Genomic DNA, 55,561 nt, shown 5'->3' with positions numbered 1-55,561 from the left:
TCATAGGTCCCACCCTATGTGCGCGATGACACGGAGTACGGCGTGAGGGTGCCGTCGACCATCTCCAGAACGCGGTCGCAGTGCTCGAGGACGTCATGGTCGTGGGTCACCATGACGACGGCCACATCGGAGCGATGCGCCTGATCGGCGAGAAGCTGAACGACCTCGTGACTGCGCGCGCGGTCGAGCGCCGCGGTCGGTTCGTCCACGAGCAGAAGCGCCGGGGAGTTGACGAGCGCGCGGGCGATGCCGACCCGCTGCCGCTCACCGCCGGAGAGCTGACCGGGGCGGTGGTTCGCCCGATGGCTCATGCCGACCGCCTCGAGGAGCGGTGCGGGGTCGACCGAGGAGTTGCCGGCGATCCGTCCCGCGAGGCGGAGCTGATCGGCCGCGGAGAGGGCGGGGATGAGGTTGCCCGACTGGAACACGAAGCCGATCGTGTTGCGGCGGAAACGCGCGGCCGCGTTGTTGCCCAACGTCGCGAGGTCGGTGCCCTTCACCCGAACGGTGCCCGAGTCGGCGGTCGTCAGGGCGCCGGCCACCGCGAGCAGCGACGACTTGCCCGAGCCGGACGGTCCGACGATGGCCACGAACTCGCCGGAGGGCACGGTGAGCGAGACGCCGTCGAGGGCGCGGATGCGGGTGTCGCCGTCTCCTCGTTCGAGGGTGACATCGCGGATGTCGAGAGCGGCGGTACGTGTGCGGGTGGTGGTGGTCATCGCTGTCCTCCGAGGGCGGTGAGGGGGTCGACGCGGGAGATGCGGAGCACCGCCGCGGCCGCGCCGACGAGCCCGAGGGCGATGGTCAGCACGCTGGCGATCGCGATCGGCCCGGCCTCGAGGTCGAAGGGCATCGCGTCGGGCATGAGGGCGCCGAGCCCCACGCCGGCGCCGATACCGATCGCGGTGAACCCGACGAGAAGGATCGCGGCCTGGGCCATGCTGTCGCGCAGGAGGTATGCCCGCGAGGCGCCGACGGCGCGGAGGATCGCGATCTCGCCCGTGCGCTGGATCGTCCAGACGGTGAAGAACGCGCCGACCACGAGCGCGCAGATGGCGTAGAGGAAGACCTGGATCATCATCAGCGTGAGGGTCTCGGCTTCGTAGCCGGGGGAGGCGTTGAACGACTCGGTGCGCGACATCGACATCGTGCCGGCCGCTTCGTCGATGACCGCGAGGTCGGTCTCGGCGGGCGCCTCGACCGCGACCACGCTGGAGTAGTCGTAGTCGAGAGCCGCGATCTGGGCGGCCGTCGGGGCTCCGGGCTGGGCGGTGTTCGACGCGATCAGACGCCAGGTGTCGATCGGGAGGTAGGCGACGTCGACGTGTCCGAAGGTCGCCTGACCCTCGGTGAAGCCGACGACGGTGAGCTCGAGTCCGATGCGGTCGAGCGTAATCACGGTGCCGAGCTCGACGCCCTCGCCAGCCAGCGGTTCGGAGACGACGATGCCGGCGAGGTCATCGCTCACCGAGGTGCCGCTCGACACGGACGGGGCGAGGAAGCCCCCCGGGTCGATCCCGAAGAGCGTGAGGTCGATCTGCTCGTCGTCAACCGTCGTCCCGTTGACGATGCTCACGCCCATGGGCTCGGCCTCGTCGACCCCGTCGGCGTCGCGCCAGGCGGCGAGCTGCTCGCCGTCGACGAGCGAGCGGCTGAAGGCGTTATCGGTGATCGTGCCTTCGTCGAAGGCGAAGGCGGTGGCGCGCATCGACTTGAGTCCGGAGACTCCGTCGTTCACGAGACCGGAAGAGAGGCCCGAGAGCAGCACGACGAGCACGGCGATCAGAGCGATCACGACACCCATCAGTGTGAACCGGCCTCGGGCGAACCGCAGTTCGCGCACAGCGAGGAACATCATCACGTCCTAAGGGGAGGAAGGTGGCGGGCGCCACCGAGCCGACACACTGTCGGCATTTTCCTGACAGTGTGTCACCAACCTTGGACGAGGTCAAATGTCGCCGTGCACGCCCCTATCGAGAACCGCGATGACGCTGGCAATCACGTCGTCGGCATCGACCCCGTGTTCGACGAGCTGCATCCCGGCGTTGATGACGCCCTGCACGAGCGCCGCCTGGGTCGCGGCATCCGGGATCCGGAGCTCTTCGAGAAGGTGGCGAAGCGGCGCGGTGAGCGCGTCGTGCATCGCCATGATCGCCTCGACGTTCTTCGGCGAGATGTCGGTCTGTTGCAGTCCTGTGGCGAGCGTGTGCTTTCCGTCGGCCGTCATCCGGATCGTCGCGGTGACGTAGGCGTGGAGGCGATCGCGGCCCGGTCCGGCGACATCCATCGCGGTCTGGAGCTCGGCACCCCACTCGTCGAACGCCTGCATCGCGATCGCGGCGAGGAGGTCGTCCTTCGACGGGAAGTACTCGTAGAAGCTCGAGCGGGAGAGCCCGGCCCTCTCGCAGACGGATCGGGGCGTGATCGCGGCGACGCCGGCCTCTGCGATGATCCCCTTCGCCGAGGCGAGGAGCGCCTCATGTTGCGCGACGCGGTGTTCCGCGACGGTCGGGGCGGTGATCTTCGGCACGGCCCCATTATGGTTCTCGTCGATAAGACCCGCCCGGCCCGGTCGCCGTGTGGCGGGAATGTCTCGCCCGCTTCGCGCGCTGACATCTCCATGACGACATCCAGCACGTCCTCAGCCCGCGCTTCCGGAACTTTCCGCATCGGCGGCGACCTCGAGGTCAACCGCCTCGGCTACGGCACGATGCAGCTCACCGGCCCCGGCGTCTGGGGCCCACCGAAGGACCACGACGAGGCGATCCGCGTTCTCAAGCGCGCCGTCGACCTCGGCGTGAACTTCTTCGACACCGCCGACTCGTACGGCCCCTACGTCGCAGAGGAGCTCCTCAAGGAGGCCCTCCACCCCTACGGCGACGACATCGTGATCGCCACGAAGGCGGGGCTCACGCGCACCGGACCCAACGAATGGCCGCCGCTCGGACGCCCCGAGTACCTCCGTCAGGAAGCCGAGATGAGCCTCCGCCGCCTCGGTCTGGAGCGCATCGACCTCTTCCAGCTGCACCGCATCGACCCGCAGGTTCCGCTCGAGGACCAGGTCGGCGAACTGAAGAAGCTCCAGGACGAAGGCAAGATCCGCCACATCGGGCTCTCCGAGGTCACTGTCGATCAGGTGAAGGCGGCGCAGCAGATCGCGACGATCGTCTCGGTGCAGAACCTCTACAACCTGCAGAAGCGGGATGCCGAAGAGCTGCTCGATTGGTCGACGGAGCAGGGCATCGGCTTCATTCCGTGGTTCCCGCTCGCCACCGGCGGTCTCACCGGCGCAGACTCGCCTCTCAGCGAGCTCGCCGAGCGCAAGCAGGCATCCCCGGCCCAGATCGCGCTCGCCTGGCTGCTGAAGCGCTCGCCGGTGATGCTGCCGATCCCCGGCACCTCCAGCGTCGCCCACCTCGAGGACAACCTCCGCGGCGCAGAGATCGAGCTCACCGACGACGAGTTCGACGAGCTCTCGAAGCTCGGAGCCTGACGGGCTCGGGCTGAGAGGCTCGGGCGCGCCGCGTCAGAACAGGCGCGGCGCGCCCGACTCGATGCCCTTCATGGCGTCATAGTCGAGCGTGACGCAGCGGATGCCGCGGTCGGTGGCGAGCACCTTCGCCTGCGGCTTGATCTCCTGCGCCGCGAACACTCCCGTCACGGGCGCGAGGTGCGGGTCTCGGCCGAGCAGCTCGAGATAGCGCGTGAGCTGCTCGACGCCATCGATGTCGCCGCGGCGCTTGACCTCGACGGCGATCGTTCCGCCCGCGGGATCGCGCAGCAGCAGGTCGACCGGGCCGATCGCGGTCGGGAACTCGCGGCGGACGAGCGTCAGGTCTTCACCGATGACCTCGACCTGCTCCGCGAGCAGACGCTGCAAGTCGGCCTCGACGCCGTCCTTGATGAGCCCGGGGTCGACGCCGAGCTCGTGCGACGAGTCGTGGATCATCTCGTAGATGCGCACCACGAGGGTGTCGCCCGACTTCGCGTGGGTCACCCGCCACTGCTCGACGACCTGCTCCTCGACATCCGGATCATCCTCGGGCGTCTCGACCGTGAGCGTGCACGGCGGGCTCATCCAGTTCAGGGGCTTGTACGAGCCGCCGTCGGAGTGCACGAGCAGGCTGCCGTCGCCTTTGTGCACCAGCAACCGGGTAGCCAGCGGAAGGTGAGCATTGAGGCGCCCCGTGTACTGAACGGAGCAGCGGGCGATGACGAGACGCACCCGTCGAGCCTAAGCGCTATCCCTGCGCGGTGTCGGCCTCGGCGACGGAGAGCTCGTAGATGATCTCGAGACCATCCTCGTCATCCCACTGCTCGCCGCGCTCGACGAACCCGTAACCGTCGATGAGCGCTCGTGACGCGACGTTGTCGGGGCTGATGGTCGCGCGCACGGTGCGCACGTCGGGATGGGTGCGTGCCACGTCGAGCAGGATCTCGAGAGCCTTCCGCGCATAACCCCGCCGTCGCAGGGCCGGGTCGACGCGATACCCGACTTCGACCATGCCGTTCGCGTCCGGCGGTCCGTGGAAGCCGGCCACACCGACGGCGGCGTCGAGGTGGGGATCGATGATGAGCCGGGTGATCCAGGGGGCGTCGCCGGGGGAATCGCTGACCTGGGCGCTGCGGTGCCGCCAGAGCCAGTCGCATTCCGGTCCGGTGAGGAACGGGGTCGCGTAGGTCGGGTCGAGTTGCGCTGTGTGACCCGATCCGAGGGCGTGGAGCGCCGGCTCGGGGACCATGTCGAGGTGGACGGCGGTGCCGGGGTCCGGGTGATGCCAGGGCTGTGTGGAGATCGTCATTGCGGATGATCCTGGCAGAGCAACGCCGCGGGCGCGCGCCCGCGTGTTCAGCCGAGATGCGCGGCGACGGTCGGGATGAGGATGGGCGCGTTGACGGCTGCGTGGAGCACCATGCAGGCGACGAGATTGCCGCGCCAGAGGTACAGCACGTAGATCGCCACGGTTCCACTCGCGTGATAGAGCAGCCATTCGGGTCCGAAGGTGAACAGATGCGGCACGACGAAGAAAGGAAGCGTCGTGGCGACGGCGACCCACCGACGTCCGGTCAGCTCGGTCAACCGTTCGAGCGGATAGCCGCGGTACAGGATCTCTTCGCAGACGGCGGCGCTCAGGATCATCGCGACGACCGCCAGGATCGGGAGCGCTGCGATGGTGGCGGAGCCGGAGTCGGGCGATGTCTGCGGACGGATCAGCTGCGCGAGCCAACTCCATGCCATCGCGCCGCCGAAAAGGATGAGTGCCCACTCGAGGTCTTTGCCCGTCGGTCGCACGATGCGCAGTGACGAGAGCCGACGCCGTTCGACACCGAAAACCCAGGCGATGACGAGCGCTGTCGCGAGCACGTTCCAGAAGATCGCGGCTGCCGGGCCGGTAAGACCGATGGCTGCGAGCGCGGGGCGGGGGTCGGTTCCCGCCGCGCGGAGGATCGCCGGCAGCCACATGGGCGACCACGCGAGCCCGATGCCGACGAGCGCGATCGCCCACGAGAGAGCACGGGGGCGCGGGCGCTGGGGCTCTGCCGGCGCTGCCTCCGCTGGTGCTACGGCGGGGTTCGATTCTGATTCCACGACATCAGAGTAGCCACTCTAGAGTGATCGCTCTAGTAATGATTCGAGGGCTATCGTGGCTCCCGTGCCACGCCGCCGCGATCCAGAACGCTTCGAAGAGCGACGCTCGGTGATCCTGGATGCTGCGGCGGCCGAGTTCGCGGCATCCGGGTACGCGGCCGCCACCACCGCATCGATCTATCGTCGCGCGGGAGTGTCGTCGGGCACGCTGTTCCACTACTTCCCGACGAAGCTCGACCTCCTCCTCGGGGTACTGGAGCTGGGGCGCGCAGAGACGGTCCGAGCGCTCGCGGAGATTGCGGAGGCTGCCGCGGGCACGGACGCCGTACTGGCCTACGCCGCGCACGTCGAGGCGGAGCTCGCCGATGAGCTGTACCCCGGTCTGGTCCGCGCAATCGGCGACGTCGAGCGGCTCGAACCCGTGCGCGCAGCTCTCGCGGCCGAGACCGCGGCGATCGACGACTTCCTTGCGCGGAACCTCGTCCGCGCGCTCGACGAGGACCCCGCGACGTGCGCCGGCCAGGCCCGCGCGATCCGCTGGCTGCTCGATGGTGCAGCAGCCGACGCGCTCGCCGCGCCCGTCCCGCCCGGATCTCTCGTCGACGCGGTCCGCGCCCTGCTCGATGGCATGGGGGTGCTGCGGCCGAGGTCTTGAGCTGGCCGCGCCCCCAATCCGCGGGTTGTCCCGTCCTGCGTGGGTTGTGCCGTCGTCCGCCGGTTGTCCCGTCGTCAGGTTCAACTGCCGTTGAAGCCCCCGCAGGCCGTCGGCGAGCACGGTTGAGCCTGTCGGCGGGACGGCGCAGCTCCGAAAGCGGCCCGCAGCATCACATTGCAGGGGGCTCGGCCGCCTGCCTGGTCTGCCGCGTCGGCATGAGCCTCGGAGCTCGGGCATCAGCGGTGCCGTCACCAGGCTCAGCGGACGCGAGGGCGCCGCAGGCCGTCAGCGAGCACGGCTGAGCCTGTCGACGGGACAGGGTCGCTCCGCTCACGCGACCCCCGTGCGTCGTCGCGCCCGGATCCTCCGTCCTCTCGACAGGCTGCGCGGCTGTCGCGGCATCGTAAACCGACCCTGAGAACGGGCCGAGCCTGTCGACGGGACCTGTCAGTAGTGGCCCCTGCCGATCACGGCGTGCCGCACCCCGCCGCGCGGATCGGCGACGTCGTCGGCGAACTGGGGAATGACGTGGATGTGAGCGTGGAAAACCGTCTGCCCCGCGGCGACACCGTCGTTGAACCCGACGTTGTAGCCATCGGGGTGGTGACTCTCGGCGAGCTGCAGCTTGATCAGGCTGATGAGGCGCATCGCGTCGCGGAGCTCGTCCGCGGTCGCGTCGAACCAGCTCGCGATCGGCCGCTTCGGAATGACGAGCGTGTGCCCGGGCGACACCGGGTTGGCGTCGCGTATCGCGAAGACGAGATCGGCCTCGGCGACCCGGTCCGCCACGGGCACCATCTCGAACACCGAGCGCGACGTCATCCGTCCACTCAACCGGATCGGCGGTGAAGGTGCCAGCCCACCCGGCCGCACGGTCAACCGAGGTCCCAGTTCGGCCGGGAAAGGCGGCGGGATACCCGGCCCAAGTGGGACCTCGCGGCGCGGGACGGGTCAGTGGCGGCCGGCGCCGACCTTCGCTCCGGGAAGGGGCTTCGCGGCAGACGAGGCGAGGCCCGAGGCTGCGACGAGCACCACCAGGATGAACAGCGTCGGCAGCAGGCCGATGTGGTCGCTGATGAACCCGAGGACGGGTGGCCCGCACAGGAACGCGACGTAACCGATGGTCGCTGCGGCGCTCACTCGCGCGGCCGCGCGGGCCGGGTCGTCGGCGGCGGCCGACATGCCGAGCGGGAAGCCGAGCGACGCCCCGATGCCCCACAGTGCGGCGCCGACGAAGACGAGCGGCAGGTTCGGGGCCAGGATGAACAGCAGGATGCCGGCTGTCGCGGCCACCGCGAGCACGCGCAGCGTCGCGACGCGGCCGAAGCGGTCGACGAGGGGTCCACCGAAGACGCGGACGACCGTCATCGACACGCTGAAGACGGTGAGGGCCGCGGCGCCGATGGCGGCGGTTCCGCCCTCGTGCTCGACCACGCCGAGCGCTAGCCAGTCGTTGGCGCCGCCCTCGGCGAAGGCCATGCCGAGCATGATGATGCCGAGGGTGTAGGTCCGCGGCTCGCGCCAGGCCGACAGCGAGACCGCGAGGCGCTGACGCCAGCCGGGCGCGGGGCCGTCGACGGATGCCGCCTCCGGCGATGCGGTGTCGGCGGCGACGGCATCGGTGACCGCGCGACGCGGCACGTTCGCGATCGCGACGATCGCGAGCACGACGATGAATGCGGCGATGGTGACGGCGTGGACGGCGACACCGATGCGCAGGCTCGCGGCAATGGCGCCGAGCCCGGCGCCGATCACGGTTCCGAAGCTGAAGAACGCGTGAAACAGCGGCAGGATCGTCTTGCCCGACTGCGTCTCGATGGCGGCGCCGTCGACGTTCATCATGACGTCGAGGCATCCGTTGCCGAACCCGAAGAGCGCGAGGCCGACGATGAGCATCGCGTACGACTGGAAGAAGCCGCTGCCGAGCCCGAGGATCGCCAGCCCGATCGACAGGACGATCAGCACGCCGAACATGCCGGTGCGCGTACCGAGCCGCGCGATGATGACCGAGCTGGCCGAGAGCCCGAGGATCGAGGCGATCCCCATCGCGAGCAGCGCCAGACCGATCTCACGGTTCTCGATGCCCAGGTCTTCCTTGATCGTGGGTACGCGCGCGGCCCAGGTGGCGATGCTCAGGCCGCTCGCGGCGAAGATCGCGAAGACGGCATTGCGCCAGCGCAGGTAGACGGAACGGGAGAGCACATCGGTCACCGGGTCAGCGTACCGAATCGATTCGACGTTGCACTACGGCCAGGTACGATCGGGGCGTGAACGCACGTCGGCCCACCATCTCGGATGTCGCGCACGCGGCCGGGGTCTCGCCGTCGACGGCATCCGTCGTCTTCAGCGGCAAGACTCCCGTCAGCGACGCGACCCGGGCGAAGGTCCTCGCAGCCGCCGCCGAGCTCGGATACCTCGGCCCTGATCCGCGCGCGGCGTCGCTCCGGCGTGGCCGCAGCGGCATCATCGGCGTCGTCAGCGGCGGGCGGCTCGGGAGCGTCTTCGGCGATCCCGTCATGCGCACCACGATGGACGCGCTCGCCGACGCGGTCGCCCCGATCGGTGCCGGATTGCTGCTGCTGCGCGAGGGCAGTGTCGTCGCGGGCGAGCCGACGCTCATGACGGCGCCCATCGACGCGGCCGTGCTGATCGGATGCAGCGCGCTGCTGCGCGATCACCTCGCGAGCGTTCGCGCCCGCGGCATCCCGGTCGTCGTCATCGAGGGCGATGGGGGAGAGGGGGTGCCCCGCATCGCGCTCGACAACCGCGAGGCCCAGCGCCTGGCCGCGGAGCACGTGCAGGGCCTCGGTCATACGAACGTCGTCGCGGTGACGATGCCGGTGCGCTGGGGGTCGGAGTCGGGCTGGCTCTCGCACGACGACGAGCGCACGGCGTCGGTCGATGTGGTGGCCGACCGGCTCGCCGGATTCCGCGATGTGTTCCCGGATGCTGCCGCCTACGCAGCCGCCGACAGCTCGATCGACGCCGGTGCCGCGGTCGGTCGCGCCCTCTTCGCGGGCGGCGGACCCCACCCGACGGCCATCGTCGCGCAGAGCGACCTGCTCGCCGTGGGCGTGCTCCGCGCGGCAGAGGAAGCCGGACTGCGCGTACCCGACGATGTCAGCATCACGGGATTCGACGGCATCGTCGTCGATGGACTCGCGCCCTACGAGCTCACCACCCTCGTGCAGCCCGCGTGGCAGAAGGGACGGGCCGCAGGCGAAGCCGTGGCCGCGCTGCTCGGCGGCGACACGCCCGACTCGCAGTGGTTCACCAGTACGTTCCGTCTCGGGAACACGACCGGGCCCGTGGCTGTCAAGTATTAGTTCGCGGGGAGCGGACCGTCATCCTGTCGGTAAGATGGATGACACGACCCCCCACGCCCAGAGGAGGCCTTTTGCTGATCTTCCTCGGTGCGTTCGCGGTTCTTCCGTTGGTTCTGCCGTGGTTGATCAAGCGGATCGGCGCCCGCGCATTCTTCGTCGCGGCCCTGCTGCCCATTGCCGCATTCATCGATGCCGCCCGGCGTGGCCCTGAGGTTCTGAGCGGCGGCATTCCGTTCGAGTCATACGCCTGGATCCCTCAGCTCGACATCGCCCTGTCGATGCGGATGGACACACTGGCATGGATCATGACCCTCATCGTGACCGGTGTCGGCGCGCTCGTGATGATCTACTGCCGCTGGTACTTCGACGGCAAGAAGGTGGGCGTCGGGCAGTTCGCCGCCGTGCTGCTGGCCTTCGCGGGTGCCATGTACGGTCTCGTCCTCACCGACGACATCGTCGTGCTGGTGATGTTCTGGGAGATCACCAGTGTTCTGTCGTATCTGCTGATCGGCTTCTACAACGCTCGTGGTGCGAGCCGTCGCGCGGCGCTGCAGGCCCTGCTCGTCACGACCCTCGGCGGTCTCGTGATGTTGATCGGCGTCGTGATGCTGGTCGTCCTCTACGGCACGACGAGCCTCAGCACGATCGTCGCCTCACCGGCGCCCGAGGGGGCCGTCCTCAACATCGCGATCGCGCTGACCCTCGTCGGCGCGCTGAGCAAGTCGGCCATCTTCCCCTTCCACTTCTGGCTGCCCGGTGCGATGGCAGCCCCCACGCCCGTCAGTGCCTATCTGCACGCGGCTGCGATGGTGAAGGCCGGCATCTACCTCATTGCCCGCCTCGCGCCTGCGTTCGCGCACGAAGACCCCTGGCGCCCCATGGTCATCGGCCTCGGCGTGTTCACGATGCTGCTCGGCGGTCTGCAGGCTCTGCGCGAGTCCGACCTCAAGCGCATCCTCGCGTTCGGGACGGTGAGCCAGCTCGGCATGCTGACGGTCGTGCTCGGCTATGGAGAGCGCAACTCCGCCCTCGCGGGACTGGCCCTGCTCGTCGGTCATGCCCTCTTCAAGTCGTCGTTGTTCCTGGTCGTCGGCGTCATCGACCGGCAGCTGTCGACCCGCGACATCCGTGAGCTCTCGGGAGTGGGCCGACAGGCGCCCACCCTCGCGGTCTTCTCGATCATCGCGATCGGCTCGATGGTCGGCGTCGCGCCGACAGTGGGCTTCGTCGCGAAAGAGGCGGCGCTCACGTCGCTGCTCGAGGGCGGCACCGACCCCGTCGCGCTCGCGCCGCTGATCGGCATCGTGCTCGGCTCCCTTCTCACCACGGCCTACGGCGCCCGCTTCGTGTGGGGCGCGTTCTTCACGAAGAAGGATGCCGCCGGCGAGACCCTTCCCCGCACCGAATGGCCCGACCCCCCGATCGGCTTCCTCGCGGCGCCGGTGCTGCTGAGCGGCCTGACGATCGTCGGCGGTGTCGCGGCTCCCTTGCTCGACGCCGCGTTCTCGGGCTACGCCGACACGATGCCCGAGGTGGCGGGCGCCGACGGCTACGACTACCACCTGGCTCTGTGGCACGGTCTCGAACCCGCCCTGTTCCTGTCGGTCGGCAGCATCCTCGCCGGTCTCGTGCTGTTCTGGTTCGTCGGGCGGCGCGATGGCACGCAGCGTCGCTGGCTCCCCTTCACCGCCGTCGACGCCTACAACGGAACGGTTCGCGCGATCGTGCGGACCTCGGTCTGGACGACGTCGCTCACCCAGCGCGGGTCGCTCCCGGTCTACGTGGGGACGATCTTCGTCGTGTTCGTCGCGGCCGAGGGAACGGCGCTGATCGCGCACGGCGGCTGGCAGGCCGACCTCGCCGCCTGGCACTCGCCGATGCAGGTCTTCGTCGCACCCGTCATGATCATCGCGGGCATCATCGCCGTGCGCGCCCGCAAGCGCTACACCGGCGTCGTGCTCGTTTCGGTGACGGGACTCGGCATGGTCGCGCTCTTCGCGTCGGCGGGCGCACCCGACCTCGCGCTGACGCAGATCCTGGTCGAGACGGTGACGCTCATCGCCTTCGCCCTGGTGCTGCGCCGCATCCCGTCGCGGATGGGCGACCACAACGCCTCGGTCTGGCCGATCGGGCGCGCGCTGCTCGGGATCGGCGTCGGCGCGACGATGGCGCTCGTGGCGATCGTCGCGACCAGCGCGCGGGTCGCCGAGCCGATCTCCACCGCCTTCCCCGAGCTCGCCTACGAGATCGGTCACGGAAAGAACGTCGTCAACGTCACCCTGGTCGATCTGCGCGGGTGGGACACGATGGGCGAGCTGTCGGTGCTGATCCTGGCGGCGACCGGCGTGGCCTCGCTCGTCTTCGTGACGCACCGCTCCGACACGCTCTCGCGCGCGATCTCGTCGCTGCCCACCGGGGCTCTGCGCACCCGCCGTCCGCTCGTCGAGACGTCGGAGGGGCCGCGTCCCCGCGCAGGGTCGGGATCGTCGCGCCAGGCCTGGCTCGTGGGCGGGCAGAAGCTTCGACCCGAGACGCGTTCGATCATGCTCGAGGTGATCGTCCGCATCCTGTTCCACACGATCATCGTCGTCTCGCTGTACCTGCTGTTCGCCGGCCACAACCTGCCCGGCGGCGGGTTCGCCGGTGGACTCGTCGCGGGCATGGCGCTCGTCATGCGATACGTCGCGGGCGGACCGTACGAGCTCGGCGCTGCGGCACCGACGGATGCCGGGCGGCTGCTGGGCGTCGGGATGGCCCTCGCGGTCGGCACCGCGGTCGTGCCGCTCTTCTTCGGCGCACCGGCTCTCACGAGCACATTCTGGGAAGCCGAGCTGCCCGTCCTCGGCCATGTCGAGTTCGTCACCTCGACGATCTTCGACGTCGGTGTGTACCTCGTCGTCATCGGGCTCGTCCTCGACGTGCTCCGCTCACTGGGCGCTGAAGTCGACCGTCAGCGCAAGGAACGAGAGGAGCTCGCCCGATGAACGTCTCGCTGGTCCTGATCATCATCATGGGCGTGCTCTTCGCCGCCGGCGTGTACGCGATGCTCGAGCGCAGCCTCACCCGCGTGCTGATCGGCTTCCTGCTGCTCGGCAATGCGGCGAACCTGTTCCTCCTCATCGTCATGGGGGCGCCCGGCATCGCCCCGTTCTACGGGTCCGCCGACGACCCCGCCGAGTTCAGCGACCCGCTGCCCCAGGCGCTCACGCTCACCGCGATCGTCATCACCTTCGCCGTGTCGGCGTTCCTGCTCGCCCTGATCTACCGGTCGTGGCAGCTCGGCCAGGCAGACACGGTCGAGGACGACGAGGCCGATCTCGCCGTGCGCGATCGCGTCGCAGAGGACGACGAGGCGATGGAGCAGGAGATCACCGACGAGGACGACGACGCCACGACCGACTTCGTCGGCGACCAGACCTCGCCCATCACCGTGCTGCACTCGCGCGACTTCGACGCGCTGCGCGACGACGCGCCCACCGATCGCCCCGGAGGAGACCGATGAGCGCCCTGGTTCCCCTCCTCGTGACGCTGCCTCTGCTGGGGGCCGCCGTCGCCCTGATCTTCGGCCGCCGCCGCCGCATCCAGGTCGGTGTCTCGATCGTCACCCTCACCGCGACGCTCGTGATCGCCGCAGTGCTCCTGAACGTCATCAACGCCACCGGGGTGCCCATCGCGGTGTCGGTCGGCGGGTGGCCGATTCCGTTCGGCATCGTGCTCTACGTCGACCGGCTGGCCGCGCTGCTGGTGGTCGTCTCGAGCGTCGTTCTGCTCGCGGTGCTGCTCTTCTCGGTCGGGCAGGGTGCCGCCGACGGCGACGACGAGACGCCGGTCTCGATCTTCCACCCGTCGTACCTCATCCTCTCGGCGGGAATCTTCAACGCGTTCATCGCCGGCGACCTGTTCAACCTGTACGTCGGGTTCGAGATCCTGCTCGTCGCCTCGTACGTGCTCATCACCCTCGGTTCGACCGAGTCGCGCATCCGCACGGGCGTCGTCTACATCGTGGTCTCGCTGGTGTCGTCGATCCTGTTCCTGTCGGCGATTGCTGCGATCTACGGCGCGCTGGGCACGGTGAACATGGTGCAGCTGTCGCAGCGGATGACCGAGCTGCCGCAGGAGACGCAGCTCGTCCTGCATCTGATGCTGCTGCTCGCGTTCAGCATCAAGGCCGCCGTCTTCCCGCTGTCGTTCTGGCTGCCCGACTCGTACCCGACCGCCCCCGCTCCGGTCACCGCGGTGTTCGCGGGACTGCTGACGAAGGTCGGCGTCTACGCGATCATCCGCACCGAGACCGAGATCTTCCAGGACAACGACGTCAACACGCTGCTGCTGATCGTCGCCCTCGCGACGATGATCGTCGGGGTGCTGGGTGCGGTCGCGCAGGCCGAGCTCAAACGCATCCTGTCGTTCACCCTCGTGAGCCATATCGGCTACATGATCTTCGGCCTCGCCATCGCGACGCCGGCCGCCGTCGGCGCGACGATCTACTACATCGTCCACCACATCGTCGTGCAGACGACCCTCTTCCTCGCGGTGGGACTCGTCGAGCGCCGAGCGGGGTCGACCTCGATCCTGAAGGTGAAGGGCCTCATGCGGGCCGCCCCGTTGCTGGCGGTGCTCTACTTCATCCCGGCGATCAACCTCGGGGGCCTGCCGCCGTTCTCGGGCTTCATCGGCAAGTACGCCCTCTTCGACGCGGCCGCCGACGAAGGCAGCCCGCTCATGTACGTGCTGATCGTCGCGGGCATCATCACCTCGCTCCTCACCCTTTACGCGCTGATGCGCGCGTGGAACCTCTCGTTCTGGCGCGAGAAGGACGAGGCCGGCGAGGGCGAGAGTGAGACCGACTCGCGCATCGCGTACCTCGGGGATGCGGAGGGTGCCGATGTGCAGACCGAGAAGCGTGTCATCCCGCGCATCATGACCACGGCGACCGCCGGAATGGTCGCTGTCACGGTCGCCCTGACGGTGTTCGCCGGGCCGCTGTACGACCTGTGCGCCGCCATCGGAGAATCTCTCCTGCAGCCGGTCACGATCAGTCAGCTCGAGCAGGAGGTGCAGTGATGATGGTCGAGGCGAAGCGCAGCGCCGCGACGGCACTGTGGCGACAGCTGCCCTTCTTCGTCTGGCTGGTCGCCCTGTGGATGCTGCTGTGGGGTCAGTTCACCGTGCTCGCGGCCCTGACCGGCATCGTGGTGGCACTGTTCGTCACACGTGTGTTCCGGCTGCCCCCGGTCGAGCTGTCGGGGCGGGTGAACCTGTGGTGGGGCGTGGTCTTCTTCCTCGAGTTCCTCCTGTCTCTCGTCAAGGGATCGCTGCTGGTCGCGTGGCAGGTCGTCGACCCGCGGCGGCAGCCGGGCGCTGCGATCATCGCCGTGCCGCTCCGCACCGACGACGACCTGATCATGACGCACGTGGCGGTGACGGCATCCCTCATCCCCGGCTCGCTCATCATCGACATCGACCGCGACCGTCGCATCCTCTACGTGCACGCCATCGGCATCCGCTCGCAGGAGCAGCTCGAGAACCAGCGACGCGAGATCCAGCACTGGGAAGAGCGCATCGTCCGCGCCGTCGGATCGAAGGAGCAGGCTCACCAGCTGTCGGACCTGCGGAGGGAGCGCTCGTGACCTGGCTCATCGTCCTCATCTCGGCCGTGTTCGCCGTGTCGGCCCTGCTGACGCTGTGGCGCATCATCGTGGGCCCGTCGATCCTCGACCGCGCGGTCGCATCGGATGTCCTGCTGACCCTCGTGATCTGCGCACTCGGCGCCGAGATGGCGATCAACCATCACACCCGTACCCTGCCCGTGCTGCTGATCGTCGCCGCGGTCGGCGTGTTCGGTTCGATCTCGATCGCGCGGTTCGTCGCGCGGAAGGACAACACGGACGCATCATGAGCATCACCGACATCATCGCTCTCGTGCTCGTCCTCATCGGGGCGCTCCTCTGCCTCACCGCCGCGATCGGCCTGCTGCGTTTCCGCGACGTGCCGACCCGTCTGCACGCCGCCACGAAGCCGCAGGTTCTCGGCTTCATCCTGATCTGCATCGCCGTCGGAGTCTCGCTGCAGTCGTGGCCGGTCGTCGCCTTCCTCATTCCGGTGGCGCTGATCCAGCTCGCCACCGCGCCGCTGTCGGCGCACATGGTCGGTCGACAGGCGTACCGGAACAAGAAGCTCGACCGCGATTCGCTCTTCGTCGACGAGTTCGCCGACGCCCCGGCGCCGAGCGACACCCGCGACTGACGCCTCGGACCGGGCCCTAGCCCGCGAGCGAGTCGAGGTGGCGCGACAGCACCTGCTCGGCTTCGACAGCGGCGTCCCTCGACGAGGTCCAGACGAGGTGCAGCGCCAGCCCGTCGAGGAGAGCGTGCAGGCGATGCGCTTCGAGGTGCGCGTCGAGGTCGCCTCCGAGCTCTCCCGCTTCGGCGAGGTCCTGGATCACGGCGTCACAGACTCGACGAACGCCGTCGTGCAGTTCGCGGGCGTGGCCCTGTAGGTCGTCATCGGTGAGGGCGAGCCGGCTCAGCTGAAGCTGGACCAGGAGTTCGGTGCGACGCGCCTCGTCGAGCGGCAGCAGCTCGCGCATCGCTTGCATCGCGCGCTCGCGGCCGTGGCCTGTGACGGCGAGCAGGCGGGTCGCGACGTCCTGCTGCAGGCGCTCGAAGCAGAACCGGCGCAGTTCGTCCTGCGTCGGGAACGCTCGTCGCAGGGATGCCGTCGCGATTCCGGCCTCGTCGGCCACCCGCCGAACCGACAGCGCCGCCACGCCATCGCGCGCGAGGACACGGAAGGCGGCTGCGGCGATCTCGTCGTTACGGTCGTTGTGGTCGATGAGGCGCGGCATGACCTCATCATCCCGCAGCGGCGGGAGCTCGTTTGGGCCACACGGAGTAGCTGATGGCCCACAGCAGGTCGATGCCCACGATCAGGCCGAGGATCGGGAAGAAGCCGAGCAGCTCCGCGGTGCGCTCGGCGTCGCCGACCAGCAGGATGAGCCCGCCGAGGATCGCCGCCGCGATCGCGGATGCGAGCAGCGTGCGCGGGACGTCCTTCCAGCAGGCGACGGCATACGCGGCGCCGTAGAGAACCGGACGCGGTTCGGCGCCTCGGAAGCGCGTGGCGACCTTCGCGTCCGCCCACGCGATCATGCGGTGGCCGTATGCCACCGAGACGCCGATGTAGAGCGCGGCGAGGCCGTGGTGCCACGACGCCGTTCCGCCCCCCAGCAGGTCGACGGCGACGAGGAGCAGCAGGATCAGGTCGATCAGAGGTGCGGCCAGCAGCAGTGCGGCGCCGAGCTTCGGTCGATTGTAGGCGTAGCGGGCGACGAGGCCCGCGACGATCGCGACCCAGAATCCCACCTCGCAGGCGATGATGGCGGCCAGGATCATGATCGTTCCTCTCGTTCAGCGACCGTCGGATGCTAGCACGACCGTGCTACCAAAAGACGTCGCTGACGATCAGGCCACGCGATTGCGCACCAGTTCGAGCGCGGCCTCCTCGAACCAGTCGCCCGCGGCCGGCCCGCCGTTGCAGGTTCCGTCGCTCTCTCCGGGCCGCTTGATCCACAGCAGTGCGTCGAGACCTGAGTCCTCCGCGGCGACGGCCGGCGGCGTCCCGAGGCCCGCCCCGCGCGGATTGCACCAGGTGCCCTGCCCGCCGCGGCCGTTGCGGGAGGTGTCGATGACGTACCTCGGGGTGCCGCCCAGAAGTGCTCGGAGCCGTTCCGCGTACCGCCGTTCGGCCGCGGTCGGCGAGAAGTTCGACACGTTCGTCGAGAAGCCGCGGCCCTCGAGCACCCCGGCGTCGCGCAAGCGCTCGGCCATCGTCTCGGCCGGCACCCAGTTCGCGTGACCCGCGTCGACGTAGGCCGCGACGCCGGCCTGAGCGAGGGCGCGGACGGCGCCGCGGATGAGCGCCGTTCGCGGGCCCTGCCTCGCGCAGTCCCCGAGCATCGCCAGGGCGTCGGGCTCGACGATGACCGCGGATGCCGTCCGGCTCAGGGTCTCCGCGATGAGCTGCGCCCAGGGCCCGTAGCGCTCGATCGTGAGACCGCCCGAGGAGTAGGCCGCGCAGTCGCGCGCCGGGATCGCATACATCACGAACGTCGCCACCTTGTTCTGTTCGGTGGCGGCGGCCGTCTCGGACCGCAGCACCTCGACGAGCTCGGCGTCGCTGTACCACTCGCCGAGCCACGTCGCGGTGGGCGCGCTCGCAATGATCTCGAGCGCGTCCGCCACGGCGACGCGACCCTGGGCGCGGGCAACCGCGACGGCGCGGGCTGCGGCCGAGTCGGTCGGCAGCGCCGGCCCGGCGGCCAGCGGGTTGGCATCGCGTCGCATGACCATCCTCATTCGAGACGTCACCCGACGATACCGGGGCGTCGCACGTCAGTGGGCTCGGGCCGCCTCGGTCTCGATCACCTCGGCGAGCTCGCGTGCCGTGCTCCACATCGGCCAGTGCCCGGTGGGCAGATCGACCACGTCCACCTGCTGAAGCCGCGAGACCTCGGCGAACATGGGGTGGCCGCCGCGCGCCATCGCCATGACCTGCTCGCCCGAGATCGAGCAACAGACAAGTGTCGTCGGCACCGCGTGGCGTGCGTCATCGGTGAGGACCACCTGCTCACGCAGCACGGGCGCGGGCTGCGGCACCGCCCGTGCTCGGAATCGGTCGAGGTGCTCCGCGTCGACCCCGTCCAGGCTGGCTTGCTGCGACAGGACGTCGAACGGCGGCAGCGGCAGCTCGGCGACGGTGTCGGGCAACTCCGGAGCGAACGCGCTGCCGGACGCCATCGGGCCCGAGTCGACCCAGATCACGCGTCGGACGAGTTCCGGATGCCGATCGAGCACGATGCTGACCGGACCATTGGCGCCGCTGTGCGCCACCACGATCGCCGGACCGTCCGTCGAGGCGCCCAGTGATTCGAGTGCGTCTCGGATCGCGAGAGCTTGGTCGTCGAGGGTGCGCGTTGCGCGTTCGGGGTCGCCGGCGTCGAGGCCGGGGAGGGTCACCGCCGTCACCCGAGCGTCGGGCGAGAGGTGGGCGAGAACGTCGTCCCATGCCCAGGCGCCGAGCCAGTGACCGGCGACGAGGAGGATCGGGGGAGAGGTGAGCTGATCGGTCATGACACCAGCATCCGCCCGTCGACGGACAGCAGTATGTCATCATCTATGTCATGAATTCGGCGAGACGATGAAACGGGTCGAACGGCTTCACGCCCTGACCGAGACGCTGCGGCGCAGCGGGTCGAGGGGCGTCTCGGCCGAGCGTCTGGCGCGGGAGTTCGAGGTCTCGGTCCGCACGGTCAAACGCGATCTCGACGCGCTCGAGCGCAGCGGTGCTCCGATCTGGTCGAGGCCCGGTCCGGGTGGCGGATACGGGCTCGCCGCCGGGTCCTCGCTCCCGCCGATCAGTCTCTCGCCCTCTCAGGCGGTGGCTCTCATGGCCGCGGTGGCCGCGGCGCCGGACGCGCCCTACGCCGATCTCGCGTCGGCCGCGGTGCGCAAGATCGTCGACGTGCTCGACCCCCGCACCCGGGAGCGCGCGGTCGACCTGGCCGGACGGGTCTGGGTGGAGGGGTCACCCGGCGCCTCGCGGATCGTCAGGTCAGCGCTCGAACAGGCGATGCTCGAGCAGCGTGTCGTCCGCATCCGGTATGTCGCTCAGGACGGCGCGACGACCACCCGCGATGTCGAGCCGGTGCTGTTCGCGTCGAACGGCGGACGGTGGTACCTCATCGGGTGGTGCCGGCTGCGCGACGCGATGCGGTGGTTCGCCGTTCACCGCATCGAGCGGGCGCACGTCACGGCGGCGGAGTGCGCGGGCCACACCGTCGCCGAGGTCGGCGAGTCACCCGAGCACGCCCGCCCGGTCCACGGGTCACGGATGACGTGAGGCCGAGGGGTCTCCGAAGTGCGTGCGGATGTGCTCGCTGATGGCGCGTCGGCCCGCGTCCTGGTCGCCTGCGATCAGGGCGTCGAGCAGTACGCGGTGCTGCGCACCCACGGCGTGAGGATCGGCGTAGTACGAGGCATCGCGGCGGAAGTAGGCGCGGACGCGAGGCTGGATCGTCCGCCAGATCTGCAGGCAGTGCTGTTGCCCCGAGAGGACGACGATGGCCTCGTGGAATCGGGCGTCCTCGTCGGCGAGCCTTCCCAGGTCGCCGGCGCCCGCCGCGTCGTCCATGCTCGCGACGATGGCGGCCAGCGCTGCGGCATCCTCGTCCGTGCACACCTCCATCGCCTTCGCGAAGGCGAAGCGCTCGAGGGCCAGGCGAACGGGCACGAGGACGTTCTCGATCTCCTCCTGTGACACCCCGAGCACCTCGGTGCCGCGATAGGGGTAGGAGACGACGAGCCCCTCCTGTTCGAGCTGCCGCAGCGCCTCGCGGATGGGTGCGCGGCTGGTGCCGAGCTGACTCGCGAGCTCGAGCTCGGTGAGCCGATGACCGGGTTCGAGATCTCCCGACGTGATGGCTTCCCGCAGCACCTCGGCCACCTGCTCGCGACGCGAAGCGGTGGGGATCGGCGGAAGGGATGGGGTGGGCACCAGGCAACGGTAGCAATTACGATGGTTGTCGACAATCGACAACCATCACGTCAGTGGTGAGAGAGGCGAACCCATGAAGATCACGGAGATCAAGACGTGTGGACTCCGCGGAGCGACCCCGGAGGGCGGATGGACGCATGAGCACGGTCCCGACGACGTCATCCACACCCTGATCGCCATTCACACCGACGAGGGCGTGATCGGTGTCGGCAGCTGCTACTCGAGCGAGTCTCTCGTGCGGGCGGCTCTCGAACTCCTCTCGCCGCTCCTGGTCGGCGCGGACCCCCGCGAGCCGGAGCGGGTGAGTCAGACCCTGAACGCGCACACATTCTGGATGGGGAGAGGCGGCGCGGTCGCGCACGCGATCAGCGGCATCGACATCGCCCTGTGGGACATCCTGGGTCAGGTGGCAGGGCTGCCGGTCGGGAAGCTGCTGGGCGGCGTCTACCGATCGCGGGTGCGTCCTTACGCGTCGTTGCTGGTGGACGACCCGGCTCCGCTGCGCGACAAGCTGCACGAGATCGCCGCCGGCGGGTTCACCGCGTTCAAGATCGGCTGGGGCGGGTTCGGGCGTCGTGACAGCCGATACGACGAGGATGTCGTCGCCGCGGCGCGCGACGCGATCGGGGCGGATGCCCTGCTCGCCGTTGACGCGGGTGGCTCGGACGGATTCTGGGCGGGACGCTCGGCATGGGCGATCCGCACCTCGGCGATGCTCGCCGACCACGATGTCGCGTGGTTCGAGGAAGCACTCGCGCCCGACGATATCGAAGGGTACAGCGCTCTCCGCGCGCGATCCGGCGTGCCGATCGCCGGCGGGGAGGTTCTCACGCGGCGGCAGGACTTCGCGCGATGCCTGCGGGCCGGAGCGTTCGACATCGTGCAGCCCGACACGACGAAGAGCGGCGGGCTCAGCGAATCGCGCCGCGTCGCTTGGCTGGCGGAGGAGTTCGGCGTGCGGCTCATCCCGCACGGGTGGAACACAGCGGTCGGGCTGAGCGCGGATCTGCATCTCGCGTCCGCCGTCGCCGGCACCGACCTCGTGGAGTATCGCACGGGCTCCGCCTACATCGACGGGCTGCTGGAGGCGCCTCCCCAGCTCGACGCCGATGGCATGCTCACGGTGCCCGACGCCCCCGGCCTCGGCATCCGGCTCTCGCAGGAATCCCTCGATCGGTGGGGCACGCGACCCGATCTGCTGCGGCCGAGCGCGGGCCGGTGAGCCGCGGGTCACGTTGCCGGTGCGTCAGGTTGTCGGGGCGTCGAGGATGATCGCGCGCATCCCGGCGCTCGTCGCTCCGTCCGCGCCGACGCTGCTGTCCTCGATTGCGAGACAGCGCGCGGCAGGGACCGCGACGAGGGATGCCGCGCGGCGGTAGAGGTCGGGATACGGCTTCGGGCGGTCGCGCGGCGTCCATCCCACCAGCGGCACCCCCGTCAGCAGGGGGAGCGCGCAGGAGACGGTGTACTGCAGCCGCTCCTGCGCGCTGTTGCTGACGACGGCGATCGGGACCCTCGCGTCGATGAGGTCGCGGGCGAGGGCGTAGATCGGATCGATGGGCTGCAGGCTCTCATCGAACGCCGATCGCAGGCGGCGCCAGTACTCGCGATACACGACCTCCGTCGGAGGCAGCGAGGGATTCGTCGGCCGGAGCGTGGCGAGGCGCTGCTCGAAGCTCAGCCCGTCCGTGGCCGCACCCGGAGCCGGGCTCAGGGCGAGCTCGTCTGCGAGGGCGCGCCACACGCGGTCGCAGATCGGCTCGGAGTCGACGAGGGTGCCGTCGCAGTCGAAAAGCACCGCATCGACCTTCTGCCGACGGACGCGATCGAGCACGGACGCGGCCACGTCGTCGATGCCCGTCCCATCTGAGGTCAGGCGCCCACGCGCGGTTTCAGTGCGGGCCTTGACCATGCCACCACTCCTTCGAAGAAATGTCGATTGTCGACATTCTACCGAGGCGGCCGGAGCTCACCCGATGAGGCTCGGCTGCAGATCGCGCAGGGTGCGTCCGTGCGTCATCCGGGCCACGCCGATCGCGGCGAGCACCAGTGCGCCCACCATCCACGTGAACAGCACCGCGAGATCGAGGCTCACCCGGCTGAGGTCGCCGCCGTACATCCACTGCCGCATGCCGTCGACGACGTAACCCATCGGCAGAACGTGGTGCAGGGCCGCGAGAGGTGCCGGCAGGGTCTGCCAGGGGAACGTGCCGCCCGCCGTGACGAGCTGGAGCACCATCAGCACGAGACCGATGAACTGTCCGACCGACCCCAACCACACGTTGAGCGCGAGGATGATCGCGGCGTAGGTGAACGACGCGGTGATGAGCATCCCCAGGGTCCCCACGGGGCTCGAGAAGTTGAACCCGAGCGCGATCGACAGCACGCCGAAGAGGACGATCATGCCGATGCCGCCGAGCATCGCGGGAGTCAGCCATCCCGCGAGGGTCACGCGCAGCGGCGACCGCAGCGCGGTCACGGCTCGGCGCGACACCGGCTTGACGATGAGGAACAGCGCGTAGATGCCGATCCACCCGGCGAGGGCCGCGAAGAAGGGGGCCAAGCCCGCGCCGTAGTCACCGGCCTTCGCGATGTTCCCGGAATCGACCGCGACCGGGTCGGCGATCGTCTGCGCCTGCTGGTCGCGCAGCTCGGGCGACGAATCGGGCAGCTGGGCGACACCCGAGCTCAACCCGTCGCGCAGCTCGACGAGGCCGCCGTCGAGCGTCCCGAGCCCAGACGCGAGCTGGCGTGCACCGTCGTCGAGCTGAGCGGCGCCGGTCGCGGCCTCATCCGTGGCCGAGGCGAGCTGGCCCGCTCCCGACGACACGGATGCGGCGCCGTCGGCCGCCTGCGCGGCACCGCTCGCGAGCTGAGCGGCGCCCGAGCTGACCTGGGCCGCCCCCGCGGCGAGGCGATCGATCTGACCGGTCGCCTCATCGACGCGCGTCACGCCCGACTGCAGGCGTTCGCCGATCGGATCGAGGCGGGCCAGAACCTCGGCGATCTGCGCCTGGTCGAGTCCGCCGTCGGCGAGCAGGGCGGCGATGTCCGTCCGGACCTGCGGGAGCTGACCCGCGGCGTCGTCGACGACCGACCGCACGCGGTCGGCGTAGCCGGCGAGCTCGGCGGTGCCGTCCGAAACTTGAGCCGCGCCGGAAGCCAGGTCGGATGAGCCCTGTGCCAGCGTGCGCGTGCCGTCGGCGAGTTGCGACGCGCCTCCGGCGAGCTGGTTGGCTCCGTCGCGCAGCTGCACCGCGCCGGCCGAGAGCTGGCCCGTGCCGTCGGCGAGCTGGTTGGCCCCGTCGAGGGCCTGACCTGCGCCGTCGACGAGCTGGTTCGCGCCATCGGTGGCGTTCTGCAGCTGCACGCGGATGTCGGCGATGCCGGTGAGCAGGCGCGATGCGGCCTCACGGCCGACGAGTTCGGCGACCGACGAGCGGATGCGTTCGACCGCCTGCGAGCCGATAGACGACGCGAGGTAGTTGTTCGCGTCGTTGGTGGCGAGCACCAGCGTCGCCTGTCGGGGCTCGTCGCCCGCCGCGCTCGTCAGGGCGAGCGAGAAGTCTTCGGGGAGGGTGACGGAGAAGTCGACCTCGCCGGTGCGCAGCGCTTCCTGCGCGTCGGCGGCATCCATCTGCTTCCAGCCGAAGTCGCGGCCGTCGACGAGCTTGTCGGCCACCTCGGTGCCGTAGTTGACCGTCCCGCCGCCGTCGCTCGCGGGGGCGCCCGCGTCGAGGTCGACCAGGGCGACCGGGATGTCGGCGAACTTGCCGTAGGGGTCCTGGTTGGCCCACAGGTAGAGGCCGCCGTACAGGACCGGAACGAGCATGAGCGCGATCAGGGCGACCACCGACATCCGGGTGGCCGTCAGCCGTCGCAGCTCGGCGCTGATCAGAGCGGGGATCTTCATCGGGAGGCCTTCGGACGGGTGCCGCGCAGTCGGATGCCGCTGGGCACCAGCCGTCGGTGCGGCGCGAGGGGATCTGTTTCGGTGAGGAGGGTCGCGGCCGCTTGGCCTGCGATCACGAGCACGGCCAGGCCGCGACCGGCGAACTCGCGGGCGAGCGTCCACCAGGCGTGCGGGTCGCCGCCGTGACGGTCGGGCGAGACGAGCACGATGCCCTCGACTCCCGGGCGCAGGACCGCGAGCTCGAGCAGCATCCGGATGCGGTCGGTCGCCGGCACATCGCCGATGGGGACACGCGAGTACGAGCGGAGGTCGTGCTCGTCGAGCCATCGCCGAGCCGAGATCGGGTCGGCGAGGCGGCCGGCGAACATCAGCTCTTCGCCGACGACGCCGACCGTGGAGATGTTCGGAGGCGGGTCGCTGACGTCGGGGGCGTCGATGAGCGCGGTCTTGTGTCGCAGGGTGCGTGACGCGCGGGCGCCGTCGAGCAGCACGGTTCCGCCGTCGGGGCGCATCCGTCCGCTCGCGATGAGGCCCAGCACGGTCGGGCGCTGCTCGGTCTCGGCGATCGCGAGCGTGGCGCGGCCGGTGCGGAACGACAGGCTCGTGGGCGGAAGGGCCAGGTCTTTGCGGCCCTTCGCCACGTCGCGCAGTTCGACGCGCATCAGGACGCCGCTCCCACGACGTCCGAGTGGGCGTCGATGAGGGCGGCGGCGTCGCGCCACGAGAGCCCGGCGATCGAGAGCACCGCCCTGACGACGAGCGAATGCGCCTCGGGCGACGATGCGTCGAGGCGGACGATGACCGTTCGGGCGGTCTCCTCGATGAGGCGGGCGAGGGTCGGGGCGGCGACATCCGTGCGGAGGGTGCCCTCGTCCTGCCCACGACGCACCAGATTCATCAGCGCGCGGCGGAGCGGGGCGAGTGCGGCAGCGGAGTCTTCCACGTGCCGCTCGTCGAGGGCGACGGCCGCGGCGACCTGCACGTGCGACGCCTCGCCCCAGAGCCGACCCGTCAAGCGGGCGAGCGCGACAGGCACGGACTCGGTGTCGAGTCGCAGCCCCGGGTCGGTCGCGATCGCGTTGAAGCGCTGCGCCCCCGACGCGACGAGCTCGCGCACGAGCGCGTCGCGATCGTCGAAATGGCCGTAGAGCGCGCGACGGCTGAGGCCGGCGGCCCGGGCGATCGCGTCGACGGAAGCGCTCGGGTCGAGCGCCAGCGTGCGCGCGGCGGCGGAGAGGAGCCCGGCGCGATTCGCGGCGGCATCCTTCCGCGGACGACGAGGGGAGACGGTGTCGGTCACCCGTCGATGATACGAACTTGCACACGTATGTGCAAGTAAGGCTGCGACAGTGCGGTCGTGTCAGTCGGCGCCGAAGTCGAACGAGGCGGACTCGCCCGCGGCATCCACTCGATCGGCCAGATCCTGGTCGGTCTGCTCGACGTTGCCGGTGATCTCAGCCGCACCGCCGCGCTCGAGGTCGCCCACGAGCTCGGCCGTCGGACCCCCGATGAGGCCGATGCCGGCGTAGTGCTCGAGCCGCGAGCGCGAGTCGGCGATGTCGAGGTTGCGCATCGTGAGCTGGCCGATGCGGTCGGTCGGGCCGAAGGCCGAGTCGCCCACCCGCTCCATCGAGAGCTTCTCGGGCGAGTACGACAGGTGGCGGCTCTCGGTGTTCAGGATGGTGTAATCCTCGCCGCGGCGCAGGCGCAGCGTGACGGTGCCGCTGATCGCGGAGCCGACCCAGCGCTGGATCGACTCGCGCAGCATGAACGACTGCGGCTCGAGCCAGCGGCCCTCGTACATGAGGCGTCCGAGGCGGCGACCCTGCTCGTGGTAAGTGGCGAGGGTGTCTTCGTTCAGGATGCCGTTGACCAGCCGCTCGTACGCGATGAACAGCAGGGCCATGCCCGGCGCCTCGTAGATGCCGCGGCTCTTCGCCTCGATGATGCGGTTCTCGATCTGGTCGCTCATGCCGAGGCCGTGGCGGCCGCCGATCGCGTTCGCCTCCATCACGAGCTGGACGATGTCGGAGTACTCGACGCCGTTGACGGCGACGGGACGTCCGGCTTCGAAGGTGACCGAGACGTCCTCGGTCTCGATCTCGACGGCCGGGTCCCAGAAGCGCACACCCATGATCGGCTCGACGATCTCGAGCGAGACGTCGAGGTGCTCGAGGGTCTTGGCCTCGTGAGTGGCGCCCCAGATGTTGGCGTCGGTCGAGTAGGCCTTCTCGACGGAGTCGCGGTACGGGAAGCCGTGCGCGACGAGCCATTCGCTCATCTCGGTGCGGCCGCCCAGCTCGGTGACGAAGTCGGCGTCGAGCCAGGGCTTGTAGATGCGCAGCGCCGGGTTGGCGAGCAGACCGTAGCGGTAGAACCGCTCGATGTCGTTGCCCTTATAGGTCGAGCCGTCGCCCCAGATGTCGACGCCGTCCTCCTTCATTGCGCGGACGAGCATCGTGCCGGTGACGGCACGGCCGATCGGCGTCGTGTTGAAGTAGGTGCGACCGCCCGAACGGATGTGGAACGCGCCGCAGGCGAGGGCGACGAGGCCCTCTTCGACCATCATCGGCTTGCAGTCGATCAGGCGCGAGCCCTCGGCGCCGTACTGCAGCGCGCGGCCGGGGATCGACGCGATGTCGTCTTCGTCGTACTGACCGAGGTCGCCGGTGTAGGTGAAGGGGACGGCGCCCTTGTCACGCATCCACGCGACCGCGACGGAGGTGTCGAGACCCCCCGAGAAGGCGATGCCGACGCGCTCGCCGACGGGCAGGGACTGGAGGACCTTCGACATGGGGACAATCCTACTGAGCGGGGGCGTGCCCGTTGTGCCCCGGGCGGGGCGGGGGGAGGACGGACGTGCGCGAACTCCTCAGATCCGGCGGGATCGGCCGCGGTTGGGCCGGGAGGGGGGGGGGAGCGGGCGGCCGGATCTGAGGAGTTGCTGCAGGCGTCAGTCCTTCGTGACGGGGACGACGAGGCCGCCCCAGGTCTCGTTCTCGAAGTCTGCGGTCTCGGATGAGGTCAGCAGCTCGTACAGCGCGACGATGCGGGGGTCGTCCTTCAGGTCGGGACGCGTGGCGAGCACGTTGTAGTACGGGCTGCCCTCGCCCTCGGTGAGGATCGCCTGGTCGGCGGTGAGGCCCGCGGGAAGCGCGAAGCTGATCGTGACGAACGCCGCATCGACGTCCGGCACGGCCTGCGGCAGCGTCGCGTTCTCGATCTCCTGGAACTGGAAGTCGCGCGGGTTGTCGGTGATGCCGGTCAGGTCGACGACGTCGTCGGAGACCTCGATCAGACCCTCCTGCGCGAGCAGCTTGAGCGCACGGCCCTCGTTCGTCGGGTCGTTGGGGATCGCGATGGTCGCCCCGTCCTCCAGGTCGTCGAGGCTGTCGACCTTGCTGGAGTAGAACGCGGCCGAAGGCAGGTAGGCCTCGCCGACGCTGATGAGGTCGGAGCCGGTGTTGGTGTTGAAGTTCTCGAGGAACGTCGAGTTCTGGAACAGGTTCGCGTCGATCGAACCGTCGACGAGCGCGGTGTTGGGCGTGTTGTAGTCGGTGAACGGGACGAACTCGATCGTCAGCCCCAGCTCCGCGGCGCCGTTCTCGGCGATGTGGTTGAGGATGTCGCCGGCAGGCGTCTGCAGCGCGCCGACCTTGAGCGTGCCGAGGCCGTCACCCTCTGCGCCGCCCGACTCGGATGCCGGCGAGCCCGCGCATCCCGCCAGGATGAGGGCCGCGGAGGCGACGGCGGCCAGGACGAGCGGGGTGCGGGCGATGCGGATGCCACGGATGCTGCGGGACATGGAGGGTTCCTCTCGGGATGACGGTGCGTTGCGGATGTGTGTCGCGTTGCGGGGTGACGGGGCGGGTCGTGCGGTGCCGAGGCCGGGCGCCCGGGTCAGGCGCGGCCGCGGGCGTCGGCCCGCTGCATCCGGGCGCTCGAGGCGGGCTTGCGGGTGCGTGGCGTGCGCCGCGCGAGACGCCGGGCGCCCCAGCTCGCGAGGCCCTGCAGCACCATGACGATCGCGAAGATCACGACGATGACGCTGACGATGTGGATCCAGCTGTACTGCTGGTAGCCGTATCGGATCGCGACGTCGCCGAGCCCGCCGCCGGCGACGGTGCCGACCATCGCCGAGAAGTTGATGATCGAGGTGACGGTCGTCGACAGGCCGAGCAGCATCGCGGGCGCGGCCTCGGGCAGCAGCACCTTGGTGACCAGCTGCCACCGGCTCGCTCCGAGGGATGCCGCGACCTCCAGCAAGCCGTCGTCCACCTCCTTGATCGCGATCTCGACCATGCGGGCGAAGAACGGGATGGCGACGACCGACAGCGGCACGATCGCCGCGGTCGGTCCGATGAAGGTTCCGACGATGAGGCGGGTGAAGGGGATCAGCGCGACCATCAGGATGATGAACGGCACCGATCGGCCGAGGTTGACGATGAAGTCGAGCACGCGGTTGACGACGATGCCGACCCGTCGTGAGCCGAACGGGGTCGCGAGGAAGCGCCCCTGCTCGGTGCCGACGAGCACGACGCCCAGGGGCAGGCCGATGACGATCGTCGCGAGCAGCGCGACGCCCACCATGTAGAGCGTCTGGCCGGTGGCGACCAGCAGCAGATTGAGCAGTTGCTCGTTCACGCGGCATCCCCTCCCTGCAGGACGTCGACGATGAGACCCTGGCCGCGCAGGTCGGCGATGACGGCGGATGCCGCGACCGCGGGCACCTCGAGCCGGGTGCGGCCGGCCTGCGTGCCGGCGATCTGCTCGACGAGCGCGCCGAGGAGGGACACGTCGACGTCGTGATCGCGGGCGATCCTCGCGATCACGGGACGATCCGCGGTGCCGCCGGCGAAGGTGATGTCGATGACCGTCGCGCTCGGGTCGGCTCCGGCGGGGATCGGACCGAGCGGGAAGAGCTGCGAGGTGAGCCGTGAGCCGGGCGTGCGGATGACGTCGGTCAGGCGGCCGCTCTCGACGATGCGCCCGTGCTCGAGGAGGGCCGCCGAATCGCACGTCGACTTCACGACATCCATCTCGTGGGTGATGAGGAGCACGGTCAGCCCGAGCTCCGCGTTGATGCGGCGGTAGAGGTCGAGGATCGACGTCGTCGTCTCGGGGTCGAGGGCGCTCGTCGCCTCGTCGGAGAGCAGCACGCTCGGGCCGCTCGCGAGGGCGCGGGCGATGCCGACGCGCTGTTGCTGCCCGCCCGACAGCTCGTGCACGGCGGCGTCGCCCCGGTGACCGAGGCCGACGAGGTCGAGCATCTCCTGCGCGCGGTCGCGCCGCCGGGCCCGGGGGCTGCCGTCGAGTTCGAGGGCGAGCTCGACGTTGCCGCGCACCGACCGGCTGCCGAGGAGGTTGAAGCGCTGGAACACCATGCCGATCCGGCGGCGTGCCGTGCGCAGGCTGTTCGGGTCGAGGGCGGTCAGATCGACCCCATCGACGACCACCCGGCCTGTATCCGGGCGCTCGATGAGATTGACCATGCGGGCGAGCGTGCTCTTTCCCGCGCCGGACTGGCCGACGATGCCGTAGATCTCCCCGGAGGGGATCTGCAGTGAGACGTCGTCGACGGCGGTCAATCCGCCGTAGCTCTTCGATACGTGCTCGAGCGCGATCACGGTCGGGCCTTTCGGAGGTCAGCGCCGTCGGGTCGCCGGCGTCACCCCCGAGTTTCGCGTTCGCGCGCACCTCGACGAATTCTCGTTACCCCAGATGTCGTCGACGGTTGCGCGAGAACGTACCGTCGCCGCGAGCGCGCACCCTGAACGGTACGTTTTCGCGGGAAGGGTGCGTTCTCGGGGCTACGCCGCTTCGCGAGGCGGCGCGGCCGGACGGTCGGATGCCGCGGACGTTCGGTCGGGCGCGGATTCGGCCGACCCGGGAGCATCGGAAGCATGACCTCAACTGCATCCATTCCCCTTACCCGCGAGAACGCCGCACCGATGAGGTACGGCGGTCTCATCGTCATCATGCTCATGGGCTTCCTGGTGGTCACCGCCGAGTTCCTGCCCAACGGAGTGCTCACCGAGATGGCCGCGGCCCTCGGGGTGACCCCGGGCCAAGCTGGTCAGACGGTGACGATGACCGCGCTCGCCGGGCTGATCGTGGCCCCGACGATCGGCCTCATCTTCCCCCGCATGGATCGCCGGACCCTGCTCGTATGGGCCGCGGCGGCGGCATCCCTCTCGAGCATCCTCGTCGCGCTCTCACCGCACCTGATCACTATCCTGATCGCGCGCTTCTTCCTCGGCGCTTCCATCAGCGCGTTCTGGTCGATGTCGATCGCCGTCGCCGCCCGGCTCGCCGGACCGGAACGCATCGGCCGGGCGATGATGTTCACCTCGGCGGGAGTGTCGCTCGCCACCGTCGCCGGTGTGCCGCTCGGCGTGCTCTTGAGCGAGGCCTTCGACTGGCGCATCGCCTTTGCGGTCGTCGGGACGGCGACCGCTGTGGTCGCTCTCGCTGTGCGCGTCACGGTGCCCACGGTGCCGGCCGCTGCGGCATCCGGTGTAGGGATGCTCGTCGACTCGCTCCGGCGCCCCGGCGTCACGGCGGGCATGATCGGCCACGTGCTGGTCGTGCTGGGGCACTTCCTGGCATACACCTACATCCGGCTGGCGCTGGAGCGGGTTCCGGATGTCGGCGCCGAGACGATCGTGCTGCTGCTCGCCGTCTTCGGTGTGGGCGGTCTCATCGGGAACCTGGTCATCGGCCTGCTCGTCGACCGGGCGTTCCGCGTCTTCGCCGTGACGGCGCCGGTGATCATCGCGGCGGCGATCGCTCTGCTGGTGATGCTGCCCGGGTCGCTTCCCGTCGTCGTCCTCGCGGTCTTCGTGTGGGGCTTCTTCTTCGCGTCTTGGCTCATCATCGTCAACACATGGGTGGGTCACCGGATGCCGGACCGCCGCGAGGCGGGCGGCAGCCTCACCGCCGTCGGCTTCCAGCTCGCGATCGTGTTGGCCGCCGGGTTCGGCGGGTTGCTGGTCGATCTCACCGGGGTCGTCACTCTCGACATCGTGGCGCTTGCGTTGCTCGTGATCGGCGCGCTGCTCTTCGGCTGGGTCGTGCGGACCCACGAGGCTGACCGGATGCAGCACTCCTGACGAGGCGGTCAGCCGCTGACACCGCTGGGGGCGGCGCCGTCGTCAGTGCAACGACGGCGCCGCAGCCCGGGCACGCCACAGCGACGGCGGCATCCCGGCGTGGCGGCGGAAAGCGCGGCTGAAGCCTTCGTCCGAGCCGTAGCCCAGGGCGCGAGAGGTTTCCGAGACGGATGCACCCGACTCGAGCATGTCCTTGGCGTGCTGCATCCGGATCTCGGCGACGTACCCCGCGGGGGAACGGCCGTATGCTCGCCTGAACCGCGCGGCGAAGACCGTTCGCGACATCGCGCTGAGGCTCGCGAGCTGATCGATGGTCCAGTCGCGGCCCGGGTCGGCGGCGACGGCTTCCGCGGCACGGCGGAGGAATGGGTCGATTGCCGGGTCAGGCCAGGCGGAGGTACCGCCGGTCGGAGCCGCCCAGGCGCGGATGGCCGCGAGCAGGACGGTTTTGATGATCATCTGACAGACGATCGTCTCTCCGGATCGCCCCGAGGGTGTGCCGGTGCCGAGGTGACTGACGAGCGCAGCGGCCGCGGGCTCGATCTCGCTGAAGCCGTCGACGAAGACGAACGGCGGCAGCGGCGTCACGGCGGCGAGGGAGACGTCGGCCGGGACGACCGTCAGCTCTGCGCCCGACTGCGACGTCAGGGAGATCGCGAGGCGCCCGAGGCTCAGGAAGGCATCGCCGGCGAGAAGCGTGCGTGGTCCCGAGGCCGCGCCTGCGTCGGCCGCCCCCGCGACGGTGCAGCTCGTGCCGGATGCCGGATCCCCGGTGATCTCGCCAGACAGTACGTAGACCAGGGTGGCATCGCCGGTGCCGAGTTGCAGTGATGTGCCCGGGTCGAGGCGTGCCCCGTGGGCCGTGCCCGGACGGATCTCGAGGGATGCCAGGGCTTGTTCGAGCGCGATCACGTTTCCCACAACGCCATCCCCCGCGGCCTCATTCCGCCGCGCGCTCCCGCGCCAGAACGTACCGTCGCCGCGAGAACGCACCTGACGCGGCGCGTTCTCGCGGCGAGGGTGCGTCCTCGCCCCGCCGCCGCCGCCCGCCTCGGGCTCAGCCGAGCGTGACGCCGGTGATCGTGACCGGAGTCGCGGGCGCGCCGTCGGCAGCGCCGCCCTCGGCACCGGCCGCGGCCACCTCGCGCACGACGGCGAGGCCCGCCTCGTCGAGCGTGCCGAAGACGGTGTACTTGGCGGGCAGCGGGGTGTCCTCGTACACGAGGAAGAACTGCGAGCCGTTCGTGTTCGGTCCGGCGTTGGCCATCGCGACCGTTCCGGCCGGGTAGGTCTCGCTGCCGTCGAGCTCGTCGGCGTAGTTGTATCCGGGGCCACCGCGGCCGGTTCCCGACGGGTCGCCGCACTGCAGCACGAAGATCCCCGAGGTGGTGAGGCGGTGGCAGGGCGAGTCGTTGTAGTACCCCTGCTCGGCGAGCGACACGAAGCTGCCCACCGTGCAGGGCGTGCGCTCGGCATCCAGGGTCATGGGGATGTCGCCGGCCGACGTCTGCAGGACGGCCGAGACCTGACCCGTCACCTCCGACTCGGCGGGCGGGAGCTGCACGTCGCGCACGCCGCCAGCAGCCTCGACGTAGGCGCACGCGCCCTCCGGGACGGTCTCGGCGGTCGGCATCGTGTCGGGCTCGGCTGGCGTGGGCGACGATGCGCATCCGGCGAGAGCGAGAGCCGACAGGACGAGGAGGGCGGAACCGAGGCGAGCGCGCATGATCAGAGCCTACGGTCTCGGATGCCGCCTGCCGGGCACCGGAATCGACGCGATTCGGTAGCGGGAGCGAGGCCCGGATGCCGGACCTGGCCAGCACGCGCTGCGAGTGGCACGATCGGACCGTGATGCTCGCGTCGCGGGCCGCGGAAGGGGTGGCGATGGGTGACAACACGGCGGGCGGTGCCGGGTTCTCCGACGAGGAGAAGGCCGCGATGAAGCAGCGGGCCGAGGAGCTGCGTTCGACGAAGGGGCTGAAGGGTGCCGCGAAGCTCGCGAAGGAGCTCGAGGCGTGCATGGAGGCGATCGACGCGCTCGCGGGGATCGACGGCGAGGTCGCCCGCATGGTCCACCGGATCGTCTCGGAGGAGGCATCCGACCTCGACCCGAAGACGTTCTACGGATTCCCCGCCTATGCGCGCGCCGGCAAGGTCGTCATCTTCGTGCAGCCCAAGTCGAAGTTCGACACCCGCTATCCGACGCTGAATTTCGACGAGACGGCCTCGCTCGATGACGGGGCGATGTGGCCGACGTCGTTCGCGATCGTCGAGGTCACTCCGGAGGTCGAGCGTCGCGTGCGGGATCTGGTTCGCGCTGCGATCGACTGACCCGCGGGCGTCCGGGCTCCGGGGCGGGCGAGAGCGGGATCGCCCGCGGTTCTCGCGTCGCCGCGATCGCGATGACCGTCAGCAGAGCGGGCACGGCGAGGCCGAGCAACGATCCCGCGGCTACGTCGTGCAGATAGTGGGCGCCTTCGAACAGCCGCCCCGAGAAGACGATGAGCGCCGCGGCCGCGGCCATCCACGTCGCCCACGCCCGGCGTGCGGCGACAGCGATGACCCAGACCGCCCCCATCGCGAGCACGGCGTGGTTCGAGGGGAAGGAGTAGTCCGTGGCGTCGCAGGCGGTCAGCGCAGTCCATCGGGTGCACGGGCGGGCCTGCATGAGGGCCACCTTGACCATCTCGCTGGTGGCGTAGGCGATGACCACTCCGCCGGCCGCGGCGATCGAGATGATGCGGCGCCGTGACCCGCCCCGCAGCGCGACCGCCAGTGCCACGACCGTGCCGACGGCGAGGAGCGACAGGAAGCCGTCCGAGAGGTAAGCGGTCGCCGGCAGCGCGAGTCCGGCGGTCATCGCCTCGCGCGTCACCAGGACGCTGAGACTCGCGCCCCACCAGGGAATGATCAGCGCGGCTGCCGCGACCAGGGCGACAGCGGACACAGGCAGTATCGAGGAACGGGGTACGGCGGTGCTCACCTCAGCCACGCTAGGAAACGCCGCGTCGCGCGGCATCCGCTTTCAGGCGGTCTCGCATCCTCCCCGAGGTGTATTCCTCGCTCAGGAGAGCAGCGCCTCCGCTCGCAGGGTGAGCGCGATCGCGACGAGCGTCGACAGCAGTCCGGAGGCCAGCAGCAGACCCGGATGCGCGAGCCCGATCACGATCTGGCGCGTACGCGGCGCATCGGCGAGGAAGTGCTCGGGGATGCGGTGGCGCGTGGGCACCGCTGACCAGCCCCGCAATCGCACGAGGTAGCCCGCATAGCGGATGATCAGCACGCAGTACAGCAGGACGGTCACCGGCGGAACGATGCGCGCGAAGAGGTCGGCTGCGGTGAGCCAGGCCGTCTCGATGTTCGTGCCGCTCTCGTCGGCGAGCTGAACGGCGATCGCGCCGCCGATCACGACCGAGCCCAACCAGAACACGAAAGCGCTGAAGAGAGCGAGGAAGCGTGCGAAGAAGTGGGTCAGGATCGACGGTTCGTACTCCAGGTGCGATCTCGGGGTCTGCGACAGCACGATGAGCGTCGCTACCAGCGGCGGAAGCGCCGCGGTGAGGGTGAGGGTCGCGCGCAGCCAGTGCGGTCCGCCGAGGAGGTCGCACACGATGAGCAGGGCCACCACGGCCATCATCCACACCAGGCCGAGCGCTGTCGGGTGCGAGGTCACGAACGAGGGATGATGCTCCTCCAGCCGGGCCCCGGCTCGCTCGACGAGGCGCCGTCCCCGATCATTCGTCGTCACGGGTGGATGCTATCGCCGGTGACGCCCGGTGACGGCCACGTGGTGGCGTCGGAGGCCTTCGATGTGGCGCTCCAGCTTGCAAGGAGACGGAGGCGGTCGGCTGTTTCCGATCCTGGTTCGGCGCCGTAGATGATCAGGTTCTGACCGGGGTCGGCCGGCAGCGGAATGGATTCGAATGTCAGGCGGAGATCGCCGACGACGGGATGCCGGATGGATTTGACGCCGGCGTCGTGAGTGCGGACGTCATGGGATCGCCACAGTGCCCGGAACTCGGGGCTGTCGCGGTTGAGGTCGTCGATGAGGTGTTGCAGGTCTCGGTTCAGCGGATCGGTGCCGAGTTCACGCCGCAGGTTCGCGACCAGATTCGCCGCGGCGGTGCCCCACTCGATGAAGAACTCTTGCGCGCCCGGGTTGAGGAACGTGTAGCGCGCGATGTTCGGGGTGTCGTTCGGTGCATCGTCGTAGAGGGGCGAGTAGGTCGCGCGTCCGAGGGTGTTCGCGGCGATGAGGTCGCGGGTGACGGTCCCCACGAACGCGGGTGATTCGCCGCTGAGGCCGTCGAGGATGCGCTGCACGGCGGGTCGCACGAGAGACCGTATGGGGCGCGAGACGGTTCGCAGAGAGGCGGTGGTGCCGGTCAGGTGGAACAGGTGATCGCGTTCAGTGCGCGTGAGTTGCAGCGCGCGGGCGACGGCGTCGAGCACGGACTCGGAAACGAGGCCCACCGCTCCGCGTTCGAGCTTGGTGTAGTAGTCGACGCTCACCCCGGCGAGGATCGCCACTTCTTCCCGCCGAAGTCCCGCGACCCGACGGTTCCCGCCATACGCGGGGAGCTTGGCTTGCTCGGGCGTGATCCGTGCCCGCCGCGACACGAGGAACTCGCGTAACTCGCTTCCGGTATCCATGTTCCGAGGCTACGACCGGCCCGGAACATGAGGGTGGTTCTGGGAGGGCCTGTATCGCCCCGCGCCCCGGCCTTTGACTGACCTCATGGCCACCATCCGCAACGTCACGCTGAACAATGGCGTCGAGATGCCCTCGCTGGGCTTCGGCGTCTACCAGATCCCCGCCGAAGACACCGAGCGCGCCGTCATCGACGCGATCCACGCGGGTTACCGCCTGATCGACACCGCAGCCAGCTACGGCAACGAGGAAGCTGTCGGCCGCGGCATCGCCGCCAGCGGCATCCCCCGGGAAGAACTCTTCATCACGACGAAGCTCTGGATCCAGAAACGCGGCGAGCACGGCACCTTCGAAGCGTTCGAAGCCTCGATGATCAAGCTCGGCCTCGACTACCTCGACCTGTACCTGATCCATCAGCCCTTCGGTGACTATTACGGCGAATGGCGAGCCATGGAACAGCTGCACCACGACAGCCGTGTTCGCGCGATCGGTGTCTCCAACTTCGCTCCCGACCGGCTCGTCGACCTCATCCAGTTCAGCGATACCGTGCCCGCGGTGAATCAGATGGAGACGAACCCCTTCCATCAGCAGTCCGACTACCGGGAACTTCTCACCAGCGAAGGTGTCGTGCTCCAAGCGTGGGCGCCTTTCGCAGAAGGGAGGAACGGCCTGTTCACCAATCCGGTGCTGACCGAGATCGGTGAGCAGTACGACAGATCACCCGCGCAGGTCGTCCTGCGCTGGTTGCTCCAGCGCGGCGTCGCGTCGCTCGCGAAGTCGGTCAAGCCCGAACGAATGCGGCAGAACATCGACGTCCTCAGCTTCGATCTCGCCGCCGAGGACATGGAGCGCATTGCGACACTCGACGCCGGTCAGTCGCAGTTCTTCTCCCACGCCGACCCCGAGATGGTCCGCTGGCTCGCCGGGCGCGCCGAGCGCTGAGAACGATCTGTCAGACCCGTTCGGCTTGGAGGAGTGTCTGCAGCAGTGATCGTGCTCGTGCGTGTCTGCTGCGAGCGAACCGGCGTGGTCCTTCACCAACTGAGCGACCCGCTCGTCGTTCGTCACAGCGGGTTCAGGCGCCCCCGTCAATGCAACTCTCCCGTGCAGTCGGTGTCACTGCCGACACCACCGTCGCCGGGGAGGATGTACTCGTCCGCGCCAGCGAAGATCACATTCTGCGCCGCCCCGAAGAATGGCGCGAAGTCACCGGCTCTCGACGTAGTTCATCTCGCCGTTGAAGAGCTCGATCGAGCAGGAGACCTCACGGCCGGTGTCGGTGACGTACGAGATGGGGATCTCGAAATCGGGGATCATTCGCGGGTCGGTGCCGGCTATGGACGCGAGTGCGATCCCCGGGAGGGCGAGCACGGGCACCGCCACCCACGACAGGCGACGGACACGCCGTCGCCGCGTCGCGTGAACACGAGCCGCGACCCCCACGCGCTCGATTTCAGCTGCGACCATTCCGTCCGTTGATGCGCGGTGCGGGGCACTTGCCCGCAGCAGGTCATCGATCGATGTGTCCATGGCGTCCTCCTAGATGCTCACCACGTACATGGCCGGCACTCGTCCGAACGTTGCACGACAGCGGAAAGTCAGAGCAGAAGGAGCCGAGCAGGCTGGTGGTGTCGCCCGGTGGCCGCGCGACGGCACCGTCAGAGCGTAGAGCCACCAATACCCAGCGAGTGGAAGTGAGGCCCCCGTACCGCCAACGAGCCCGGCCGGCACTTCAGCGTTTCCGCAGGTGCGCGACGAGCTCCCCGGCGTGGGTCAGCTGCGGGTGGTGCCCGGCATGCGCGATCTCGATCATCTCGACGTTCGGCTGTGAGCGCAGTCGGTCGATCATGGCCGACGTCAGCGGGTCGTTGCTGCCCGTGATGATCCGGACGGGGCCATCGAAGCGGAGGAGTGCCGCGACCAGTTCACCGCGCCACTGCTGCGACCGCGCACGGCCGAGATGGTCGGCGACCGAAGCAGCGGAACGGCGGCGAAGATCCGTCGCACTGGAGACGAGCACCGCGGCGCTGGTCGTCGATCCCGTCAGCCGGCGCGAGAGCCGACTCGGCGTCACGTGTTTCAGATAGGCGCGCGACAACCATTTCGGGAGGGACGCTGTTCCCTTCGCCTCCTGCAAGAAGAACGGCGCCACGAGCGTCAGCGATGACACGCCAGCACGCCAACGGTCCGCTGCGACGACCGCAGCAGCCGCGCCGATCGAGTGGCCCACGATATGGGTGTAGCGCCCCGCGAGGACTGCGGGCAGCCATCGCTCCCAATCGTCGATCCCGGAGCCGCCGCTGAGGCCCAGCCCCGGGAGATCTACCGCGCGAGCGCCGATGGTGCGCGCCACCTCGGCCCACGTGTCGGCGTTGAGGGGGAGACCGGGGAAGATCACCCGAGGGGAGTCCGGCGCTCCGAGCTCGAACGTCCGCGTGCGGTCGTAGACGGTGAATCGCCGGTCGGCGGAAACCGCCTGGCCGAAGCGGCCCGCCGCAAGATGGTCGACCCACCGCTCGAGAGAAGACCCGACGTCGGGCATCCGGATGCTGTGCCGCGCCGCGAGATGCTTCGCCGAGTCGGTTGGGTAGTGGTCGGAGGAAAGGAACGTCAGAGTCTCGGGATCGACGCCGCTGATGCTGCGCGGGAGCTTCTTGATGATCGACGTCGGAACGCGCAGTCGTGGGACGCGCGCACCGAGGTGGCGACCGGCGTCCGTGAGCAGGTCCGCGAGAGGCGGCGTGTCGTCGTCGAGCACCCAGTACGACTGCCCGCTCGCCGCAGCATCGACAGCCGCGGCAGCCATGAACGCGGCCAGATAGTCGACGGTCACAACCGGAAGGAACGTCTCGCGGTCGCCGGGCAGCGCGGCCGAGGTGCCATCCCAGAGCTGCCCGATCGTCGTTGCGAGGCCGATCAGCTGATCCGATTCCCCTGTCACGCTGTCGCCGATAACACTGGAGGGGTTCACGACCGTCCACGGGATGCCGTGGTCGTTGGCGCGAGCCTGGAAGATCGCGTCCGATTCCACCTTCGAAGCCTCGTACGCGCCGAGTTCCCGATAGATGGTGGTGCGGTGGTCGTCGCTCCATGGCACCGACGACGGGTCCTGCCCCCCGACGCGGTAGCCCGAGATGTGCACGATCCGGCGGAGACCGGAGATCTCGGCACCAAGGTCGACCACCTTCTCGACGATGCCGACGTTCGCTCGTCGCGCCTCATCCGCGCTCATCCCGAAGCGATACGACCCGGCGCAGTTGTGGATCTCGGTCACGTCGGCAAGTGACGACGCGCCGGCGGAGACGATCTGGTCCGAGTCGAAGTCGACGATCGCCGTGCGGATGCCGCTCGTCACACCTCTCGCAGTGAGCCACTGCTCGACCCGGGCCGCTGATCCGGCGCTCCGCACGCCTGCGGTGACCGTTGCCCCCGCTGCTGCCAGGGTGGCCGTGAGGTGTCTTCCGATCAAGCCGGATGCCCCGAGGACGAGCGCATGGCGAGGGGCCGGGACGAGAGCCGGTCCGGCGGCCGTCACCGCGCGACCGCAGTCGACTGAAGGCGCTGATCGATGAGCTGGCTCACGATGTCAGCGGCCGCGGCGAGGGGCTCAGCGCTTCGCAAAGCCCGGGCCACGATGACAGCTCCCTCGATGGTCGACACGATGACGGTCGCGAGCGAACGAGCCGCGTCGGCGCCGAGTCCGCCGTTCTCGAGAAGGCGTGCAACGGGAGTGATCCAGGATTCGAAGGCGGTTGCGCACGCCTGACGCAGCCGGTCGCTGTTGGCGCCCATCTCCAGGGTGACGACGGAGACCGGGCACCCGAGCTGGAAGTCGCTCTCCACGACGATCGACGCGAGGGCTTCGATCGTCGATCGTGCGGCGGCTGCGGGGCCACCGGCTGTCGCCGCAGCTTCAGCGATGAGAGTTTCGAACTGCGCCCTGGCGAGGTCGACCGCTGCTGCCCCGAGCGCTTCCTTACCCTCCGGGAAGTGGAAGTAGACCGATCCGCGGGGCGCGCCCGCGTGGTCGATCACGGCGTTGAGACCGGTTCCGCTGTAACCGTTGGTCTGAATGAGCTCGAGCATCGAAGCTGCGAGTCGGGCCTTGGTGAGGTCTCCTTTGGATGGCATACGTTCAATATAGACCGATCTACATATTTTGGTGTGCGCACCGCGGATGAGCCGGCGACTCCCCAGCGGGTAAGGAGTAGCCTGGGTGTGTGAGTACCGTCCGTCTGCCGATGCCCTCTGGGCGTGAGGGGGTCTCCGGCGCGCACAGCGCCGGCGGCACAGGCGCGGCATCCTTCGTCTTCCTCGCCGGTTGATCCGGCGCGCGTCGCGTCGACCCATGTCCGCGATGCGCTCTCCCGGTCCCGGGCGACGACTCCGTCGTTCCGGGATGATCCGCTCACGACCGTCCGCTCGCCGTCTCTTCATGGCGTGATGCGACGGTGGTGCGCGAACGCGTACTCAGACAGGACCCTTCATGTTCGCTCTCACCGCGAAGTCCATTCGCTCCTCCTTCGTCAACGTCTCGCTCCGCGAGCGCAACTCGCTCGTCGTCCCCGCCGATCTCGGGGACGTCGACTGGTCGACCCGTGACTACTACGGGTGGCGCGACCCCAAGACCCCGCTGCTCGGCTTCGTCGTCGCCGAGGTCGACGGGCAGGCCGTCGGCCTGCAGCTGCGACAGGCCGACCAGGCCACGCGCACCCGTCCGCAGTGCTCATGGTGCTGCGACGTCACCCTCCCCAATGAGGTCGTCTTCTTTGCCGCGAAGCGGGCGGGCAAGGCCGGTCGCGCGGGCAATACCGTCGGGACGCTGCTGTGCTCGGGGTTCGAGTGCTCGCGGAACGTCCGCCGCCTCGACCCGCCGCCCTACCTCGGGTTCGATGCCGCAGCAGCGCGCGATCGCCGTATCGCGATGCTGCAGACCAACGTCGACGCGTTCTTCCGCGACCTGCGCGACAGGGCCTGACCTGCGCGACGGGACTTGCGCGACGGCCACGCCGCTCCCGCAGTTCAGGCCGTCGTCGCGATGTCCGCAAGCATCGCGTCGGCGGCCAGCGTGTCGAGCGAGAGCCCGAGGCTCGTGGCGACAGCGGCGACGGTCGCGAACGACGGGGTCGCGAGGCGACCGGTCTCGATCTTCCGCAGCGTCTCGGGCGATACCCCGGCGGCCGCGGCGACGTCCGTGATCGACCTGTCGCCCCGCGCTCGCCGGAGGTGTGCGCCGAGGCGACGGCCGCGCTCGACGGCTTCGGGCGTGAGCGCGCGACGGACCATCATGCGCTCATCGTACCGGTATAGTTTGACCGGTATTTTTATACCGGAGGAGCCAGCGATGATCGAGATCTTCACACCGCGCGAGGTGGACCGCGCCCGCGAGACGGGAGCCATCGTCGGCGGCATCCTCCGCGACATCCGTTCCCGGGTGCAGGTGGGCACGAACCTGCTCGAGATCGACGAGTGGACGCGCGAGCTCATCGCCGAGAGTGGCGCGGAGTCCTGTTACGTCGACTACGCCCCGTCTTTCGGGCGGGGTCCCTTCGGCCATTACATCTGCACAGCCGTCAACGATGCGGTGCTCCACGGGATGCCGCACGACTACCGCCTCGCGGACGGCGACCTCCTCACCCTCGACCTCGCCGTCATCAAGAACGGCCTCGCCGCCGACGCGGCCATCAGCTTCGTCGTCGGCGACCGGCGCCCGGAGGGGGCTGAGGCACTGATCGACGCGACCGAGCGTGCCCTCGCGGCCGGGATCGAGGTCGCACGCGCGGGCAACCGGGTGGGCGACATCTCGCGCGCGATCGGCAACGTGCTCTCCGGTGCCGGGTACTCCATCAACACGGAGTTCGGTGGACACAGCATCGGGTCGGTGATGCACGGCGACCTCCACATCCCCAACACCGGGAGGCCCGGGCGGGGCTACATCCTGCGACCGGGGCTGCTCATCGCGATCGAGCCGTGGGTCATGGAAGACACGAACGTGCTCGTGACCGATGCGGACGGCTGGACGCTCCGCAGTTCGACCGGATGCCTCACCGCGCACACCGAGCACACGATCGCCATCACCGACGGGGCGGCGGAGATCCTCACTCTGCCGCGATGACCTGAGCCGGCAGGGCGCGGGCGCGACGTCGGGTGACCCATACGGTGCCGAAGCCGACGACGACGAAGGCGATCGCGATGACCACGACATACGCCGCGACCATGCCCCAGCCTCCCGGGTTGTCGGGGTTCAGGAACGGATAGGGGTACCAGTGGGGCTCGCCCGTCGTGGGATTGGTCACCAGCGGGCCGCGGATCAGCGTGTAGGCGACCCACAGTAGTGGGAAGGCGATCACGACCCACACGACCTGCCAGCGGACCGCGCGGCGCCGGGTGCCGATCAGAAGATCGAGCACGAGGAAGATCGGGCCGATCAGGTGCAGCACCTCGTTCGACCACGGCACCGGCTCGGATCCCTGCGGAAGCGTGATCCCGCGCAGGAGTGCGTTGTAGACGACCCCGGTGATGACCATGTACGTCGTCGCACAGGCGAGCGCGGCGGAGAGCCCCAGCGACGATCGCGCCTCGGCGGGGCGAGTGAGCGAGCGGACTCCCGCCGTCGCGAGGACCACCGCTGCGATGACGTTCGAGAGGATCGTGAAGAAGCTGAAGAAGTTCGCGAACACCGTCGCGACATCGCCTCCGGTCTCGGCCGTGCGAGTCAGCGACACCGTGAGTTGGGTGATGACCGCGGCAAGGATGACGATCGCCATCCCCAACCGCAGAAGCGACCACACCGTCGCCTGCCTCGAGCTCTGCACGAGGGCACACTATCGCTCGCGGAGCTCACGTGAACGCATGTGGCGGCGGTGCGGGATGCCGCGTCGGGTCGCGGCTAGCGTCGCGATGCGGCATCCGTGGGCATGGATCGGCTCTTCTGTGCGTTGGGTCCCACGGCGACCGCGGCGAACGCGACCCGCGGTGCGCGTGAGAGGACGAACCTGATGACCATCACCACCCCTCCTGTTCTGGGAGACTCCGACGTTCGCGACAACGCCGCGTGGCATTCGCTGACCGGGGCGCACGCGCACCTCGCCATCGGCGACGATCTCGTCCGCCGGTATCCCGACGACGTCGCCGGCTTCGTGGGCGTCCGCACGTGGGACGACCCCGCGGTGTGGGATTCGCTCGCGAGCGTGGTGGGCTCGGGTAACGAGTTCAGCATCAGCACGCCCCTGCGCGCGGATGCGACCGGCGCCGGCGCCGGCAGCGCCGAGCCGGAACTGCCCGAGGGCTGGGTCCGCACGTTCGGTGGAGCAGGAGTGCAGCTCGTCGAGACGGACCGTCTGCGCCCGCGGCCGGATGACGAGGCGATCGAGCTCGGAGAGGCGGATGTCGCCGACATGCTCGCACTCGTCGAGCGCAACCGGCCCGGTCCCTTCCGCCCGCGCACCTACCTTCTCGGTCGGTACATCGGCATCCGGCGCGACGGCCGGCTGATCGCCATGGCGGGCGAACGGTTGCAGCCGGGGGAGTGGACCGAGATCAGCGCGGTCGCGACAGACGAGGCGTACCGCCGGCAGGGGCTGGCGTCGAGGCTGGTGCTCGATGTGGCGTTCCACATCCAGCAGCGAGGTGGACGCGCGATGATGCATGCCGCGGCATCGAACGTCAACGCGATCGCCGGTTACGAGAAACTCGGATTCGAGCTGCGGCAAAAGACGAACTTCACGGGCGTGCGGGTCCCCTGAAGCGGCGGGTCTCGTGACTGGGCGGGTCTCGTGACTGGGCGGGTCTCGGGCTCAGCGCGTCTCGTAACCCGGTGATTCCTCCCCAGGGAGTGGCTTGATCGAGTTTTGCAGTTCGCATCTTTGTTCGACGGTAATGTCTGACCCGACTGCCACAATAGGAACATGTCAGCGAACATGGGTGGTGGTGCGGGTGGGCTCGTCGGCTCGCCGCACGGCCCTGCGATCGCGGCATACCGTGAGGCGCTCGCGCTGGTGCATCACGCGGATATCGCATCGGTGCGGGCCCTGGCCGAGTTGGGGCGGTCAGCGCTTCGTGAGGCGCGCCGCGACGGGGTGCGTGGGATGGCGTCGGACATGGAACTGCGGTCGGTCGCGGCCGAAGCGGCCGGGCTGGCGCGGCGCATCGACCGGCGGCTGCAGGCCGACATCGACCACGCGTTGACGATCGTCGATGACTACCCGGCCGTGTTCGCGGCGTGGGAGCAGCGGCGGATCACCCGTGACCACGTCGACGTGGTCGTGAAAGCGGCGACCGGGCTGCCGGGCGAGGTGCGGGGAGAGTTCGAGACCGCCGCGATCGCGATATGCGAGCGCGACATCGCCACCCGGGTCACACCCGCCCTGCGCGCCCTGGCAGAACGGCTCCACGAACGCACCTTCACCGATCGGCACCGAGAAGCCGCCGCGGGGCGGTGCGTGCGGGTCCTGCACGGGGTGGATGGAATGTCCGACGTCATCGCGACCGTCCCGACCGTCATCGCGGTGGGGATACTCGACCGACTCACCCAGATGGGCCAATCCGTGAAAGACGCCCGGGCAGAAGGTGCCGCCGCGGGCGGAGCCGATGCCGCGGGCACGGATGAACCGTCTGACACGCGAACGATGGATCAGCTGCGCGCCGACATCCTCGGCGACCTCGTCCTCAGCGGAGCACCCGTGGTCGACCCCACCCACGGGACCGACCGGGCCGGCGGGCTCGGAGCGATCCGCGCACGCGTGCAGGTCGCCGTCACGGCCGAGACTCTGATGGGTTCGGACGAGCACCCGGCTGAGACGGTGAGTGCCGGGTTGATCGATTCCGACACCGCCCGGCAGCTCGCCGGACAGGTCTCCGAGTGGGACCGACTCTTCATCGATCCCGTCACCCGCACCCCGGTCGAGATCGACACGTACCGGCCCACCACGGCGATGAAGAAGCTCCTCGCCGCCCGTGACCAGCACTGCCGGTTCCCCGGATGCCGCCGGGCCGCGATCCGTTGTGAACTCGACCACACCATCGACTACGCCCTCGGCGGCCACACCCATATCTACAACCTCGCCCACGTATGCCAGCGACACCACTCGATGAAGCAATTCACCCGGTGGGAAGTACGACAGGTCGGCGGCGGGGTCCTCGAATGGACCTCACCCCTGGGGCGGGTCTACCGCGAAGACGCACCTGTGCCCGCGGTCTGCTTCACCACCGAAACCGCCGACACCGACGATCCACCACCGGGCGGTCGAACTGCCGGAGCACCGCCACACGAACCGCCACCCTTCTGAGGGCTGCTGGGCGTGTGCGGTGCGGCGATGCTCGCATCCCTCTGACATGCGCGCGGACGCTGTGCGAGGGTCGAGGGGAGGAAAGGGTCGCGTCGAGATGAATGACCGGATTGCTGACGGGCTGCGTGCCCGGGATCGGGAGACCCTGGTTCCCCGATCCAGGCGGTGGCTCGCTGTCGCGGCATTCGCGGGCGTTGTTTCCCTCGTTCCCGCGAGCCTCGTCGACTGCAGCGCTGTTCCTGCTCGACGTCCTGACGTAGCGGGACCCGTCCGCGTGCGGTGCGTCGTCAGCTCTTCGCGCCAGCGAATGCCAGTGTGCCCCCGAGGCCGATCATCATGACTCCGCCCGTCCCGGCGAGCGTCGACATGCGCCGCGGCGAGGTGGCGAACCACGCACGAGCGCTACCCGCCGCCAGAGCCCACATGCTGTCGCACACGACGGCGAGCACCTGGAAGAGGAGGCCGAGCGCGAGGAGCTGCATCCAGATCGGTCCGGCGCCGGGGGCGACGAACTGCGGCAGCACCGCCACGAAGAACGCGATCGTCTTCGGGTTGGTCATGCCGACGATGAACCCTTGAGTGAGCAGACGCGTCGGCGAGGTCCGTTCGTTCCCCGACCCGTGGATGCCCGCGTGGCGATGGCGGATCGCCTGCACGCCCAACCACACCAGGTAGGCGGCTCCCGCGATCTTGATCACGGTGAACGCGGCGACCGACGACGCGACGATCGCGCCGACGCCGAACGCCACCGCGATCACGGCGGGCACGGTGCCGAGAGCATTGCCGACGACGCTGAGCACCCCAGCGCGACGCCCCAACGCGATCGACCGCCCGATGACGAACAGCACGCTCGGCCCAGGGATCACGATGATGACGACCGCGGTGAGCAGAAAAGCCAGCAGGTTCTCGAACGGGATCACGAGCGAACGCTACTCCGTCGATGTTTCAGTCATGCGGCGGACGCTCGCCCGACCCGCGCTGCACCAGCGACGTCGCGATCTCGACGCGTCGCGGCGGTGCCGTCGGGCGATCGATCCGATCGATGGCCAGCAGCGCGGCTGCGCGCCCGAGCGCGTGCGCATCGTGCGCGACGACGGAGATCCCCAGCATCTCGGCGAGCTCGAAATCATCGAAGCCGATCAGTGCGCACGGCGACTCGAGGTCGCGCAGCGCCTGCAACGTCGCTGTCGTCGCCCGGTTGTTCCCCGTCACGATCGCGGTCGGCGGATCGCTCGAGCGCATCAGCTCGACGACGGCGTCACGCGTGCTCGCCGTCGGGTCGTCGCCGAGGACCAACCAGCGGTCGGTCTCGCTCACCCCGGCCTCCGCGAGCGCGTCGCGGTATCCGGCCAACCGCTCGCGAACCGTGTGCACCGAGGCGGGATTCGCGACGAACGCGATCCGGCGATGCCCGCGAGCGGTCAGCGACCGCACGGCCTCGGCCATCCCGGCGCGGTTGGTGAGCAGGACCGTGTCGGAGAGCAGGTTCTCGAGCGGTCGGTCGACGCCGACGATCGGTGTGCCGAAGTGCCGCTCCGCTTCGAGATACGACTGATCGTCGGCGACGGGGATCAGCAGCAGCGCGCGCACGCCCTGCGACAGCACAGCATCCACCACGCGGCGCTCCGTCTCAGGCGAATCATCCGTCGTCGCCAGCAGCATCGTGTACCCGTGCTGCGCCAGCTCGTACTCGATACCGCCGGCCACGGTGAAGTAGAAAGGGTTCTGAATATCGCCGATCACGAACCCCACGGTGTTGGTCACCCCGCCGCGGCGCAGATCCCGCGCGACGCGGTTCGGGCGGAATCGCAGACGTTCGGCGGCATCCATCACCCGCGCGCGTGTGTCTGCCCGCACCTGGTCCGACCCATGGAACACGCGCGAGACGGTCTTCGCGCTCACCCCGGCGAGCCGGGCGACGTCCTGGATCGTTGCCCGCGTCGGATTCGGCATCCTCGCTCCCTCCGATGACAACGATAGACATTCTATCTGCGGGGCGATGCTTCACACATCGCGGGGCGGGGCGTAGAGTGACGTCGCTCGATGACAACGTTGACATCCGATGAGCTGGGGCAGAGGAGCTTTGGTGATCGAATCAGAATCCGGCGAGCCCGGGCGGGCCCTGCTCGAGATGCGCTCCATCACGAAACGGTTCCCCGGCGTCATCGCCCTCGCCGACGTGTCGCTCACGGTGCAGGCCGGTGAGATCCACGCGATCTGCGGCGAGAACGGCGCCGGTAAATCGACCCTCATGAAAGTGCTCTCGGGTGTCTACCCGTACGGGACCTACGAAGGCGACATCGTCTTCGACGGGCAGACCGCCCAGTTCCGCGACATCCGGGCGAGCGAGGATGCCGGCATCGCGATCATCCATCAGGAGCTCGCGCTCATCCCCGAACTCTCGATCGCGGAGAACATCTTCGTCGGCAACGAGATCGCCCGATTCGGGCGCATCAACTGGGACGCCTCGCGAGCCCGGGCGCGCGAACTGCTCGAACGGGTCGGCCTCCGGGACGACCCGGCTACGCCCATCAAACAGCTCGGTGTCGGCAAGCAGCAGCTCGTCGAGATCGCGAAGGCCCTCTCGAAGAACGTCAAGCTGCTCATCCTCGACGAGCCGACCGCCGCGTTGAACGAGAACGATTCGCAGCACCTGCTCGGCCTCATCACCGATCTGCGCGACCGCGGCGTCACCTCGATCATCATCAGTCACAAGCTCAACGAGATCGCCCAGATCGCCGACTCGATCACGATCATCCGCGACGGCCGGACGATCGAGACGCTCGACGTCCACGCGGGCGACGTCGACGAGGACCGCATCATCCGCGGCATGGTGGGACGCTCGCTCGAGAACCGGTTCCCGCCGCGCGACGTGAGAATCGGCGAGGTCTTCTTCGAGGTTCGCGACTGGACGGTGCGGCATCCGCTCAACGCCGACCGCCTGGTCGCGAAATCGTCGCACCTCACCGTCCGCCGCGGCGAGGTCGTCGGGCTCGCCGGACTCATGGGCGCCGGCCGCACCGAACTCGCGATGAGCCTGTTCGGCCGCTCGTACGGCTTCTACGAAGGCGGCCAGATCCTGATCGACGGCAAGCCCGTCACGCTCAAGGACGTGCCCGCGGCGATCTCGCACGGTCTCGCCTACGTCAGCGAGGACCGCAAGGTGCTCGGGCTCAATCTGCTCGATCCGATCCGACGGTCGGTGGTCTCGGCGAAGCTGCGGAAGATCGCGCCACACGGTGTGCTGCGCAAAGACGAGGAGAGAGCGGTCGCCGACGACTACCGGGGGAGGCTGCGCATCAAGACGTCGAACGTCGACAACGGCGTCTCGAAACTCTCGGGTGGCAACCAGCAGAAGGTCGTGCTCGCCAAATGGATGTTCACCGACCCCGACCTGCTCATCCTCGACGAGCCCACCCGCGGCATCGACGTCGGGGCGAAGTACGAGATCTATTCGATCATCAACGACCTCGCCGCGCAGGGAAAAGGCGTGCTGCTCATCTCGAGCGAGCTGCCGGAGCTTCTGGGCATGGCCGACCGCATCTACACGGTCTTCGAGGGTCGCATCACCGACGAGATCGACGCGCGCGGAGCCACACCCGAAGAACTGATGCGGAGCATGACCGCTGACCGTGGAAAGAAAGTGACCGCATGACTCAGCCCGACACCGCCCCCGTCCGCACCGGCGGGCTGGCCGACATCCGCAAAGCGTTCGGCAGCGGACAATCCACTCTGCGGCAGTTCGGCATCCTCGGATCGCTCGTGCTGATCATCCTCGTGTTCCAGATCTGGACGAACGGTCTGACCCTGTCGTCGGGCAACCTCATCAACGCGATCAACCAGAACTCCTACATCCTGATCCTCGCGATCGGCATGGTGATGGTCATCATCATGGGGCACATCGACCTGTCGGTCGGGTCGGTCGCCGCCTTCACCGGCATCGTGGTGGCGAAATCAATGGCCGACTGGAACCTCCCATCGTCGCTCGCGATCGTGCTCGGCCTCGTCGTCGGCGTGCTCATCGGAGCGTGGCAGGGATTCTGGGTCGCCTACATCGGAGTGCCGGCGTTCATCGTCACCCTCGCGGGGATGCTGATCTTCCGGGGGCTGAACCAGATCGTCGGGCAGTCGACCACGCTCGCCGTACCCGCCGACTTCCAGGTGATCGGCGCGGGGTACCTGCCCGAGCTCCCCTTCATCCCGCTGCCGTTCAACGTGCTGACGCTCGCACTCGGCGTCCTCGGAGCGCTGTGGATCGTCGTCAACGAGATCCGCCTGCGCCGGCGCCAGGCCAAGACCGGCGCCGAATCCGCCCCGCTGTGGGTCTCGATCCTCAAGGTCGTCGTCGTGGGTGGCGTCATCCTCATCGCCGCGTACTTGTTCGCCACGGGGCGGCCGGGCACCGGTTTCCCGATCTCGGGCGTCATCCTCGTCGCCCTCGTCATCCTGTACTCGTTCATCACCAACAACACGACCTTCGGCCGACGCATCTACGCGGTCGGCGGCAACCGTCTCGCCGCGACGCTCTCAGGGGTGAAGGACCGCCGCGTCGACTTCTTCGTGATGATGAACATGTCGGTGCTGGCCTCGCTCGCGGGCATGATCTTCGTCGCCCGCTCGGGTGCCTCCGGGCCGCAGGACGGCAACGGGTGGGAGCTCGACGCGATCGCGGCCGTGTTCATCGGCGGCGCCGCGGTCTCGGGCGGCATCGGAACGGTCATCGGCGCCATCATCGGTGGACTCGTGATGGCCTTCCTCAACAACGGCCTGCAGCTCGTCGGCACCGGCGCCGACCTCGTGTCGGTCATCAAGGGCCTCGTGCTGCTGTTCGCCGTCGGCATCGACGTGCTGAGCAAGGCGACCGGGCGCCCGTCGATCATCGGCCTCTGGTCGGCGCGACGCCGTGCCCGAGCCGACGTCCCCACACCTCCGACTGTCTTGCCGACCGCCGGAACCAATGAGACCAGTCAGCCCGTCGATGCCGGTCGTCGATGACGACACCGCTCGCTGATGGCTCTCCGCACCGAAGAAAAGAGATGAATGCAATGAAGAAGATCGCTCTCGCCGTCACCGCACTCGCGGTCACGGCGCTGGCCCTGTCGGCGTGCTCCAATGCGCGCACCGACGCGGGCGCCGGCGGCGACGCCTCCGCTGCGGCGGGCTTCGCGGCCGACGCGACGATCGGCGTCGCTCTGCCCGACAAGACCAGCGAGAACTGGGTGCTCGCGGGCGACCTGTTCACGAAGGACCTCGAGGCCGCCGGCTTCAAGGCCGACGTGCAGTACGCGCCGGCATCGAACACGGTCGCCGAACAGCAGAACCAGATCTCCGCGATGATCACCAACGGTGCGAAGGTCATCGTCATCGGCGCGAAGGACGGCAAGCAGCTCGGGACCCAGCTGCAGCAGGCCGCCGACGCCGGCGTGATGATCATCGCCTACGACCGGCTGCTCGAGAACAGCGAGAACGTCGACTACTACGTCGCGTTCGACAACTTCAAGGTCGGACAGCTGCAGGGGCAGGCGCTGCTCGACGGGCTCGAGGCGCGGTCGGGTCATGGCGCGCCGTGGAACATCGAGCTGTTCTCGGGCTCGCCCGACGACGCGAACTCGGCCGTGTTCTTCAACGGTGCGATGGACGTGCTGCAGCCGAAGATCGATGACGGCACGCTCGTCGTGAAGTCGGGCCAGACCGAGATCGCGCAGACCGCGACTCAGGGCTGGAAGGCCGAGAACGCTCAGAGCCGCATGGACTCGATCCTCACCTCGACCTACAGCAGCGACACGCTCGACGGTGTGCTCTCGCCGAACGACACCCTGGCCCGAGCCATCCTCACCTCGGTGAAGCAGGCCGGGAAGGATGTCGCGACCTTCACGGTCACCGGTCAGGACTCCGAGGTCGAGTCGGTGAAGTCGATCATGGCCGGCGAGCAGTACTCGACCATCAACAAGGACACCGCCCTGCTCGTCGAGCAGACGGTCAAGATGATCGGCCAGCTGCAGCAGGGCGAGGATGCCGATGTCAACGACACCGAGCAGTACGACAACGGTGTGAAGGTCGTTCCCGCGTACCTGCTCGAGCCCGTGATCGTCACGAAGGAGAACGCCGCCGAGGCGTACGCCAACGTGCCGAGCCTCCTCGAGATCGTGCAGGCGGCGCAATAACCCGCAGCGTTCTCGGAACCGGCCCCCAGCCCTCTCGGCTGGGGGCCGGTTCTCTGTGTTACGCCGTATCTCCGCGCGTGTCGTCGTGTGAGCAGCCGCCACGACACCGGTGTCTTCCGCGGCCTACTGTCGGGCGATCCGCTGCATCCGCGCCGTTCCGAGGAGACCCGAATGACCGACACCGTCTCGCGCGTCGACCCCGCCGTCGGCGATCCCGCGCCCGCCACGCGGCGCGTCGACCTCGGCGACATCCCCGTCGTCCGCACGCGGCACTGGTTCCGCTGGGCGATCGCCGCGATCGTCGTGTTCGTCGTCGCGCAGTTCCTGTGGTCGCTCGTGACGAACGAGAACTACGAGTGGGACTACTTCGCGCAGTACTTCTTCTCCGACCCGGTACTGCAGGGCCTCGGCCTCACCCTCGTGTACACGGGGGTGTCGGCGACCATCGGGTTCCTCCTCGGCACGGTGCTCGCCCTCGCGCGGCTGGCGAAGTCGCCGCTGCTGAACGCCGCGGCGTGGAGCTTCATCTGGTTCTTCCGCTCGGTTCCCCTCGTCGTGCAGCTGGTCGTCTGGTACAACCTCGGGTACCTGTATCCGACGCTCGGACTGGGCACCCCGTTCACGACCGACTTCTGGATCGTGGAGTTCCCCACCGTCCAGCTCATCAGCGCGTTCGCGGCAGGGGTGCTCGGCCTGAGCCTGCACCAGGCGGCGTACTCCGCCGAGATCATCCGCGGCGGCCTGCTCTCGGTCGACCAGGGCCAGCTCGAGGCGGCCGCGGCGCTCGGCATCCCGCCGCGTCGCCGGCTCAGCCGCATCGTGCTGCCGCAGGCCATGCGATCGATCATCCCCAACGCCACCAACGAGGTGATCGGTCTCGTGAAGGGCACCTCGGTGCTGTTCGTCATCGCGATCCCCGAGCTGTTCTACGCGGTGCAGGTGATCTACAACCGCAACAGTCGCGTCATCCCGCTGCTGCTCGTCGCGGTCGTCTGGTACACGATCATCACCACAGTGCTCAGCATCCTGCAGTACTACATCGAGCGCCATTACGCGCGGGGGTCGGTGCGGGTTCTGCCCCCCACCCCCGTGCAGCGTGCGCGCCACTGGGTCGCCGTGCAGTGGGCCCGCCTCGGCGACGACACGCCGGCGCCGGCACCCCGCCCACTCGCCTCCGGAGGAGAGTCATGACCATCGGTCTCGTCGAGATCCACAACGTCCACAAGAGCTACGGGGGCATCGAGGTGCTCGGCGGCATCGACCTCACGGTGCAGCCGGGCGAGATCGTCGCGATCCTCGGCGCCAGCGGCTCGGGCAAGTCGACGCTGCTGCGCACCATCAACCACCTCGAGACGGTCGACCGTGGATCGGTCACGGTCGACGGCGAGTTCATCGGCTACGAGCAGCGCAACGGCAAGCTCTACGAGCTGCGAGAGAAGGCCGTGCTCGAGCGGCGTACCCAGATCGGGATCGTCTTCCAGAACTTCAACCTCTTCCCTCACCTCACGGCGCTCGAGAACGTCACCGAGGCGCCCATCGCCCTCGGCCGGCTGTCGAAGGACGACGCCCGCGAGCTCGCGATCGGCCTGCTCGACCGCGTGGGTCTCGGCGACAAGGCCGGCCATTACCCGCGTCAGCTCTCGGGCGGTCAGCAGCAACGCGTCGCGATCGCCCGCGCCCTGGCCCTCAAGCCCAAGGTGATCCTGTTCGACGAGCCGACGAGCGCGCTCGACCCCGAACTCGTCGGTGAGGTGCTCGACGTCATCCGCGACCTCGCGCAGCTGGGCACGACCCTCATCATCGTCACCCACGAGATCGGCTTCGCCCGCGAGGTCGCCGACCGCGTCGTCTTCCTCGACGGTGGCCGGATCATCGAGCAGGGTCCGCCGACCGAGGTGCTCGTCGCGCCGAAGCACCCGCGCGTGCAGGAGTTCCTCGCCAAGGTCCTCGCCTGACCTTCCCCGTCCCGTTCCGCCCCACCACACCCTTCGAGAAAGACCCACAGCATGACCATCAGCAAGAAGCAGAGCATCGCCGCCGGACTCGGCGTCGTCGCGGTCGCGGCGATCGTCGGCGGCATCGTCACCGCCGTGAACCTCAACCGACCCGCCGAGGCCGAGGCTGCGGCGCCCGCGGCCACCACGGCGAACGTCGCGACCGACGACATCCACTGGGTGCACCTCGACGAGCCCGTCGCCGAGGCCGTCGCGGCCCTCGAGGCGAGCGGCTTCGAGCCTGTCGAAGAGGGGAAGCTCACCGTCGCCCACTCCGCTTACCTGCCTCCGCTCGGCTACATTCCGGAGGGTGAGACCGGCGCCGCGGGCACCGAGCCGAACATCGGCTCGCTGGTCGCCGAGGCGCTCGGCCTCGAGTACAACCCGGTGGTCGTCGCGTGGGCCGACTGGCCCCTCGGCATCCAGTCGGGTAAGTACGACCTCATCACCTCGAACGTCACCGTCACCGAAGAGCGCAAGGAGCTCTACGACTTCGCGAGTTACCGCGAAGACCTGCTCGGCTTCTACGTCCGCGCCGACAGCGACATCGACAGAATCGAGGAGGCCGCCGACATCTCGGGTCTGAGAATCGTGGTCGGCTCGGGCACCAACCAGGAGCAGGTGCTGCTCGCCTGGAACGACGAGCTCGAGGCGGCCGGCGAGGCCCCGGCCGAGCTGCAGTACTACGACGACAACGCCGCGGCCGTCCTCGCGCTGCAGTCCGGGCGCGTCGACGCCACCTTCGGGCCCAACGCCACCTCGGCCTGGTCGGCGCGCGAGACCGGCGACACCAAGCTGGTCGGCCTCGTGCCGGGCGGCTGGCCGCAGACCGCAAACATCGCCGCCGCGACCGCGAAGGGCAACGGCCTCATCGAGCCGGTGTCGATCGCGATCAACGCCATCATCGAGGGCGGCCAGTACGCCGAGGTCCTCGAAACCTGGGGGCTCGAGTCGGAACGCGTCGAGAAGAGCGAGATCAACCCTCCCGGCCTTCCGGCGTCGTGAATGGGTATGCGTCGTGAACGGGTCTCGGTGAGAGGTAGCGTCACATCGTGACATCGACCGCGACAGCCCTCACCATCCGGCTCGTCCGCACCGAGGAGTTCGCTCGGGCGGGCGAGCTGACCGCCCGTGCCTACCGGCACAGCTACGGCGAGCTCTCGGAGCACTACCTCGCCTCGCTGCGCGACGTCGCCACACGCGTGCAGAGCGGCGACGTGTGGGTGGCGGTGGATGGCGGCGGGCGCGCGGATGCCGCCGCAGATACCGCTGCCGAGGGCGACATCCTCGGAACCGTGTGGGTCGCTCGGCCGAATCGGCCGCTCGCCGGCATCGCCCGGCCGGGGGAGACCGATTTCCGACAGCTCGCCGTCGCACCCGAGGCGCGCGGCCGCGGCGTCGGCGAGGCGCTCGCCCGGCACGTCATCGAGCTGGCCCGCGAGCGCGGGTCGCACCGCGTCGTCATGAACAGCGGGCCCGAGATGACCGCCGCGCACGCGCTCTACGCCAAGCTCGGTTTCTCGCGCCTGCCCGAACGCGAGGGACGAATCGAGGTCGAGCCGGGCCGTTTCGTCGAGCTGCGCGCGTTCGGCTACGACCTCGAGCCGGAGCCCTCGGCCTCGACCGGCACCGCCTCGACCGGCACCCCCGCGGCCGGCCCGGCGCCGACCTGGCTCCTCGAGCACACCGACTATGGTGACCCGCGTGCGGTCGCCCTGCGCGCCGAGATGGACCGCGAGGTCGGCCCGCGCTACGCCGACCGCTTCGACGAGACCGATCCCGAAGCCGCCGCCCGATCCGCTCGCGCTTTCGCTCTCGACCCCGAGACGATCGTCGCGACGGTGCTCGTGACGGATGCCGCGGGCGAGGCGCTCGGTCACGGTGCGCTGCGCGACCTCGAGCACGACGGCATCCGCGACCTCGAGATCAAGCGCGTGTACGTGCACCCGCGGGCTCGCGGGCTCGGCGCGAGCCGTGCTCTCATCGCCGAGCTCGAACGCATCGCGCGCGACCGCGGCGCCGCGCGCGTCATCCTGCAGACCGGCGACCGCCAGCATGACGCCGTCGTGCTGTACGAGCGCCTCGGGTACACGCCGATCCCGATCTACGCCCCCTACACCGAGTACACGTTCTCCCGCTGCTTCACCAAGCCCCTGTAGCTAGCGCACGTCGCGCGCGCTGCGCACGCCGAGCACGCACCGCTTCCGTGAGCACGCACGATAGGCGGTGCGTTCTCGGCGAGACGAGGCGTTCTCGCCGGCATCATCCGGGCCGGCGCTGCATCATCCGGGCCGGAATTCCATCCGTTGCGGGCT

59 protein-coding genes (1 of these 59 only partly in view) are annotated in these 55,561 nt (G+C 69.2%); 25 read left to right on the top strand and 34 right to left on the bottom strand.

Annotated elements, in window-relative coordinates; all coding sequences use genetic code 11:
* From DEU36_RS09280 to DEU36_RS09265, 4 genes are all read right to left on the bottom strand, one after another.
* Positions 1–4, bottom strand: the 5' portion of a protein-coding gene (locus tag DEU36_RS09280) for an HAD hydrolase-like protein (protein WP_120263894.1). 668 nt of this gene lie to the left of the window's left edge; only the first 4 of its 672 coding nucleotides appear in the window; its start codon is at positions 2–4; its stop codon lies off the left edge, out of view.
* Positions 5–14: 10 nt separating this feature from the next.
* Entirely contained in the window at positions 15–719 is a 705-nt protein-coding gene (locus tag DEU36_RS09275) for an ABC transporter ATP-binding protein (protein WP_120263893.1), read from the bottom strand.
* A complete protein-coding gene (locus DEU36_RS09270) occupies positions 716–1,858 on the bottom strand; it encodes an ABC transporter permease (RefSeq protein ID WP_259455353.1) in 1,143 nt (380 codons plus the stop codon). Before DEU36_RS09270 ends, DEU36_RS09275 begins: the two co-directional genes overlap by 4 nt.
* Before the next feature lie 90 nt (positions 1,859–1,948).
* Complete coding sequence (locus DEU36_RS09265; RefSeq protein WP_183045329.1) at positions 1,949–2,530, bottom strand: TetR/AcrR family transcriptional regulator; 582 nt, start codon at positions 2,528–2,530, stop codon at positions 1,949–1,951.
* A gap of 90 nt (positions 2,531–2,620) precedes the next feature.
* On the opposite strand from DEU36_RS09265, the gene DEU36_RS09260 reads away from it, so the two are divergent.
* On the top strand, positions 2,621–3,493 hold the full coding sequence (locus DEU36_RS09260) for an aldo/keto reductase (RefSeq protein WP_120263891.1): 873 nt from the start codon (positions 2,621–2,623) through the stop codon (positions 3,491–3,493).
* A 33-nt stretch (positions 3,494–3,526) separates the two neighbouring features.
* On the opposite strand, the gene nucS is transcribed toward DEU36_RS09260, so the two are convergent.
* Genes nucS through DEU36_RS09245 form a run of 3 tightly spaced genes read right to left on the bottom strand, consistent with a single transcriptional unit; the run spans position 3,527 to position 5,590 of the window.
* Entirely contained in the window at positions 3,527–4,225 is a 699-nt protein-coding gene (gene nucS, locus DEU36_RS09255) for an endonuclease NucS (protein WP_091501312.1), read from the bottom strand.
* Between the two features lie 16 nt (positions 4,226–4,241).
* Positions 4,242–4,802 carry a GNAT family N-acetyltransferase gene (locus DEU36_RS09250; RefSeq protein WP_120263890.1) on the bottom strand — a complete coding sequence of 187 codons (561 nt, stop codon included), beginning with the start codon at positions 4,800–4,802 and terminating at the stop codon, positions 4,242–4,244.
* A gap of 47 nt (positions 4,803–4,849) precedes the next feature.
* Complete coding sequence (locus DEU36_RS09245; protein ID WP_120263889.1) at positions 4,850–5,590, bottom strand: CPBP family intramembrane glutamic endopeptidase; 741 nt, start codon at positions 5,588–5,590, stop codon at positions 4,850–4,852.
* Positions 5,591–5,654: 64 nt separating this feature from the next.
* Here DEU36_RS09245 and DEU36_RS16205 point away from each other — a divergent pair, with 64 nt between their 5' ends.
* The gene (locus tag DEU36_RS16205; protein ID WP_220700909.1) at positions 5,655–6,245 is read left to right on the top strand and encodes a TetR/AcrR family transcriptional regulator; all 591 of its coding nucleotides are present in this window, start codon (positions 5,655–5,657) and stop codon (positions 6,243–6,245) included.
* A gap of 447 nt (positions 6,246–6,692) precedes the next feature.
* Here the strand turns inward: DEU36_RS16205 and DEU36_RS09235 are convergent, their stop codons facing one another.
* Both DEU36_RS09235 and DEU36_RS09230 read right to left on the bottom strand, forming a co-directional pair.
* Positions 6,693–7,067 (bottom strand): HIT family protein, encoded by a 375-nt coding sequence (locus DEU36_RS09235; RefSeq protein WP_120263888.1) that lies wholly within the window; start codon positions 7,065–7,067, stop codon positions 6,693–6,695.
* Positions 7,068–7,196: 129 nt separating this feature from the next.
* Positions 7,197–8,456, bottom strand: a complete 1,260-nt coding sequence (locus DEU36_RS09230; protein WP_120263887.1) for an MFS transporter — start codon at positions 8,454–8,456, stop codon at positions 7,197–7,199.
* A 56-nt stretch (positions 8,457–8,512) separates the two neighbouring features.
* Here DEU36_RS09230 and DEU36_RS09225 point away from each other — a divergent pair, with 56 nt between their 5' ends.
* The 7 genes from DEU36_RS09225 (at position 8,513) to mnhG (ending at position 15,817) form a co-directional block, all read left to right on the top strand.
* Positions 8,513–9,571 (top strand): LacI family DNA-binding transcriptional regulator, encoded by a 1,059-nt coding sequence (locus tag DEU36_RS09225; RefSeq protein WP_120263886.1) that lies wholly within the window; start codon positions 8,513–8,515, stop codon positions 9,569–9,571.
* Positions 9,572–9,642: 71 nt separating this feature from the next.
* Complete coding sequence (locus DEU36_RS09220; protein WP_120263885.1) at positions 9,643–12,555, top strand: Na+/H+ antiporter subunit A; 2,913 nt, start codon at positions 9,643–9,645, stop codon at positions 12,553–12,555.
* Positions 12,552–13,073 carry a Na(+)/H(+) antiporter subunit C gene (locus DEU36_RS09215; RefSeq protein WP_120263884.1) on the top strand — a complete coding sequence of 174 codons (522 nt, stop codon included), beginning with the start codon at positions 12,552–12,554 and terminating at the stop codon, positions 13,071–13,073. Before DEU36_RS09220 ends, DEU36_RS09215 begins: the two co-directional genes overlap by 4 nt.
* Positions 13,070–14,635 carry a Na+/H+ antiporter subunit D gene (locus DEU36_RS09210; RefSeq protein ID WP_120263883.1) on the top strand — a complete coding sequence of 522 codons (1,566 nt, stop codon included), beginning with the start codon at positions 13,070–13,072 and terminating at the stop codon, positions 14,633–14,635. The genes DEU36_RS09215 and DEU36_RS09210 overlap by 4 nt, the downstream gene beginning before the upstream one ends.
* Positions 14,636–14,637: 2 nt before the next feature.
* Positions 14,638–15,201: a Na+/H+ antiporter subunit E gene (locus DEU36_RS09205; protein WP_396652163.1), complete on the top strand. Its 564-nt coding sequence runs from the start codon at positions 14,638–14,640 to the stop codon at positions 15,199–15,201.
* Positions 15,198–15,470, top strand: coding sequence for a monovalent cation/H+ antiporter complex subunit F (locus DEU36_RS09200; RefSeq protein WP_112615609.1), 273 nt, complete (start codon positions 15,198–15,200; stop codon positions 15,468–15,470). Before DEU36_RS09205 ends, DEU36_RS09200 begins: the two co-directional genes overlap by 4 nt.
* Positions 15,467–15,817, top strand: a complete 351-nt coding sequence (mnhG, locus tag DEU36_RS09195; RefSeq protein WP_120263881.1) for a monovalent cation/H(+) antiporter subunit G — start codon at positions 15,467–15,469, stop codon at positions 15,815–15,817. Before DEU36_RS09200 ends, mnhG begins: the two co-directional genes overlap by 4 nt.
* A 16-nt stretch (positions 15,818–15,833) precedes the next feature.
* Here the strand turns inward: mnhG and DEU36_RS09190 are convergent, their stop codons facing one another.
* From DEU36_RS09190 to DEU36_RS09175, 4 genes are all read right to left on the bottom strand, one after another.
* Positions 15,834–16,418, bottom strand: a complete 585-nt coding sequence (locus DEU36_RS09190) for a TetR/AcrR family transcriptional regulator (RefSeq protein WP_120263880.1) — start codon at positions 16,416–16,418, stop codon at positions 15,834–15,836.
* A 7-nt stretch (positions 16,419–16,425) separates the two neighbouring features.
* Positions 16,426–16,965, bottom strand: coding sequence for a hypothetical protein (locus DEU36_RS09185; protein WP_120263879.1), 540 nt, complete (start codon positions 16,963–16,965; stop codon positions 16,426–16,428).
* Between the two features lie 69 nt (positions 16,966–17,034).
* A complete protein-coding gene (locus DEU36_RS09180; RefSeq protein ID WP_183045328.1) occupies positions 17,035–17,916 on the bottom strand; it encodes a glycoside hydrolase family 6 protein in 882 nt (293 codons plus the stop codon).
* Between the two features lie 48 nt (positions 17,917–17,964).
* Positions 17,965–18,702: an alpha/beta fold hydrolase gene (locus DEU36_RS09175; protein WP_120263877.1), complete on the bottom strand. Its 738-nt coding sequence runs from the start codon at positions 18,700–18,702 to the stop codon at positions 17,965–17,967.
* A 67-nt stretch (positions 18,703–18,769) separates the two neighbouring features.
* On the opposite strand from DEU36_RS09175, the gene DEU36_RS09170 reads away from it, so the two are divergent.
* Positions 18,770–19,471, top strand: coding sequence for a YafY family protein (locus tag DEU36_RS09170; RefSeq protein WP_120263876.1), 702 nt, complete (start codon positions 18,770–18,772; stop codon positions 19,469–19,471).
* On the opposite strand, the gene DEU36_RS09165 is transcribed toward DEU36_RS09170, so the two are convergent.
* On the bottom strand, positions 19,457–20,125 hold the full coding sequence (locus tag DEU36_RS09165; RefSeq protein ID WP_120263875.1) for a GntR family transcriptional regulator: 669 nt from the start codon (positions 20,123–20,125) through the stop codon (positions 19,457–19,459). The genes DEU36_RS09170 and DEU36_RS09165 overlap by 15 nt on opposite strands.
* A 73-nt stretch (positions 20,126–20,198) precedes the next feature.
* On the opposite strand from DEU36_RS09165, the gene DEU36_RS09160 reads away from it, so the two are divergent.
* Positions 20,199–21,347 carry a mandelate racemase/muconate lactonizing enzyme family protein gene (locus tag DEU36_RS09160; RefSeq protein ID WP_120263874.1) on the top strand — a complete coding sequence of 383 codons (1,149 nt, stop codon included), beginning with the start codon at positions 20,199–20,201 and terminating at the stop codon, positions 21,345–21,347.
* Between the two features lie 24 nt (positions 21,348–21,371).
* Here the strand turns inward: DEU36_RS09160 and DEU36_RS09155 are convergent, their stop codons facing one another.
* The 8 genes from DEU36_RS09155 to DEU36_RS09120 form a co-directional block, all read right to left on the bottom strand.
* Positions 21,372–22,037: an HAD family phosphatase gene (locus DEU36_RS09155; protein ID WP_120263873.1), complete on the bottom strand. Its 666-nt coding sequence runs from the start codon at positions 22,035–22,037 to the stop codon at positions 21,372–21,374.
* A 57-nt stretch (positions 22,038–22,094) separates the two neighbouring features.
* Complete coding sequence (locus DEU36_RS09150) at positions 22,095–24,038, bottom strand: YhgE/Pip domain-containing protein (RefSeq protein WP_120263872.1); 1,944 nt, start codon at positions 24,036–24,038, stop codon at positions 22,095–22,097.
* Entirely contained in the window at positions 24,035–24,700 is a 666-nt protein-coding gene (locus DEU36_RS09145) for a hypothetical protein (protein WP_120263871.1), read from the bottom strand. Before DEU36_RS09145 ends, DEU36_RS09150 begins: the two co-directional genes overlap by 4 nt.
* Positions 24,700–25,338: a TetR/AcrR family transcriptional regulator gene (locus DEU36_RS09140; RefSeq protein WP_120263870.1), complete on the bottom strand. Its 639-nt coding sequence runs from the start codon at positions 25,336–25,338 to the stop codon at positions 24,700–24,702. The genes DEU36_RS09145 and DEU36_RS09140 overlap by 1 nt, the downstream gene beginning before the upstream one ends.
* A gap of 60 nt (positions 25,339–25,398) precedes the next feature.
* Entirely contained in the window at positions 25,399–26,832 is a 1,434-nt protein-coding gene (gene argG, locus DEU36_RS09135; RefSeq protein ID WP_120263869.1) for an argininosuccinate synthase, read from the bottom strand.
* 159 nt (positions 26,833–26,991) lie between these two features.
* Positions 26,992–27,843 (bottom strand): MetQ/NlpA family ABC transporter substrate-binding protein, encoded by an 852-nt coding sequence (locus tag DEU36_RS09130; protein WP_259455294.1) that lies wholly within the window; start codon positions 27,841–27,843, stop codon positions 26,992–26,994.
* A 95-nt stretch (positions 27,844–27,938) separates the two neighbouring features.
* Positions 27,939–28,682, bottom strand: coding sequence for a methionine ABC transporter permease (locus DEU36_RS09125; RefSeq protein ID WP_120263868.1), 744 nt, complete (start codon positions 28,680–28,682; stop codon positions 27,939–27,941).
* A complete protein-coding gene (locus tag DEU36_RS09120; RefSeq protein ID WP_120263867.1) occupies positions 28,679–29,665 on the bottom strand; it encodes a methionine ABC transporter ATP-binding protein in 987 nt (328 codons plus the stop codon). The genes DEU36_RS09125 and DEU36_RS09120 overlap by 4 nt, the downstream gene beginning before the upstream one ends.
* A gap of 276 nt (positions 29,666–29,941) precedes the next feature.
* On the opposite strand from DEU36_RS09120, the gene DEU36_RS09115 reads away from it, so the two are divergent.
* Positions 29,942–31,150, top strand: coding sequence for an MFS transporter (locus DEU36_RS09115; protein ID WP_120263866.1), 1,209 nt, complete (start codon positions 29,942–29,944; stop codon positions 31,148–31,150).
* A 42-nt stretch (positions 31,151–31,192) separates the two neighbouring features.
* On the opposite strand, the gene DEU36_RS09110 is transcribed toward DEU36_RS09115, so the two are convergent.
* Together DEU36_RS09110 and DEU36_RS09105 are read right to left on the bottom strand one after the other, a co-directional pair.
* Positions 31,193–32,071 (bottom strand): helix-turn-helix transcriptional regulator, encoded by an 879-nt coding sequence (locus DEU36_RS09110; protein WP_120263865.1) that lies wholly within the window; start codon positions 32,069–32,071, stop codon positions 31,193–31,195.
* Positions 32,072–32,207: 136 nt separating this feature from the next.
* The gene (locus DEU36_RS09105) at positions 32,208–32,876 is read right to left on the bottom strand and encodes a peptidylprolyl isomerase (RefSeq protein ID WP_120263864.1); all 669 of its coding nucleotides are present in this window, start codon (positions 32,874–32,876) and stop codon (positions 32,208–32,210) included.
* Between the two features lie 158 nt (positions 32,877–33,034).
* On the opposite strand from DEU36_RS09105, the gene DEU36_RS09100 reads away from it, so the two are divergent.
* Entirely contained in the window at positions 33,035–33,481 is a 447-nt protein-coding gene (locus DEU36_RS09100; RefSeq protein WP_120264470.1) for a hypothetical protein, read from the top strand.
* On the opposite strand, the gene DEU36_RS09095 is transcribed toward DEU36_RS09100, so the two are convergent.
* The 3 genes from DEU36_RS09095 to DEU36_RS09085 form a co-directional block, all read right to left on the bottom strand.
* Positions 33,426–34,133: a phosphatase PAP2 family protein gene (locus DEU36_RS09095; protein ID WP_183045327.1), complete on the bottom strand. Its 708-nt coding sequence runs from the start codon at positions 34,131–34,133 to the stop codon at positions 33,426–33,428. The genes DEU36_RS09100 and DEU36_RS09095 overlap by 56 nt on opposite strands.
* An 81-nt stretch (positions 34,134–34,214) precedes the next feature.
* Entirely contained in the window at positions 34,215–34,898 is a 684-nt protein-coding gene (locus DEU36_RS09090; RefSeq protein ID WP_120263862.1) for a hypothetical protein, read from the bottom strand.
* Positions 34,895–35,803 (bottom strand): helix-turn-helix transcriptional regulator, encoded by a 909-nt coding sequence (locus DEU36_RS09085; protein ID WP_120263861.1) that lies wholly within the window; start codon positions 35,801–35,803, stop codon positions 34,895–34,897. The genes DEU36_RS09090 and DEU36_RS09085 overlap by 4 nt, the downstream gene beginning before the upstream one ends.
* 94 nt (positions 35,804–35,897) lie before the next feature.
* Between DEU36_RS09085 and DEU36_RS09080 the strand changes: the two genes are divergently transcribed.
* Positions 35,898–36,743 (top strand): aldo/keto reductase, encoded by an 846-nt coding sequence (locus tag DEU36_RS09080; protein WP_120264469.1) that lies wholly within the window; start codon positions 35,898–35,900, stop codon positions 36,741–36,743.
* Between the two features lie 264 nt (positions 36,744–37,007).
* On the opposite strand, the gene DEU36_RS09075 is transcribed toward DEU36_RS09080, so the two are convergent.
* From DEU36_RS09075 to DEU36_RS09065, 3 genes are all read right to left on the bottom strand, one after another.
* Positions 37,008–37,331, bottom strand: a complete 324-nt coding sequence (locus DEU36_RS09075) for a hypothetical protein (RefSeq protein WP_120263860.1) — start codon at positions 37,329–37,331, stop codon at positions 37,008–37,010.
* A gap of 202 nt (positions 37,332–37,533) precedes the next feature.
* Positions 37,534–39,336: an alpha/beta fold hydrolase gene (locus DEU36_RS09070; protein WP_120263859.1), complete on the bottom strand. Its 1,803-nt coding sequence runs from the start codon at positions 39,334–39,336 to the stop codon at positions 37,534–37,536.
* Positions 39,333–39,932 (bottom strand): TetR/AcrR family transcriptional regulator, encoded by a 600-nt coding sequence (locus DEU36_RS09065; protein ID WP_120263858.1) that lies wholly within the window; start codon positions 39,930–39,932, stop codon positions 39,333–39,335. The genes DEU36_RS09070 and DEU36_RS09065 overlap by 4 nt, the downstream gene beginning before the upstream one ends.
* A gap of 355 nt (positions 39,933–40,287) precedes the next feature.
* Here DEU36_RS09065 and DEU36_RS09060 point away from each other — a divergent pair, with 355 nt between their 5' ends.
* A complete protein-coding gene (locus DEU36_RS09060; protein WP_120263857.1) occupies positions 40,288–40,779 on the top strand; it encodes an FBP domain-containing protein in 492 nt (163 codons plus the stop codon).
* Positions 40,780–40,823: 44 nt separating this feature from the next.
* On the opposite strand, the gene DEU36_RS09055 is transcribed toward DEU36_RS09060, so the two are convergent.
* Entirely contained in the window at positions 40,824–41,087 is a 264-nt protein-coding gene (locus DEU36_RS09055; RefSeq protein ID WP_120264468.1) for a helix-turn-helix domain-containing protein, read from the bottom strand.
* A gap of 58 nt (positions 41,088–41,145) precedes the next feature.
* Here DEU36_RS09055 and map point away from each other — a divergent pair, with 58 nt between their 5' ends.
* A complete protein-coding gene (map, locus tag DEU36_RS09050) occupies positions 41,146–41,916 on the top strand; it encodes a type I methionyl aminopeptidase (protein ID WP_120263856.1) in 771 nt (256 codons plus the stop codon).
* On the opposite strand, the gene DEU36_RS09045 is transcribed toward map, so the two are convergent.
* On the bottom strand, positions 41,900–42,616 hold the full coding sequence (locus tag DEU36_RS09045; RefSeq protein ID WP_259455292.1) for a Pr6Pr family membrane protein: 717 nt from the start codon (positions 42,614–42,616) through the stop codon (positions 41,900–41,902). The genes map and DEU36_RS09045 overlap by 17 nt on opposite strands.
* 183 nt (positions 42,617–42,799) lie before the next feature.
* Here DEU36_RS09045 and DEU36_RS09040 point away from each other — a divergent pair, with 183 nt between their 5' ends.
* Together DEU36_RS09040 and DEU36_RS16110 are read left to right on the top strand one after the other, a co-directional pair.
* Positions 42,800–43,546, top strand: a complete 747-nt coding sequence (locus DEU36_RS09040; RefSeq protein ID WP_120263854.1) for a GNAT family N-acetyltransferase — start codon at positions 42,800–42,802, stop codon at positions 43,544–43,546.
* 162 nt (positions 43,547–43,708) lie between these two features.
* A complete protein-coding gene (locus DEU36_RS16110) occupies positions 43,709–45,088 on the top strand; it encodes an HNH endonuclease signature motif containing protein (protein ID WP_183045326.1) in 1,380 nt (459 codons plus the stop codon).
* A gap of 287 nt (positions 45,089–45,375) precedes the next feature.
* On the opposite strand, the gene DEU36_RS09030 is transcribed toward DEU36_RS16110, so the two are convergent.
* Positions 45,376–46,008 (bottom strand): LysE family translocator, encoded by a 633-nt coding sequence (locus DEU36_RS09030; protein WP_120263853.1) that lies wholly within the window; start codon positions 46,006–46,008, stop codon positions 45,376–45,378.
* 25 nt (positions 46,009–46,033) lie between these two features.
* Positions 46,034–47,041 carry a LacI family DNA-binding transcriptional regulator gene (locus DEU36_RS09025; RefSeq protein WP_120263852.1) on the bottom strand — a complete coding sequence of 336 codons (1,008 nt, stop codon included), beginning with the start codon at positions 47,039–47,041 and terminating at the stop codon, positions 46,034–46,036.
* Positions 47,042–47,219: 178 nt separating this feature from the next.
* Between DEU36_RS09025 and mmsA the strand changes: the two genes are divergently transcribed.
* From mmsA to DEU36_RS16200, 7 genes are all read left to right on the top strand, one after another.
* Entirely contained in the window at positions 47,220–48,743 is a 1,524-nt protein-coding gene (mmsA, locus tag DEU36_RS09020; protein ID WP_259455352.1) for a multiple monosaccharide ABC transporter ATP-binding protein, read from the top strand.
* Positions 48,740–50,083: a multiple monosaccharide ABC transporter permease gene (gene mmsB / locus DEU36_RS09015; protein ID WP_120263850.1), complete on the top strand. Its 1,344-nt coding sequence runs from the start codon at positions 48,740–48,742 to the stop codon at positions 50,081–50,083. The genes mmsA and mmsB overlap by 4 nt, the downstream gene beginning before the upstream one ends.
* 50 nt (positions 50,084–50,133) lie before the next feature.
* A complete protein-coding gene (locus tag DEU36_RS09010; protein WP_120263849.1) occupies positions 50,134–51,252 on the top strand; it encodes a sugar-binding protein in 1,119 nt (372 codons plus the stop codon).
* Between the two features lie 171 nt (positions 51,253–51,423).
* Positions 51,424–52,443, top strand: coding sequence for an amino acid ABC transporter permease (locus tag DEU36_RS09005; RefSeq protein ID WP_120263848.1), 1,020 nt, complete (start codon positions 51,424–51,426; stop codon positions 52,441–52,443).
* Complete coding sequence (locus DEU36_RS09000) at positions 52,440–53,207, top strand: amino acid ABC transporter ATP-binding protein (RefSeq protein ID WP_120263847.1); 768 nt, start codon at positions 52,440–52,442, stop codon at positions 53,205–53,207. The genes DEU36_RS09005 and DEU36_RS09000 overlap by 4 nt, the downstream gene beginning before the upstream one ends.
* A gap of 51 nt (positions 53,208–53,258) precedes the next feature.
* On the top strand, positions 53,259–54,251 hold the full coding sequence (locus DEU36_RS08995) for an ABC transporter substrate-binding protein (protein WP_120263846.1): 993 nt from the start codon (positions 53,259–53,261) through the stop codon (positions 54,249–54,251).
* Between the two features lie 47 nt (positions 54,252–54,298).
* Complete coding sequence (locus tag DEU36_RS16200) at positions 54,299–55,405, top strand: GNAT family N-acetyltransferase (protein WP_220700908.1); 1,107 nt, start codon at positions 54,299–54,301, stop codon at positions 55,403–55,405.
* Positions 55,406–55,561 lie beyond the last annotated feature (156 nt).

It is taken from the genome of Microbacterium sp. AG238, assembly GCF_003610405.1.
Lineage (GTDB): Bacteria > Actinomycetota > Actinomycetes > Actinomycetales > Microbacteriaceae > Microbacterium.
This window is presented reverse-complemented; position numbering and strand designations above follow the sequence as displayed.

Excerpts from the sequence above, each read along its gene's own strand:
- DEU36_RS09085 (WP_120263861.1), bottom strand. The coding sequence starts at position 35,803 with ATGGATACCGGAAGCGAGTTACGCGAGTTCCTCGTGTCGCGGCGGGCA.
- DEU36_RS09055 (WP_120264468.1), bottom strand. The coding sequence starts at position 41,087 with ATGGTCCGTCGCGCGCTCACGCCCGAAGCCGTCGAGCGCGGCCGTCGC.
- DEU36_RS09145 (WP_120263871.1), bottom strand. The coding sequence starts at position 24,700 with ATGCGCGTCGAACTGCGCGACGTGGCGAAGGGCCGCAAAGACCTGGCC.
- DEU36_RS09180 (WP_183045328.1), bottom strand. The coding sequence starts at position 17,916 with ATGCGACGCGATGCCAACCCGCTGGCCGCCGGGCCGGCGCTGCCGACC.
- DEU36_RS09210 (WP_120263883.1), top strand. The coding sequence starts at position 13,070 with ATGAGCGCCCTGGTTCCCCTCCTCGTGACGCTGCCTCTGCTGGGGGCC.
- DEU36_RS09060 (WP_120263857.1), top strand. The coding sequence starts at position 40,288 with ATGTTCGCTCTCACCGCGAAGTCCATTCGCTCCTCCTTCGTCAACGTC.
- DEU36_RS09040 (WP_120263854.1), top strand. The coding sequence starts at position 42,800 with ATGACCATCACCACCCCTCCTGTTCTGGGAGACTCCGACGTTCGCGAC.
- DEU36_RS09170 (WP_120263876.1), top strand. The coding sequence starts at position 18,770 with ATGAAACGGGTCGAACGGCTTCACGCCCTGACCGAGACGCTGCGGCGC.
- DEU36_RS09075 (WP_120263860.1), bottom strand. The coding sequence starts at position 37,331 with ATGGACACATCGATCGATGACCTGCTGCGGGCAAGTGCCCCGCACCGC.
- DEU36_RS09025 (WP_120263852.1), bottom strand. The coding sequence starts at position 47,041 with ATGCCGAATCCGACGCGGGCAACGATCCAGGACGTCGCCCGGCTCGCC.
- DEU36_RS09185 (WP_120263879.1), bottom strand. The coding sequence starts at position 16,965 with ATGATCCTGGCCGCCATCATCGCCTGCGAGGTGGGATTCTGGGTCGCG.
- DEU36_RS09115 (WP_120263866.1), top strand. The coding sequence starts at position 29,942 with ATGACCTCAACTGCATCCATTCCCCTTACCCGCGAGAACGCCGCACCG.
- DEU36_RS09130 (WP_259455294.1), bottom strand. The coding sequence starts at position 27,843 with ATGTCCCGCAGCATCCGTGGCATCCGCATCGCCCGCACCCCGCTCGTC.
- mmsA (WP_259455352.1), top strand. The coding sequence starts at position 47,220 with ATGCGCTCCATCACGAAACGGTTCCCCGGCGTCATCGCCCTCGCCGAC.
- mmsB (WP_120263850.1), top strand. The coding sequence starts at position 48,740 with ATGACTCAGCCCGACACCGCCCCCGTCCGCACCGGCGGGCTGGCCGAC.
- DEU36_RS09105 (WP_120263864.1), bottom strand. The coding sequence starts at position 32,876 with ATGCGCGCTCGCCTCGGTTCCGCCCTCCTCGTCCTGTCGGCTCTCGCT.
- DEU36_RS09065 (WP_120263858.1), bottom strand. The coding sequence starts at position 39,932 with ATGCCATCCAAAGGAGACCTCACCAAGGCCCGACTCGCAGCTTCGATG.
- DEU36_RS09005 (WP_120263848.1), top strand. The coding sequence starts at position 51,424 with ATGACCGACACCGTCTCGCGCGTCGACCCCGCCGTCGGCGATCCCGCG.
- DEU36_RS09270 (WP_259455353.1), bottom strand. The coding sequence starts at position 1,858 with ATGATGTTCCTCGCTGTGCGCGAACTGCGGTTCGCCCGAGGCCGGTTC.
- map (WP_120263856.1), top strand. The coding sequence starts at position 41,146 with ATGATCGAGATCTTCACACCGCGCGAGGTGGACCGCGCCCGCGAGACG.
- DEU36_RS09155 (WP_120263873.1), bottom strand. The coding sequence starts at position 22,037 with ATGGTCAAGGCCCGCACTGAAACCGCGCGTGGGCGCCTGACCTCAGAT.
- DEU36_RS09150 (WP_120263872.1), bottom strand. The coding sequence starts at position 24,038 with ATGAAGATCCCCGCTCTGATCAGCGCCGAGCTGCGACGGCTGACGGCC.
- mnhG (WP_120263881.1), top strand. The coding sequence starts at position 15,467 with ATGAGCATCACCGACATCATCGCTCTCGTGCTCGTCCTCATCGGGGCG.
- DEU36_RS09205 (WP_396652163.1), top strand. The coding sequence starts at position 14,638 with ATGGTCGAGGCGAAGCGCAGCGCCGCGACGGCACTGTGGCGACAGCTG.
- DEU36_RS09260 (WP_120263891.1), top strand. The coding sequence starts at position 2,621 with ATGACGACATCCAGCACGTCCTCAGCCCGCGCTTCCGGAACTTTCCGC.
- DEU36_RS09160 (WP_120263874.1), top strand. The coding sequence starts at position 20,199 with ATGAAGATCACGGAGATCAAGACGTGTGGACTCCGCGGAGCGACCCCG.
- DEU36_RS09235 (WP_120263888.1), bottom strand. The coding sequence starts at position 7,067 with ATGACGTCGCGCTCGGTGTTCGAGATGGTGCCCGTGGCGGACCGGGTC.
- DEU36_RS09215 (WP_120263884.1), top strand. The coding sequence starts at position 12,552 with ATGAACGTCTCGCTGGTCCTGATCATCATCATGGGCGTGCTCTTCGCC.
- DEU36_RS09250 (WP_120263890.1), bottom strand. The coding sequence starts at position 4,802 with ATGACGATCTCCACACAGCCCTGGCATCACCCGGACCCCGGCACCGCC.
- DEU36_RS09100 (WP_120264470.1), top strand. The coding sequence starts at position 33,035 with ATGGGTGACAACACGGCGGGCGGTGCCGGGTTCTCCGACGAGGAGAAG.
- DEU36_RS09275 (WP_120263893.1), bottom strand. The coding sequence starts at position 719 with ATGACCACCACCACCCGCACACGTACCGCCGCTCTCGACATCCGCGAT.
- DEU36_RS09190 (WP_120263880.1), bottom strand. The coding sequence starts at position 16,418 with ATGCCGCGCCTCATCGACCACAACGACCGTAACGACGAGATCGCCGCA.
- DEU36_RS09000 (WP_120263847.1), top strand. The coding sequence starts at position 52,440 with ATGACCATCGGTCTCGTCGAGATCCACAACGTCCACAAGAGCTACGGG.
- DEU36_RS16110 (WP_183045326.1), top strand. The coding sequence starts at position 43,709 with ATGTCAGCGAACATGGGTGGTGGTGCGGGTGGGCTCGTCGGCTCGCCG.
- argG (WP_120263869.1), bottom strand. The coding sequence starts at position 26,832 with ATGTCGAAGGTCCTCCAGTCCCTGCCCGTCGGCGAGCGCGTCGGCATC.
- DEU36_RS08995 (WP_120263846.1), top strand. The coding sequence starts at position 53,259 with ATGACCATCAGCAAGAAGCAGAGCATCGCCGCCGGACTCGGCGTCGTC.
- DEU36_RS09175 (WP_120263877.1), bottom strand. The coding sequence starts at position 18,702 with ATGACCGATCAGCTCACCTCTCCCCCGATCCTCCTCGTCGCCGGTCAC.
- DEU36_RS09010 (WP_120263849.1), top strand. The coding sequence starts at position 50,134 with ATGAAGAAGATCGCTCTCGCCGTCACCGCACTCGCGGTCACGGCGCTG.